This is a genomic window from Micromonospora sp. NPDC047187, from assembly GCF_040643355.1.
GTDB classification, from domain to species: Bacteria; Actinomycetota; Actinomycetes; order Mycobacteriales; family Micromonosporaceae; genus Micromonospora; species Micromonospora salmantinae.
In genome coordinates, this window is record NZ_JBEYUF010000008.1 from 105664 (window position 1) to 163334 (window position 57671).

General features: G+C 70.9%; 52 protein-coding genes, 4 tRNA genes and 1 pseudogene (1 of these 57 running past the window's edge). 14 read left to right on the top strand and 43 right to left on the bottom strand.

What is annotated here, in order from left to right; translation table 11 throughout:
• Positions 1–84: 84 nt before the first annotated feature.
• From ABZ794_RS16030 to ABZ794_RS16125, 20 genes are all read right to left on the bottom strand, one after another.
• Positions 85–3516, bottom strand: a complete 3432-nt coding sequence (locus tag ABZ794_RS16030) for a DNA-directed RNA polymerase subunit beta (protein ID WP_091402413.1) — start codon at positions 3514–3516, stop codon at positions 85–87.
• Between the two features lie 569 nt (positions 3517–4085).
• Positions 4086–4472 (bottom strand): 50S ribosomal protein L7/L12, encoded by a 387-nt coding sequence (gene rplL, locus ABZ794_RS16035; RefSeq protein ID WP_030489578.1) that lies wholly within the window; start codon positions 4470–4472, stop codon positions 4086–4088.
• Between the two features lie 54 nt (positions 4473–4526).
• Positions 4527–5072: a 50S ribosomal protein L10 gene (gene rplJ / locus ABZ794_RS16040; protein WP_112584808.1), complete on the bottom strand. Its 546-nt coding sequence runs from the start codon at positions 5070–5072 to the stop codon at positions 4527–4529.
• Between the two features lie 340 nt (positions 5073–5412).
• Positions 5413–6102 carry a hypothetical protein gene (locus ABZ794_RS16045; protein ID WP_357516059.1) on the bottom strand — a complete coding sequence of 230 codons (690 nt, stop codon included), beginning with the start codon at positions 6100–6102 and terminating at the stop codon, positions 5413–5415.
• Complete coding sequence (locus ABZ794_RS16050) at positions 6099–6989, bottom strand: ABC transporter ATP-binding protein (protein WP_357516061.1); 891 nt, start codon at positions 6987–6989, stop codon at positions 6099–6101. The genes ABZ794_RS16045 and ABZ794_RS16050 overlap by 4 nt, the downstream gene beginning before the upstream one ends.
• Before the next feature lie 80 nt (positions 6990–7069).
• Positions 7070–7786 carry a 50S ribosomal protein L1 gene (gene rplA / locus ABZ794_RS16055; protein ID WP_112584802.1) on the bottom strand — a complete coding sequence of 239 codons (717 nt, stop codon included), beginning with the start codon at positions 7784–7786 and terminating at the stop codon, positions 7070–7072.
• Positions 7787–7864: 78 nt separating this feature from the next.
• Complete coding sequence (rplK, locus tag ABZ794_RS16060) at positions 7865–8296, bottom strand: 50S ribosomal protein L11 (RefSeq protein ID WP_091402426.1); 432 nt, start codon at positions 8294–8296, stop codon at positions 7865–7867.
• A 186-nt stretch (positions 8297–8482) separates the two neighbouring features.
• On the bottom strand, positions 8483–9205 hold the full coding sequence (gene nusG, locus ABZ794_RS16065) for a transcription termination/antitermination protein NusG (RefSeq protein WP_210784121.1): 723 nt from the start codon (positions 9203–9205) through the stop codon (positions 8483–8485).
• Between the two features lie 38 nt (positions 9206–9243).
• The gene (secE, locus tag ABZ794_RS16070; protein WP_030329860.1) at positions 9244–9633 is read right to left on the bottom strand and encodes a preprotein translocase subunit SecE; all 390 of its coding nucleotides are present in this window, start codon (positions 9631–9633) and stop codon (positions 9244–9246) included.
• A 213-nt stretch (positions 9634–9846) separates the two neighbouring features.
• A tRNA-Trp gene (locus ABZ794_RS16075) sits at positions 9847–9919 on the bottom strand.
• A gap of 129 nt (positions 9920–10048) precedes the next feature.
• Entirely contained in the window at positions 10049–10441 is a 393-nt protein-coding gene (locus ABZ794_RS16080; protein ID WP_091402431.1) for a MaoC family dehydratase, read from the bottom strand.
• 1 nt (position 10442) lies between these two features.
• Positions 10443–10889, bottom strand: coding sequence for a MaoC family dehydratase N-terminal domain-containing protein (locus tag ABZ794_RS16085; protein ID WP_357516064.1), 447 nt, complete (start codon positions 10887–10889; stop codon positions 10443–10445).
• Positions 10890–11015: 126 nt separating this feature from the next.
• Positions 11016–11183 carry a 50S ribosomal protein L33 gene (gene rpmG, locus ABZ794_RS16090; protein WP_007073056.1) on the bottom strand — a complete coding sequence of 56 codons (168 nt, stop codon included), beginning with the start codon at positions 11181–11183 and terminating at the stop codon, positions 11016–11018.
• A 132-nt stretch (positions 11184–11315) separates the two neighbouring features.
• Positions 11316–11388: transfer RNA gene (locus tag ABZ794_RS16095), tRNA-Met, on the bottom strand.
• Between the two features lie 24 nt (positions 11389–11412).
• Positions 11413–11485, bottom strand: a tRNA-Thr gene (locus ABZ794_RS16100).
• Positions 11486–11578: 93 nt separating this feature from the next.
• Positions 11579–14110, bottom strand: a complete 2532-nt coding sequence (locus tag ABZ794_RS16105; RefSeq protein WP_210784119.1) for a bifunctional diguanylate cyclase/phosphodiesterase — start codon at positions 14108–14110, stop codon at positions 11579–11581.
• Positions 14111–14167: 57 nt separating this feature from the next.
• Entirely contained in the window at positions 14168–14341 is a 174-nt protein-coding gene (locus ABZ794_RS16110; RefSeq protein WP_238689123.1) for a hypothetical protein, read from the bottom strand.
• A 1092-nt stretch (positions 14342–15433) separates the two neighbouring features.
• On the bottom strand, positions 15434–16609 hold the full coding sequence (locus tag ABZ794_RS16115; protein WP_357516066.1) for a Fic/DOC family N-terminal domain-containing protein: 1176 nt from the start codon (positions 16607–16609) through the stop codon (positions 15434–15436).
• A 206-nt stretch (positions 16610–16815) separates the two neighbouring features.
• On the bottom strand, positions 16816–17640 hold the full coding sequence (locus tag ABZ794_RS16120) for a tyrosine-type recombinase/integrase (RefSeq protein ID WP_357516068.1): 825 nt from the start codon (positions 17638–17640) through the stop codon (positions 16816–16818).
• Between the two features lie 569 nt (positions 17641–18209).
• Positions 18210–18293: transfer RNA gene (locus ABZ794_RS16125), tRNA-Tyr, on the bottom strand.
• A gap of 147 nt (positions 18294–18440) precedes the next feature.
• Here ABZ794_RS16125 and ABZ794_RS16130 point away from each other — a divergent pair.
• A complete protein-coding gene (locus ABZ794_RS16130) occupies positions 18441–18935 on the top strand; it encodes a YajQ family cyclic di-GMP-binding protein (RefSeq protein WP_091402478.1) in 495 nt (164 codons plus the stop codon).
• A 229-nt stretch (positions 18936–19164) separates the two neighbouring features.
• On the opposite strand, the gene ABZ794_RS16135 is transcribed toward ABZ794_RS16130, so the two are convergent.
• From ABZ794_RS16135 to ABZ794_RS16170, 8 genes are all read right to left on the bottom strand, one after another.
• Positions 19165–20424: an MFS transporter gene (locus tag ABZ794_RS16135; protein WP_357516070.1), complete on the bottom strand. Its 1260-nt coding sequence runs from the start codon at positions 20422–20424 to the stop codon at positions 19165–19167.
• Positions 20425–20570: 146 nt separating this feature from the next.
• Positions 20571–21446 carry a zinc metalloprotease HtpX gene (gene htpX, locus ABZ794_RS16140; protein WP_357516072.1) on the bottom strand — a complete coding sequence of 292 codons (876 nt, stop codon included), beginning with the start codon at positions 21444–21446 and terminating at the stop codon, positions 20571–20573.
• A 114-nt stretch (positions 21447–21560) separates the two neighbouring features.
• Complete coding sequence (locus ABZ794_RS16145) at positions 21561–23060, bottom strand: proton-conducting transporter membrane subunit (RefSeq protein WP_210784115.1); 1500 nt, start codon at positions 23058–23060, stop codon at positions 21561–21563.
• On the bottom strand, positions 23057–24565 hold the full coding sequence (locus ABZ794_RS16150) for an NADH-quinone oxidoreductase subunit M (protein WP_210784114.1): 1509 nt from the start codon (positions 24563–24565) through the stop codon (positions 23057–23059). Before ABZ794_RS16150 ends, ABZ794_RS16145 begins: the two co-directional genes overlap by 4 nt.
• The gene (locus ABZ794_RS16155; protein ID WP_210784113.1) at positions 24562–26493 is read right to left on the bottom strand and encodes an NADH-quinone oxidoreductase subunit L; all 1932 of its coding nucleotides are present in this window, start codon (positions 26491–26493) and stop codon (positions 24562–24564) included. The genes ABZ794_RS16150 and ABZ794_RS16155 overlap by 4 nt, the downstream gene beginning before the upstream one ends.
• Positions 26490–26852 carry an NADH-quinone oxidoreductase subunit NuoK gene (gene nuoK, locus ABZ794_RS16160; RefSeq protein WP_210784112.1) on the bottom strand — a complete coding sequence of 121 codons (363 nt, stop codon included), beginning with the start codon at positions 26850–26852 and terminating at the stop codon, positions 26490–26492. Before nuoK ends, ABZ794_RS16155 begins: the two co-directional genes overlap by 4 nt.
• The gene (locus ABZ794_RS16165; protein WP_210784111.1) at positions 26849–27409 is read right to left on the bottom strand and encodes an NADH-quinone oxidoreductase subunit J; all 561 of its coding nucleotides are present in this window, start codon (positions 27407–27409) and stop codon (positions 26849–26851) included. Before ABZ794_RS16165 ends, nuoK begins: the two co-directional genes overlap by 4 nt.
• Before the next feature lie 25 nt (positions 27410–27434).
• A complete protein-coding gene (locus ABZ794_RS16170) occupies positions 27435–28031 on the bottom strand; it encodes an NADH-quinone oxidoreductase subunit I (protein ID WP_210784110.1) in 597 nt (198 codons plus the stop codon).
• A gap of 105 nt (positions 28032–28136) precedes the next feature.
• Here ABZ794_RS16170 and ABZ794_RS16175 point away from each other — a divergent pair, with 105 nt between their 5' ends.
• Positions 28137–28709 (top strand): Uma2 family endonuclease, encoded by a 573-nt coding sequence (locus ABZ794_RS16175; protein WP_210784109.1) that lies wholly within the window; start codon positions 28137–28139, stop codon positions 28707–28709.
• On the opposite strand, the gene ABZ794_RS16180 is transcribed toward ABZ794_RS16175, so the two are convergent.
• On the bottom strand, positions 28690–29118 hold the full coding sequence (locus ABZ794_RS16180; protein ID WP_210784108.1) for an ester cyclase: 429 nt from the start codon (positions 29116–29118) through the stop codon (positions 28690–28692). The genes ABZ794_RS16175 and ABZ794_RS16180 overlap by 20 nt on opposite strands.
• A gap of 81 nt (positions 29119–29199) precedes the next feature.
• Here ABZ794_RS16180 and ABZ794_RS16185 point away from each other — a divergent pair, with 81 nt between their 5' ends.
• The gene (locus tag ABZ794_RS16185; RefSeq protein ID WP_357516077.1) at positions 29200–30219 is read left to right on the top strand and encodes a glutathione S-transferase C-terminal domain-containing protein; all 1020 of its coding nucleotides are present in this window, start codon (positions 29200–29202) and stop codon (positions 30217–30219) included.
• 119 nt (positions 30220–30338) lie between these two features.
• Here ABZ794_RS16185 and ABZ794_RS16190 read toward each other — a convergent pair whose 3' ends face one another.
• Both ABZ794_RS16190 and ABZ794_RS16195 read right to left on the bottom strand, forming a co-directional pair.
• Entirely contained in the window at positions 30339–31301 is a 963-nt protein-coding gene (locus tag ABZ794_RS16190) for a complex I subunit 1 family protein (RefSeq protein WP_030329816.1), read from the bottom strand.
• Positions 31301–32134: an NADH-quinone oxidoreductase subunit C gene (locus tag ABZ794_RS16195; protein WP_238689116.1), complete on the bottom strand. Its 834-nt coding sequence runs from the start codon at positions 32132–32134 to the stop codon at positions 31301–31303. The genes ABZ794_RS16190 and ABZ794_RS16195 overlap by 1 nt, the downstream gene beginning before the upstream one ends.
• 105 nt (positions 32135–32239) lie before the next feature.
• Here ABZ794_RS16195 and ABZ794_RS16200 point away from each other — a divergent pair, with 105 nt between their 5' ends.
• Positions 32240–33286 (top strand): glucose 1-dehydrogenase, encoded by a 1047-nt coding sequence (locus ABZ794_RS16200; RefSeq protein WP_210786539.1) that lies wholly within the window; start codon positions 32240–32242, stop codon positions 33284–33286.
• A 16-nt stretch (positions 33287–33302) separates the two neighbouring features.
• Here the strand turns inward: ABZ794_RS16200 and ABZ794_RS16205 are convergent, their stop codons facing one another.
• Positions 33303–34619, bottom strand: coding sequence for a DUF2252 domain-containing protein (locus tag ABZ794_RS16205; protein ID WP_238689115.1), 1317 nt, complete (start codon positions 34617–34619; stop codon positions 33303–33305).
• Positions 34620–34690: 71 nt separating this feature from the next.
• The gene (locus ABZ794_RS16210) at positions 34691–35272 is read right to left on the bottom strand and encodes an NADH-quinone oxidoreductase subunit B (protein ID WP_210786543.1); all 582 of its coding nucleotides are present in this window, start codon (positions 35270–35272) and stop codon (positions 34691–34693) included.
• Positions 35273–35491: 219 nt separating this feature from the next.
• On the opposite strand from ABZ794_RS16210, the gene ABZ794_RS16215 reads away from it, so the two are divergent.
• The 4 genes from ABZ794_RS16215 to ABZ794_RS16230 all read left to right on the top strand — a co-directional run bounded on the left by ABZ794_RS16215 (position 35492) and on the right by ABZ794_RS16230 (position 39228).
• Positions 35492–36028 carry a SigE family RNA polymerase sigma factor gene (locus ABZ794_RS16215; protein WP_238689181.1) on the top strand — a complete coding sequence of 179 codons (537 nt, stop codon included), beginning with the start codon at positions 35492–35494 and terminating at the stop codon, positions 36026–36028.
• Positions 36021–37220, top strand: a complete 1200-nt coding sequence (locus ABZ794_RS16220) for a hypothetical protein (protein WP_210786547.1) — start codon at positions 36021–36023, stop codon at positions 37218–37220. Before ABZ794_RS16215 ends, ABZ794_RS16220 begins: the two co-directional genes overlap by 8 nt.
• Before the next feature lie 297 nt (positions 37221–37517).
• Positions 37518–38030, top strand: coding sequence for a SigE family RNA polymerase sigma factor (locus tag ABZ794_RS16225; protein WP_247670257.1), 513 nt, complete (start codon positions 37518–37520; stop codon positions 38028–38030).
• A complete protein-coding gene (locus ABZ794_RS16230; protein WP_210786549.1) occupies positions 38023–39228 on the top strand; it encodes a hypothetical protein in 1206 nt (401 codons plus the stop codon). The genes ABZ794_RS16225 and ABZ794_RS16230 overlap by 8 nt, the downstream gene beginning before the upstream one ends.
• A gap of 52 nt (positions 39229–39280) precedes the next feature.
• On the opposite strand, the gene ABZ794_RS16235 is transcribed toward ABZ794_RS16230, so the two are convergent.
• Genes ABZ794_RS16235 through ABZ794_RS16245 form a run of 3 tightly spaced genes read right to left on the bottom strand, consistent with a single transcriptional unit; the run spans position 39281 to position 42549 of the window.
• Entirely contained in the window at positions 39281–40789 is a 1509-nt protein-coding gene (locus ABZ794_RS16235) for an aminotransferase class V-fold PLP-dependent enzyme (protein WP_210786551.1), read from the bottom strand.
• Between the two features lie 27 nt (positions 40790–40816).
• Positions 40817–42202 (bottom strand): MFS transporter, encoded by a 1386-nt coding sequence (locus ABZ794_RS16240; protein WP_357516080.1) that lies wholly within the window; start codon positions 42200–42202, stop codon positions 40817–40819.
• A 32-nt stretch (positions 42203–42234) separates the two neighbouring features.
• On the bottom strand, positions 42235–42549 hold the full coding sequence (locus tag ABZ794_RS16245; RefSeq protein WP_196919863.1) for an MGMT family protein: 315 nt from the start codon (positions 42547–42549) through the stop codon (positions 42235–42237).
• Positions 42550–42562: 13 nt separating this feature from the next.
• Here ABZ794_RS16245 and proB point away from each other — a divergent pair, with 13 nt between their 5' ends.
• Both proB and ABZ794_RS16255 read left to right on the top strand, forming a co-directional pair.
• A complete protein-coding gene (gene proB / locus ABZ794_RS16250) occupies positions 42563–43720 on the top strand; it encodes a glutamate 5-kinase (RefSeq protein ID WP_210786555.1) in 1158 nt (385 codons plus the stop codon).
• A gap of 117 nt (positions 43721–43837) precedes the next feature.
• Positions 43838–45079 (top strand): glutamate-5-semialdehyde dehydrogenase, encoded by a 1242-nt coding sequence (locus tag ABZ794_RS16255; RefSeq protein WP_210786558.1) that lies wholly within the window; start codon positions 43838–43840, stop codon positions 45077–45079.
• A 12-nt stretch (positions 45080–45091) separates the two neighbouring features.
• Here ABZ794_RS16255 and ABZ794_RS16260 read toward each other — a convergent pair whose 3' ends face one another.
• The 6 genes and pseudogenes from ABZ794_RS16260 to ABZ794_RS16285 form a co-directional block, all read right to left on the bottom strand.
• Positions 45092–45928, bottom strand: a complete 837-nt coding sequence (locus ABZ794_RS16260; protein ID WP_238689110.1) for a prenyltransferase/squalene oxidase repeat-containing protein — start codon at positions 45926–45928, stop codon at positions 45092–45094.
• A 179-nt stretch (positions 45929–46107) separates the two neighbouring features.
• Positions 46108–47356, bottom strand: a pseudogene (gene moeZ, locus ABZ794_RS16265) (adenylyltransferase/sulfurtransferase MoeZ).
• Between the two features lie 56 nt (positions 47357–47412).
• On the bottom strand, positions 47413–48234 hold the full coding sequence (locus ABZ794_RS16270; RefSeq protein WP_210786560.1) for a DUF3152 domain-containing protein: 822 nt from the start codon (positions 48232–48234) through the stop codon (positions 47413–47415).
• A gap of 104 nt (positions 48235–48338) precedes the next feature.
• On the bottom strand, positions 48339–49184 hold the full coding sequence (locus ABZ794_RS16275) for a DUF3152 domain-containing protein (protein ID WP_357516082.1): 846 nt from the start codon (positions 49182–49184) through the stop codon (positions 48339–48341).
• 5 nt (positions 49185–49189) lie between these two features.
• Positions 49190–50164, bottom strand: a complete 975-nt coding sequence (locus ABZ794_RS16280; protein ID WP_357516084.1) for an alpha/beta hydrolase — start codon at positions 50162–50164, stop codon at positions 49190–49192.
• Between the two features lie 23 nt (positions 50165–50187).
• Positions 50188–52116 carry a hypothetical protein gene (locus ABZ794_RS16285; protein WP_357516138.1) on the bottom strand — a complete coding sequence of 643 codons (1929 nt, stop codon included), beginning with the start codon at positions 52114–52116 and terminating at the stop codon, positions 50188–50190.
• A gap of 1502 nt (positions 52117–53618) precedes the next feature.
• On the opposite strand from ABZ794_RS16285, the gene ABZ794_RS16290 reads away from it, so the two are divergent.
• Together ABZ794_RS16290 and ABZ794_RS16295 are read left to right on the top strand one after the other, a co-directional pair.
• Positions 53619–54257, top strand: coding sequence for a TetR/AcrR family transcriptional regulator (locus ABZ794_RS16290; protein WP_030489514.1), 639 nt, complete (start codon positions 53619–53621; stop codon positions 54255–54257).
• Positions 54258–54321: 64 nt separating this feature from the next.
• Positions 54322–54549: a DUF3107 domain-containing protein gene (locus ABZ794_RS16295; RefSeq protein WP_088950288.1), complete on the top strand. Its 228-nt coding sequence runs from the start codon at positions 54322–54324 to the stop codon at positions 54547–54549.
• 75 nt (positions 54550–54624) lie between these two features.
• On the opposite strand, the gene ABZ794_RS16300 is transcribed toward ABZ794_RS16295, so the two are convergent.
• On the bottom strand, positions 54625–55266 hold the full coding sequence (locus ABZ794_RS16300; RefSeq protein WP_328652074.1) for a ferritin-like fold-containing protein: 642 nt from the start codon (positions 55264–55266) through the stop codon (positions 54625–54627).
• A gap of 350 nt (positions 55267–55616) precedes the next feature.
• Between ABZ794_RS16300 and ABZ794_RS16305 the strand changes: the two genes are divergently transcribed.
• On the top strand, positions 55617–57305 hold the full coding sequence (locus ABZ794_RS16305; protein WP_210785503.1) for a DEAD/DEAH box helicase: 1689 nt from the start codon (positions 55617–55619) through the stop codon (positions 57303–57305).
• 88 nt (positions 57306–57393) lie between these two features.
• On the top strand, positions 57394–57671 hold the 5' end (the start) of the coding sequence (locus ABZ794_RS16310; protein ID WP_210785504.1) for an SAM-dependent methyltransferase. Its footprint extends 880 nt past the window's final position; the window shows 278 of its 1158 coding nt (coding positions 1–278); the start codon lies at positions 57394–57396; its stop codon lies off the right edge, out of view.

The following is a 57671-nucleotide window of genomic DNA, read 5'->3' on the forward strand; positions in this document are numbered from 1 at the left end:
CTTTTTTCCTCGTTTGGGGTTTTTTTTTTTTGTTTGGGGGGGGGGGGGGGGGGGGGCCCCCCCCCCCCCCCCCGACCGCTCACCTCAGACCTCTTCGACCGAGCTCGGCTCGCGCCGGGACAGGTCGATGCCCAGCTCCTCAGCGGCCCGGAACACCTCGTCGTCGGTCTCGCGCATTTCCAGGGCCACACCGTCGCTGGAGAGCACCTCGACGTTGAGGCACAGCGACTGCAGCTCCTTGAGCAGCACCTTGAACGACTCCGGGATGCCCGGCTCCGGGATGTTCTCGCCCTTGACGATGGCCTCGTAGACCTTCACTCGGCCGAGCACGTCGTCGGACTTGATCGTGAGCAGCTCCTGCAGGGCGTAGGCAGCGCCGTACGCCTGCATCGCCCAGCACTCCATCTCACCGAAACGCTGACCACCGAACTGCGCCTTACCACCCAGCGGCTGCTGCGTGATCATCGAGTACGGGCCGGTCGAACGAGCGTGGATCTTGTCGTCGACCAGGTGGTTGAGCTTCAGGATGTAGACGTAGCCGACCGCGATCGGGTCCGGCAGCGGCTCACCGGAACGACCGTCGAACAGCTGCGCCTTGCCGGTACGACCGATCAGCTGCTTGCCGTCCCGGTTGGGCAGGGTCGACTCGAGCAGACCGGAGATCTCCTCCTCGCGAGCACCGTCGAAGACCGGGGTGGCCACGTTGGTGTCGCCCTCGGACTCGTGCGCGTCGATCGAGCGCAGCTGACGCTTCCAGTCGGCGTCGTCACCCTCGACCTTCCAACCGGTCTTGGCGACCCAACCGAGGTGGGTCTCCAGCACCTGGCCGATGTTCATCCGGCTCGGCACACCGAGCGGGTTGAGCACGATGTCGACCGGGGTGCCGTCCTCAAGGAACGGCATGTCCTCGATCGGCAGGATCTTCGAGATGACACCCTTGTTGCCGTGCCGGCCGGCGAGCTTGTCGCCGTCCTGGATCTTGCGCTTCTGGGCGACGTAGACCCGGACCAGCTCGTTGACACCCGGCGGCAACTCGTCGCCGTCCTCGCGGGAGAACGTGCGCACACCGATGACCGTGCCGGTCTCGCCGTGCGGCACCTTCAGCGAGGTGTCCCGAACCTCACGCGCCTTCTCACCGAAGATCGCGCGGAGCAGCCGCTCCTCCGGGGTCAGCTCGGTCTCACCCTTGGGCGTGACCTTGCCGACCAGGATGTCACCGGGGACGACCTCGGCGCCGATCCGGATGATGCCGCGCTCGTCGAGGTCAGCGAGCATTTCCTCGCTGACGTTCGGGATGTCGCGGGTGATCTCCTCCGGACCGAGCTTGGTGTCCCGGGCGTCGACCTCGTGCTCCTCGATGTGGATCGAGGTGAGCACGTCCTGCTGCACGAGGCGCTGCGACAGGATGATCGCGTCCTCGTAGTTGTGGCCCTCCCAGCACATGAACGCCACCAGCAGGTTGCGTCCGAGTGCCATCTCGCCCTCGTCGGTGCACGGACCGTCGGCGATGACCTGACCGGCCTCGACGCGGTCGCCCTCGAAGACGACCGGCTTCTGGTTGACGCAGGAGCCGGCGTTGGAGCGGCGGAACTTGTGCAGCAGGTACGTCCGGCGGTGGCCGTCATCCTGGTGGATGGTGACGTAGTCGGCGCAGAGATCCTCGATCACACCGCCGACCTCGGCGACCACCACGTCGCCAGCGTCGACAGCGGCCCGGTACTCCATGCCCGTGCCCACGAGCGGCGCCTCGGCCTTGACCAGCGGCACCGCCTGGCGCTGCATGTTCGCGCCCATCAGTGCCCGGTTGGCGTCGTCGTGCTCGAGGAACGGGATCATGGCGGTCGCGACCGAGGTCATCTGCCGGGGCGAGACGTCCATGTAGTCGACGGCACCGGGGACGACGTCCTCGGTCTCGCCGCCCTTACGACGGCAGAGCACCCGGTCCTCGGCGAACGTGCCGTCAGCCTTCAGGCGCGCGTTGGCCTGGGCCTTGACGAACCGGTCCTCTTCGTCCGCGGTCAGGTAGTCGATCTGGTCGGTGACCCGACCCTCGACGACCTTCCGGTACGGCGTCTCGATGAAGCCGAACGGGTTGACCCGGGCGAAGGTGGACAGCGCGCCGATCAGGCCGATGTTCGGGCCTTCCGGCGTCTCGATCGGGCACATCCGGCCGTAGTGGGACGGGTGCACGTCGCGGACCTCGAAGCCGGCCCGCTCCCGGGACAGACCACCCGGGCCGAGCGCGCTCAGCCGACGCCGGTGGGTCAGGCCCGCCAGCGGGTTGGTCTGGTCCATGAACTGGGACAGCTGGGACGTCCCGAAGAACTCCTTGATCGCCGCCACCACCGGGCGGATGTTGATCAGGGTCTGCGGGGTGATCGCCTCGACGTCCTGCGTGGTCATCCGCTCGCGGACGACCCGCTCCATCCGGGACAGGCCGACCCGAACCTGGTTCTGGATCAGCTCGCCCACCGTACGGAGGCGCCGGTTGCCGAAGTGGTCGATGTCGTCGGCCTCGTAGCCGTCCTCACCGGCGTGCAGCCGGCACAGGTACTCCACGGTGGCGACGATGTCGTCCTCGGTCAGCGTGCCGGTGGTGATCGGCACGCCAACTTCCAGCTTCTTGTTGAACTTGTAGCGCCCGACCTTGGCGACGTCGTACCTCTTCGGGTTGAAGAAGAGGTTGTCGAGCAGGGTCTGGGCGTTCTCGCGCGTCGGCGGCTCGCCAGGGCGCAGCTTGCGGTAGATGTCGAGCAGAGCCTCGTCGGCGCCGGCGATGTGGTCCTTCTCGAGCGTGGTCATCATCAGCTCGGACCAGCCGAACTTCTCACGGATCCGCTCGGCCGACCATCCGATGGCCTTGAGCAGGACGGTGACGGCCTGCCGACGCTTGCGGTCGATGCGTACGCCGACCGTGTCGCGCTTATCGATGTCGAACTCCAGCCAGGCACCCCGACTCGGGATGACCTTGACGCTGGAGAGGTCGCGGTCGGAGGTCTTGTCCGGCTGCTTGTCGAAGTACACGCCCGGAGACCGGACGAGCTGGCTGACCACGACGCGCTCGGTGCCGTTGATGACGAAGGTGCCCTTGGGCGTCATCATCGGGAAGTCACCCATGAACACCGTCTGGCTCTTGATCTCGCCAGTGGTGTTGTTGGTGAACTCCGCGGTCACGAAGAGCGGAGCGCAGTAGGTCAGGTCCTTCTCCTTGCACTCCTCGATCGAGGCCTTGACCTCGTCGAAGCGCGGCGCTGAGAAGGAGAGCGACATGGTGCCGGAGAAGTCCTCAATGGGACTGATCTCTTCAAGGATCTCCGCGAGACCCGATCGTGCGTGCGGGTCGTCCGCCGACCGGCCCTGCCAAGCCTCGTTGCCGACGAGCCAGTCGAAGGACTCGTTCTGAATGGCAAGGAGGTTGGGGACCTCGAGGTGTTCGGTGATCCTGCCGAATGAAACTCGGCGGGGAGCGAATGCGCTCGACGTACGACTGGTCTTCGCAGGGCGGGAAGCTGCCAAGATGCGTCCTTCCGAGGACCGGTGCTGCAGAACGGCTGGTACGCGTGCACTCCAATGACCCCACCAGAAATATCCGTAAACGGACATTTCCGAGCAGGGGTCAAGTCGGAAGGCAGCGCAAACTAGCAGTGTAGCCGAGAGGCTAACCGCTGTCCAGCCCACCCCGCAGGTTGTTTGCGGAGCGCGCCTCGGCCCCCGTCAACCGGGGTCTGCCGGGCCGCTCAGAACGCAACTCCCCACTGGGCCGCTCGGGTTACAGCGGCTGATGGTGCCGTCGCTGTCATACCCACGTCGTGGCCGTCGCAAGCGCGGTGTCTTGCTGGTGTCAGCGTGCCTGGCAGCCCCGGGCCGCGTCAAGGGCCGGGCTCCGGGTTGTCCCCTGTTTCCCACTGGAGGGCGACCCGCCACGCTCGTTCGGGTCAAGGGTACCCATGGTCGGCGCCCAGCTCAGGACCGGTCGCAGCCAGATCCACCAAAACGGCGGGCGGTGATCCGTGTCGGATCACCGCCCGCCGCTACGCGATGGTGTCCCAGCTCACGAGCCGGGTACGCGTTGGTGGAACGTCAGGTCACTTGAGGGTGACCTTGGCGCCCTCACCCTCGAGCTTGGCCTTCGCCTTGTCGGCGGTCTCCTTGTTGACCTTCTCCAGGATGGCCTTCGGCGCGGACTCGACCGCGTCCTTGGCCTCCTTGAGGCCCAGGCCGGTCAGCTCACGCACGACCTTGATGACCTGGATCTTCTTGCCACCGTCAGCCTCGAGGATGACGTCGAACTCGTCCTGCTCCGGCTCGGCCTCGGCCGCAGCGGCGCCGCCGCCACCACCCTGGGCGATCGCGACCGGAGCGGCAGCGGTGACCTCGAAGGTCGTCTCGAACTGCTTCACGAACTCAGAGAGCTCGATCAGCGTCATCTCCTTGAACGCGTCGAGCAGCTCGTCGGTGCTGAGCTTCGCCATATCTGGCGTCCTTTCCTGATTCTGTTAAGTAAGAACTGGTGCGCCGTGGGGGCCTCAGGCCGCCTCGGCGCCCTCCTTCTCGCGCTTGTCCTGCAGTGCAGCCGCCAGACGGGCGGTCTTCGACAGCGGGGCCTGGAACAGGGCCGCGGCCTTGCTCAGGTTGCCCTTCATCGCGCCGGCCAGCTTGGCCAGCAGCACCTCGCGGGACTCAAGGTCGGCGAGCTTCGTGACCTCGGCCGCGGTGATGGCCTTGCCCTCGAAGACACCGCCCTTGATGACGAGCTTCGGGTTGGCCTTCGCGAAGTCGCGAAGCCCCTTCGCCGCCTCGACGACGTCGCCCGAAACGAAAGTCAGCGCGGTAGGACCGGTGAACAGCTCGTCGAGGCCGGTGATGCCCGCGTCCGTCGCAGCACGCTTGGCCAGCGTGTTCTTCGCGACCGTGTAGCTGGTATCGGCGCCGAGCGAGCGCCGAAGCTGGGTGAGCTGGGAAACCGTCAGACCGCGGTACTCGGTCAGCACGGTGGCGCCCGAGCTGCGGAAGCTCTCGGTCAGCTCAGCGACGGCCGTGGCCTTGTCGGCCCGGATCGGCTTGTCCGCCATGTCCCTCCTCTCTCGTTACTCGAGGCTGGTCCCCGTCTCGGCCGAAGCCGGAACGGGGGCGGAGGCAGCGCGACAACGAAAAAGCCCCGGCGCAGGGCGCACGGGGCGAGGGCCGGCGGATCGTCATGGTCGGCGGACCATGCTCACTGCCGAGTTACGCTTGCCGCCCTACGCGGGTCGCCCGTTGTCGCGGGACCTTCGACCGTGCCGAAACACGGTGACCAGCGGTCTCTGGGTGGTTCCTCATCCATGAGAACACGGATGACGGTTGAAGCGTACGCGCCCCGACCAGCAGCGCCAAATCGCGCCCGGTGAGCCGCGTCACCCACGCCAGTGCCGGTCAGCCCTGGGCCCGCCGACGCCACAGGTAGCCGCCGACGACAGCGGCGCTCCAGGCCAACGCCCACCCGCTCAGCCCCAGCACTGTCAGCGCGGCGGCGTCGCCGGCGGTGGTGCGAGCGGCCGCCATGATCGGCGGTGCCAGCCAGGGGGCGACCGAGCCGGTCAGGCCGAACACCACCGCGCCGACCCCGCCGAGGGCCAACACCGCGACGCCGTACCCGGCGCCGCCCACCGACGCCCGGCTGGCCAGCGCCCCAAGAGCAACCGCAGCGGGTACGACCAGCACGTGTGCCCACAATCCCAGCGCCAGCCCGACCGGAATCGACCGGTCCCCCGGGTCGACCGGGCCGGACACCCCGCCGACCAGCCACGGAAAGAGCAGCGCGACGGTCACCGTCGCCAGCGCCGCCACCGCGGCGGCGAGCAGCCCGGCCGACCGCTCACGGGCCACTCCGACCGTCACCTGCGCCAGTCGACGCTGCACGTCCGGCTCGACGTCCAACAGGATCTTGGTCTGCCAAGCGAGCACCGGAAAGAGCACGACCGCGGAGACCCCGTACGCCTCCGCCGGCTGGGCTCGGCCACCGCCGTAGAGGGTGCCGAGCGTGATCAGGCCGGCGAGCAACGGCGCCAACGCCCGGCCGGTTCGCAGGAAACCGGCCAGCCGCATCCGGACCAGGGCGCTCACCGGGTCTCCCCCGCTGCCGACTCGACAGCGGCGTCAGCGGCCTCCGGCTGCTCCGCCGTCAGCTCCCCGGCCATCCCCAGCGACGGCTCGGCGGGTCGGGCGCCACCGGCCGACCGGAGCGGCTCGACGGGTAGGGCCTGGGACGCGGCGGTGGAGGCGTCGGAGCGTACCCGCAGCACCTGGTGGCCCTCGGCGCGCAACCGGGCGACGGTGCCGGCAACCCGCGCGGCCGGCACCGCTACCTCGACCACCGCGATCGTCTCGTCCGTCGACGACGTCTCCTCGGAGAGCGAGCCGTCGGCCACCAACCAGCGGCGCGCGGCCGGGAGCCGGACCGTCTCGCCGCGGTGGTCGCTGACCAGGACGGACCCGTCGGCGGCGAGCACCTCGGCGATCAGCTCGGGCACCAACTCGCGGGTGGCGGCGTCCAGCCCCTCCCACGGCTCGTCGAGCACCAGCAGGCCCGGTGGGCGCAGCAGCGCCTGGGCCAGGCCGACCTTCTGCGCGGTGCCCTTGGACAGCTCCGGCAGCCGGACCGAGCGGAAGGCGGACAGCCCGAGCCGGTCCGTCCAGGAGGTCACGGCCTCGTCGGCCGCAGCCCTGCCCAGACCCGCCACCCGGGCCATCCCGGTCAGATAGCGGGCCACCGTGAACGGTTGGTCCGCGGGGAAACGCTCCGGCACCCAGCCCACCCGCGCCGGCCGGTCGGTGACCCGGCCCCGGCCCGGGCGGAGGACCCCCGCGGCCACCTGGAGCAGTGTCGACTTACCCACCCCGTTGCGGCCCAGCACGATCGCCACCTCGCCGGGACCGATCCGCACGTCGATGCCTTGCAGCACCCACGGCCCGCGCCGGTGGTACCGCAACCAGACGTTCTCCAGCCGCATGGCGTCGAGCCTGCCACACCTGGAACGCGCCGGGGCGCCGCCACTGTCGTGGCGGCGCCCCGGCGGAGCGATCTGTCGACTCAGGCGTCGGCCTGGTCCTCCCGAAGGTTCTTCACCAGATTCGGGTCGACCGGGACGCCCGGGCCCATCGTGGTGGTCAGGATGACCTTGCGGAGGTACTTGCCCTTGGCCGCGGACGGCTTGGCACGCAGCACCTCGTCGAGCACCGCAGCGTAGTTGTCCACCAGCTGGGTCTCCGTGAAGGAGGCCTTGCCGATGATCAGGTGCAGGTTGGAGTGCTTGTCCACCCGGAAGGTGATCTTGCCGCCCTTGATGTCCTGCACCGCCTTGGTGACGTCCATGGTCACCGTGCCGGTCTTCGGGTTCGGCATGAGACCGCGCGGGCCCAGGATCCGCGCGATCCGGCCGATCTTGGCCATCTGGTCCGGCGTGGCGATCGCCGCGTCGAAGTCGAGCCAACCACCCTGGATGCGGGCGACCAGCTCATCGGTGCCCACCTCGTCCGCACCCGCGGCGGCGGCCTCTTCGGCCTTCGCGCCGCTGGCGAACACGATCACGCGGGCGGTCTTACCGGTGCCGTGCGGCAGGTTGACCACGCCGCGGACCATTTGGTCCGCCTTGCGGGGGTCGACGCCGAGGCGCATGGCGACCTCGACCGTGGCGTCGAACTTGACGTTGGTGGTCTCCTTGGCCAGCTTCACGGCCTCGGTGGGGGTGTAGAGCTTCGACCGGTCGATGACATCGGCGGCCTTGCGGTAGCTCTTGCTGCGCTGCATTGCTGATTACTCCTGTGGTCTCTGGCGGGCCGCTCGGCGCGAGCCCTCCCACGGTCGGATCGAAGGCCGGGGCCTACGTCAGTCGTTGACGGTGATGCCCATCGACCGGGCGGTGCCGGCGATGATCTTCTCGGCCTGGGCGATGTCGTTGGCGTTGAGGTCGGCCATCTTCTTCTCGGCGATCTCACGCAGCTGGGCGCGGCTGACCGAGCCGACCTTCTCGGACTGCGGAACACCCGAACCCTTCTGCACACCGGCAGCCTTGATCAGCAGCCGGGCAGCGGGCGGGGTCTTCAGCACGAACGTGAAGGACCGGTCCTCGAACACGCTGATCTCGGCGGGGACGATGTCGCCCCGCTGAGACTCGGTCTGCGCGTTGTAGGACTTGCAGAACTCCATGATGTTCACGCCGTGCTGGCCGAGCGCGGGGCCGACCGGCGGCGCCGGCGTGGCCTGGCCCGCCGGCAACTGAAGCGTGAACGTCTTGACGAGCTTCTTCTTCGGAGGCATGTCACTTCCTGGGGCTTGGAGCTGGGAAAATGCGGCTGTCGCCGCCCTCGGGCGCGCACGGTCAGCGCGGTGCGACAGCGGCGACATTCAAGAGTAGCGCAGGCCGCAGCCCACTCGTCCGCCGAGGTCGAGCGAGAGCGCGTACGCCGACGTCGGCGGCGGGCCGGGCCCGCCGCCGACGACCAATCAGATCTTGGCGACCTGGTTGAAGTTGAGCTCCACCGGAGTCTCACGACCGAAGATCGACACCAGCACCTTGAGCTTCTGCTGGTCGGCGTTGATCTCGCTGATCGTGGCCGGCAGCGACGCGAACGCGCCGTCGGTGACGGTGACGGAATCGCCCACCTCGAAGTCGAGGACCTTGATCTCCGGCTTCGACTTCTTCTGCTCGGTCTCGACAGCCGGCGCCAGCCACTTCAGCACCTCGTCGAGCGAGAGCGGAGCAGGCCGGTCTGCCCGGTCGGTCGCGCCGACGAAGCCGGTCACACCCGGGGTGTTCCGGACACAGGAGTAGGACTCGGCGGTCAGCTCCATCCGGACCAGGATGTAACCCGGGAAGACCTTGGCCTGGATCTGCGAACGCTTACCGTTCTTGACCTCGACCTCTTCCCGGGTCGGCACCTCGACCTGGTAGATGAACTCCTCCATGTCGAGGCTCGTGATCCGGGTCTCGAGGTTGGTCTTGACCTTGTTCTCGTAGCCGGCGTACGAGTGCACCACGTACCAGTCACCCGGCGCGTAGCGCAGCTTCTGCCTCAGCTCCGCGACAGGGTCGTAGTCCTCGTCCGGTGCGGGCTCGGTCGTAGGGAACTCCGGCTCGCTGGCGGCCTCGACCGACTCGTCACCAGCCGCCGTCGCGACCGTGGACTGCTCGTCCACCGGTCCGGCGGTCTCGTCGTACTCAGGCACGCTCGCTCACTTCCGTCACTATGGCTGGAGGCAGCCGGTCAGTCCGAGTTGCCAAAGACAAACAACACGACCTTGGCGAAGCCGAAGTCCAGCACACCCACGATCGTCAGCATCACCGCGACGAACGCCACCACCACGGCGGTGTAGGTCAGCAACTCCTTGCGGGTCGGCCAGATGACCTTACGCAGTTCAGCTACGACCTCGCGGAAGAACCGGGCGATGCGGCCGAAGACGCCCACCCGACCCGTTTCCGACCGCGTGGTCGGCCGGCTGTCCGCCGACTCCGCCCGGGCACGCGACCGCGTGGCGGTGCCTCCCCGGGAAACCGGCTCGTCCGCGCCGGAGGCGTCGTCGTCGGCCACGTCGTCGACGATCTCGTCGTCCAGACGATCGTCGCCGTCGTCGTCGCGCCGCTTGTTGTCGGCCACTTCGCCCTCCGTCGCGGAATCTGGGGTCGCACGCCGAGTGGCGTACGCGGCGCTGGTCACGCCGGCCGGACCCAACCGTCCCGCGACGGGCCGCGGCCGGTGGATCACCCGGAGGGCCCCGATTGCCTCGGAGCCACCCCGCCGATGCCACCACCACGGGCCGGACGCCGCCAAGTGGCGGCGCGACCCACGGGAACGGTCAGGCCTGAGGCGCAGGGGTGACAGGACTTGAACCTGCAGCCTGCGGTTTTGGAGACCGCTGCTCTGCCAATTGAGCTACACCCCTATGTGGCAACACTCGCCCCACCCGGCCACAGACGACCGAGCAGGGGTCACTTGCCCCACGGCGGACCAGTGTACGGGTAGCCGCCCGACTTTCCCAACCGGTCTCTCCGCCACGCGTGGCGGGCTCGATTCAGCGTGCCGTCCGGATGGTCGCCCGCGCCTGCGACAGCACCTTCTCACCCAGGCAGGTGGCGGTCACCTCGAGTCGGGTGAGACCGTCCTCGGTCACCTCGCGGACTCGCGCGGTCACCTCGATCTCGGTCCCCTGGTCATCGTCGGGGACCACCACCGGCCGGGTGAAACGCACGCCGTACTCGACCACCGCGTCCGGCGACCCGGCCCACTCGGTGACCGCCCGACCGACCAGCGCCATGGTGAACATGCCGTGGGCGATCACCCCGGGCAGGCCCACCTTGGTGGCCACCCGGTCGCTCCAGTGGATCGGGTTGAAGTCGCCCGAGGCGCCGGCGTAGCGGACCAGGTCCGCGCGGGTCACCTGAAACGTCTGAGCTGGCAACTCCATCTCACGCCTCCCCGCGAATGACATACCTGGCCCAGACCGCGACCACTGGTTCCCCGCCGACGGTGCTCACGTCGGTGCGCGTGGTCAGGAAGCCGTGCCCACCCCTGGTGCTGACGTCCTCGATGGTGTTGGTGCAGACCAGCTCGTCGCCCGCGACCACCGGCCGGGTGTACGCGAAGCGCTGGTCGCCGTGCACCAGGCGGCTGTAGTCGACACCCAGGGCCGGGTCCTCGATGATCTGGCTGCTCGCGGCCATCGTCACGATCACCGGAAAGGTCGGCGGGGCCACCACGTCGGGGTGGCCCAGCGCCCGCGCGGCCTCCGGGTCGTGGTGGGCCGGGTCGGTGGCGCCGATGGCGCCGGCGAACTCGCGGATCTTTTCTCGGCCCACCTGGTAGGGGGCGGTCGGCGGATACGTCCGGCCGACGAAGGAAGGGTCCAGAGGCATGCCGCGAACCTACACGGAAAGCCCAATCGCCGACCTGATCGGCAGGCGGCGGCGGAGCCGCACCAAACCGGTCAGATCGGCGATCGGAAAGCTTCGACAACGGCCGGCCCTGAGGCCGGCCAGCAGTCAGCGGGTCTCGCGGTGGACCGTGTGCCGACCGTCACGCGGGCAGAACTTCTTCAGCTCGATGCGGTCGGGGTCGTTGCGGCGGTTCTTGCGCGTGATGTAGTTGCGCTCCTTGCACTCCACACACGCCAAAGTGATCTTCGGCCGGACATCGGTAGCCTTCGCCACGGCGGAGTGCCTTCCTCGCTAACGGAAACAACTACGACGCGCCAGCCTAGACGCTGACAGCGCGGACATGCAAAGTGGGCGCCAGAAGCGCCCATTCTTACGACCACCGGCAACGAGCCCGGAAGACGAGAGTAGCGGTGGCCGGACTTGAACCGGCGACACAGCGATTATGAGCCGCTTGCTCTACCATCTGAGCTACACCGCTGCGATGGGTCCAGCTGAACCCTCGAGCCCCCTTACGGAATCGAACCGTAGACCTTCTCCTTACCATGGAGACGCTCTGCCGACTGAGCTAAGGGGGCCTGCGCGATCTCCCCGTGGGGCGCGCAGGAGTAAGAGTACACGGCCCGGCTCGACAGGTGAAATCGGATCCCCGGTGATCGTCCGCGCCCTGTTCAGGGCACAACACGCAGGCGGGGCAGCTCTCCGTTCGTGGCCGTCTCCGGCTCGACCTGGGCGCCGAACCAGGCAGCCAACCGCTCGTACGGCAGCGGCCGGCTGAACAGGAAACCCTGCCCGATCTCGCAGCCGATGTCCTGCAGAAGCTCCAGGGTCAACTCGCTCTCCACCCCCTCGGCCACCACCGCCAGGCCGAACTGCTGGGAGAGGGTGACCACCGCGTTGACGATCGCCAGGTCCCCCGGGTCGGTCGCCATGCCCTGCACGAAGGAGCGGTCCACCTTCACCTCGTGCACCGGCAGCCGGCGCAGGTGCGCCAGAGACGAGTCACCAGTGCCGAAGTCGTCCACCGACAGTCGTACGCCGAGATCCCGCAGCCGTTGCAGGGTGGGGATCGGCCGGTCCGTGCCGTCCAGCACCCCCGACTCGGTGATCTCCAGGGTGAGGCGCTGTGCCGGCACCTTGTACTCGGTCAACAACTCCTGGACCCGGTCCGGGAAGTCCCGGTCGATGAGCGTACGGGCCGAGAGGTTGACCGCGATGGGCAGCGGCTGGTCGGCCAGCGCCCAGTCCCGGCTGCGCCGAAGGCCCTCCCGGAGCACCACCTCGGTGAGTCGGCTCAACTGACCGGTGTGCTCGGCCACCGCCACGAAATCCTCGGGCGCGACCGTGCCGTGCGCCGGGTGCTCCCAGCGGGCCAGACACTCCACACCCACCAGGCGCCGGTCCCGCAGAGTCACCTTGGGCTGGAAGTAGACCTCCAGCTCGTCCTGGTCCAGTGCCCGGCGCAGATCGCCGGCCAGACCCAACCGGCGCAGTGAACGGGACTCCAGCGCGGGATTGAACAGCTGCACGCTGCCCGGCACCGACTTGGCCGCGGTGGCGGCGAGGTCGACCCGAAGCAGCAGGGTCGCCGCGTCGCTGCCGTGATCCGGGTGTACGGCCACCCCGACGGCGGTGTCCACGTCGAGGGTGAGCGCGTCGAAGACCATCTCGTCGCGGATCTGGTCGCGCAGTTGGGCGGCCAACTCGAGCGCGGCCTCAGCACTCTCCAACCGCAGCGTCACCAGGAACTCGTCCCCGCCGGCACGGCCAACCAGAGCCGACGACGGCGCGCTGGCCCGCAACCGACTGGCGACCTCGGTGAGGACCTTGTCCCCGGCCGCGTGCCCCAGGGACTCGTTGACCTGGCGCAACCCGTCGACGTCGAAGAGCAGCAGCGCCACCACCTCGCCCGGCGCGCGGATCTTGACCGACTCGTCCAGTGCTCCGGTGATCCGTCGCCGGTTGGGCAGTCGGGTCAACGTGTCGTGGTGCGCGTCGTGCCGGAGCCGGTCGACCAGCCGCGAATTCTCCAGGGCCACGGCCGCGTGCGCCGCCACCGTCTCGAAGACGGGGATGTCGCCGGGCGTGAAGTGACCGACGTCGCTGAGCCGGTTGGCGACCTCCAGGGTGCCGATGACCGCCTGGCCGGACCGGAGCGGCACGACGATGACGTCCTTGATCTTGCCGTGGCTCAGGGCCTGGCGCTCGTTCGACTCTTCGTCGAAGGCGCGCCCCACCGCGATGGTCCGCCCCTCACCTGCGGCTCGCTGGCGGAGGGAAGCCGGCGTCCGTACGACGTCGAGCAGACCCGAATCGTCAACCCTGGCGGTGAGCAACACCTCGGGGTGGCGGCCCAGGGCCGGCAGCCACAGAGTCGCGTACTCGGCCTGCATCAGGGCCCGGACCCGACCCAGGAGAGCGTCGACGAGCGTCCCGTCCTGGCCGCGCTCCCCGATTGCGCGGGTCAGGTCGTACATCGCGGCCAGCGTCCGGTGTTGCCGGAAGAACTCCGCGTAGGAGCGGTAGACCAGGACCAGGGCCACACCGAGTGCGACCAGCAGCACCAACGACCACCAGGTGGTCGTGACGGCGATCAGGATGATCAGACCGAGCGAGACGTTGATCGCCGCAGTGAGCAGGGCGGGGCGTGCGGTACGCAGAGAGTCCCGTCCCGCCTGCCAGCCCTGTAGGAGGGTGTGCACGCCGACGATGCCCGCAAGGCTGACGAGAATCACCGCGGTTACGGCCGCGAAAAGACTCAGCCAGGTGCCGGGGTCGTCCACCTCCTTCGAGGGCGGTAGCGCCTGAAGGAGGAGGACGGCGAGAGAGGTCCCGGCGGCCGCCTTGGCCACGTTGAACCAGAACTTGACGGGCGCGAACCGGTGCCGCGTCTGCGTGAGCATCGACGCCACCGTGTAGATGGCGACGACGGTCAGCGGTGGCAGCAGAAAGAGCGCCAGCACCAGCGGAATCTCGGTCAGGGTCATGCCGAACGACTGCCGCCGGACGACAAAGTTGAGGACCGGCATGCCAACGGCGGCCATGGCGACCAGCAACAGGAGCGCGAGAAGCCATTCACCGAGAGGCTGGGACGACACCAGCCCCGTGACCATGGAACAGATCGCTGCGAAGAACACCAGCGGCGCGGTGATGAACCAGGCACGATCCGCCGAACGACGTCGCGATCGATCACGCGGAGCCATACCGCTCCCTACGGCGCCTGCGGTTTACCGCTCTTGAGTGGGGATGAGCTGAACCAGTCAGCGACCACTGCCGAAGACAGTGTTCTCCGGAACGACAGTCCAGATGAGATCGATGGCCTGAGCTCCGCTGGCACTGCTGTCGAAGAGGCCGGCGGGGAAGGCGACGATGGCGGCGGCAGCGAGAACAAGGAGGAGAGACCCACCGAGTCGGCCTAGCCTTCGACCAGACATGATCGCTCCTGTCGGGAGATGTACAGCGTTGATGGAGGTTCCACGATCGTGCCACAGCGCGGGCAGCCAGAGAAGTGGTGGTCGCCCGACTGGCCCCACCGTCTGTTACTTCCCGCCGTTCGGCCTACCGCCCCCAACGCACTGGACCAGATCACAAGCTTGCGGGGTGGTTCACCGCTTCACGCAGCGTTGAATACGACCTTCAACGCAATTCGGGTCCAGCTGTAGACACTCGCCACATCCGGCTTGGCGGTCACCCTCAGCAACACCTCAACAGCCCGCGACAAACTCGCGCCTCCATCCGGCCATCGACCACCATACCGGCTCCTCGCCATCCCGCCAGCCCTTCGTCGGGTTCATTTCAGTGGGCGGAGAGCAACATGGGCGCTGACCACGAGCAGCGGATGCGCAGCTAACATCACACTTGGCATCGATGACAGCAGATAGAGCGTGTTCTGACGTAGGTCAAATCCGCCACGAACTCGAGCGCCAACCTGGCGGCAGACCCACCGACAGGATCACCGCAACGCCCGGAACATGACCCGCAGCCCGTGGAGCGCCAGACCGAGCACGGCGGCCGACGCGATCTCGGCCGCAGGCGACTGCCTGACAGCGGGCGTGGAAGGTCCGACCCTCGCGATCCTCGCCGGCATCTCGCCAACCAACGCAACGACTACGTTGACGCCGCCTATAACGGGCACAAGCAGACCAGCACAACGACAGCGGACGTCGACGCGACGCCATCGCCGACGCTCGCCATCTCGTCGGTGACACCACGACCAAGATCGGCAGCTGAAAAGGGCGCTCATCGAGTGCACGGCAGACCTTGCCGTTCATGGCGTCCTCGCCGTCAACGCAGTTGGCGACGAGACAACGACAACGGCCCCTGATCAGCATCTCTGCTGGTCAGGGGCCGTTTCTGCGCCTGGTGGCGGGTAGAGGATTCGAACCTCTGAAGCTTTCGCGACGGATTTACAGGGCGTCCGCGATCATGACCACCGCAGGCCCAGAACCTGGTGTTCCACTACCCTCGGGCCGGCGTCAACCAGTCAGCCGCCCACCATCTGCCCACGCCCATTGAAAGCCGCCGGGCTATCGCGCATCAATGATCCGAAGTACGTCTTTCGCAGCGAAGACGCGAGCATAGCGCCGCCCTGTCCGCTCCTGGAGGATGCCTAGGCCCTCCAGCCGACGGATGGCAGTATTCACAGCCGGATAAGACACGCTGTACATCTGGGATGCAGTCGTGGGCGTGATCATCGGGTAGCCGATGAGATCCTCCACGATCCGGGCAGCCACCCCACGTACGTTGGCCTCTCGAAGTCGGTCAAGCGCATGCTCCTTCCAGTCAAGTAGCGCATCGATGCGCTCCACTGCCAGGACAGCCTGCGCTCGTACAGCCTCCGAGAAGAACCTTATCCACTGATCGAACCTGCCCGTCATGCTGATCTCAAGGAGGTGGTCCTGGTACTCCCGCCTTCGCACCTCAAGCCAGGGCGAGAGATTCAGAACGGGGACTCGCAACTCACCTTCCGTCGCCAACTGGAGCACGCAGACCAAACGTCCAAGGCGCCCATTACCGTCGTTAAACGGGTGCAACGTCTCAAACTGGTAATGACCCAGCGCCATCTTTGCAATCAGCGGAAGGTCATCCTTGGTGTTGATCCAGTTCTCCCACGCCTCAAAACCCGCCCTCAACTGGTCCCCTGGCGGTGGAGGCACGAAGCGAGCTTCCGTGACTCGGCCTGCGCTGAGTCCGATGAAGACCTGGATACTCCTGACATCTCCCGCGTCAGCCGTGTCAGCACGGGTCCCCTTCACGAGAACCTTCTGAAGCTGCCGAAGCATGCCAATGGTGATCGGTCGTTCCTTGATCCACTCATACGCCATCTCAGCAGCACGCACGTAATTGACGACCTCGGCGACTGACGCAGAGACCTCACCCGCCTCTAGGAAGTCAGCCTCTAGCACGTCATCCAAGGCGGCGTACGTGCCCTCAAGAGCTGAGGTGCTGACAGCCTCCCGCCGGATCGCCGGTCTCGCCAAGAGCATGGGGTTGGGAAGCCGGATCGCCGCCTGGTCAAGTCTCGCGACCGCAGCCGTAGATGCAGTCAGATCCCGGAACGTCTCCTGCGCAAGGTCGATCTGGCTTGGCAGGGGGTTCGGCAGGAACGCCTTGTGATCGTAGGGCTCGTCATACCGAGCGTCATGGCCACTGATGGGCACAAGGACCCCAGCTGGGGACGAAGCGAACGCTTGAAGATCCACGGATTGCAAGCCATCCTCTGAAAACTTTAATTTCAGCGCTGTAATTCAAAGTCTAGCCCCAACACCTGAGGCGGATCTAAAGCATCTAGCCTGAAACTTACATTTGGAACTTAGGTTTGTAACTACGGAGCGTTAGCATCGCCCTAGCTACAACCGTGGGTTCCGCTACTCTCCGTGTCCGATCCAAGACGAAGCCTAGCTTCGAGTCATCCGAGGGCATCGCCGATCTTGTCGTTCATCGTGTCGTCTCCCCCGTCTATGCAGTTGGCGTAGACGCGGAGGAGGACGGCGACGCCGTGGCCCAGGCGCTGGGCTACCTCGGTCGGCGGGACGCCGGCATTCAGCCAGAGCGAAGCCGCTGCGTGCCGCAGGTCGTACGGCCGGCAGACGAGCGGCGAGGCAACCTGCGATTCGGTCAGCGCCTTCTCGCGGGCGAGCTTCCACCAGCAGTCGTAGACCGACTCGGAAAGCGGCCCACCGTGCAGGCCCCGGAAGAACCGACCGTCCGAGCCAACCCCGTGATTCTCAACGTGCGCGCACAGCAGCTCGACGAGCCGGGGCGGGATCGGGACCGCCCGAGTCTCAGCCCTCCCCCGGTGCTTGAGTCCGCGCCGCTCGCGGGAGCCGCCGTCGTCGGTCCAGTGCGACCCGGCGCGCGGCGCGGTGCCGGCGAGCACCAGTCGGCCCCAGCGATGTTCGATCTTCTCGTGGTCGCAGGACCGGGAAGGCTTGACCGCTGACAGGTCGTCGAAGTCGGCCCCGCAGCCGGCGCACCGGCCGGCAAGGTCGCAGTCCGCCGTAGGTCCGCCGCTTCCGAGGGTCGCATCCCCGCGTAGTAGAGGCAGCCGAAGAACGCCGTGACCTTGTCGGCACGTTTGCCGAGAGATCACCGCCTCCAGCAGCGTGGCGACCTGGGCTGGGTTAGCCACCACCCGCCGGTCGATGGACTGTGCAACCTCGGGGGCGGTCCACTGGACCCGGTCGACCGGGTTGGAGGCAATCAGCTCCAGCTCGACGGCGTACCCGAGCACTTGTAGAAAGTGGCCCGCTTCCGCTGGACGGTGGAGGCAGCCGCGGGCTTGCCGTCGAGGCGTACGCACAGGCTGTCAAGGCGCCGCGCTCCGCGCGGCGCGGGCGGTGAGCCGGCCGGCGGCAAGCCGCCCCGGCTGCCTTCGGCGCCGGGGCGGTGAGCCACCGACTGCCGCCGGACCGCCGCCCCCAACTCCGCTGGTCTAGACGCAGCACGACCATGGCCAGGCGGTACGGAAGCCGGCGAGTCGACCTGATCGCGGACCAGGGCTTCCGACTGCCGCGCCAGTCCAACCCCAGGACTGGCTTGCCCTCGGCCTACCTCCCACGGCCAGCGAGATGCCAACCCGGAGCCCTCAGCCGGTCGCTAAGCGCGCGGGGCTATGCCAGCCCGGCGAGCGGGCCACCAACGCCAAGAGTCGCAGCCCCAGAGGACCCTGAGAAGCAAGATCGACCTGCCCACCATCTGCCCACAACCAGTCGTCAACGGCTGGACTCAGCCAGACTCGACTAGATCAACGACAACGGCCCCCGATCAGCATCTCTGCTGGTCAGGGGCCGTGTCCGCACCTGGTGGCGGGTAGAGGATTCGAACCTCTGAAGCTTTCGCGACGGATTTACAGTCCGCTCCCATTGGCCGCTCGGGCAACCCGCCAGGGCACCCCACCGCGTCGTAACGCGGCGGCGGAAGCAAGGATAGCGGCTCCCCCCGGCACCTACGCAACCGGGTACGGTCAGGGGGTCGTGCCGCTGGTCGGCGGCCGACGGCAGGCCCAGACCGCCGGACAGCAGGAGCAGAAACATGGCAGCGAACCCGTCGTTCGACATCGTGAGCAAGGTTGACCGTCAGGAGGTCGACAACGCCCTTCGGCAGGCGGAGAAGGAGCTTGCGACGCGGTTCGACTTCCGCGGCACCGGCGCTGAGATCTCCTGGTCTGGCGAGGAGGCGATCGGCCTTCAGGCGGAGACCGAGGAGCGCGTCCGCGCCGCACTGGACGTGTTCAAGGAGAAGCTCGTCAAGCGGAACATCTCGCTGAAGTCGCTGGATGCTGGGGAGCCCCGCCCGTCGGGCAAGATCTTCAAGATCGACTGCAAGGTGATCCAGGGCATCGAGACGGACAAGGCCAAGGCGATCAGCAAGAAGATCCGCGAAGAGGGCCCCAAGGGCGTGCAGGCGCAGATCCAGGGTGACCAGCTGCGGGTCACCGGCAAGAAGAGGGACGACCTCCAGGCTGTCATCTCGCTGCTCAAGGGCGAGGACTTCGGCGTCGCCCTCCAGTTCAACAACTACCGCTGACGCCTGTCCCCAGCGATCCGGTCCCCGGCCGCGGCGCGTCCGGCTGAGATCGACTCGGGTTCCTGAAAGTCGGGGCATCCCGGCGACTGGGACCCCGCGACTTTCAGGAACCCGAGTCGATCAAGAACAACAAACCAAGGCACGGCCGACCACGGCACGGACCGACCACGGCACGGACCGACCACGGCACTGACCGGCCGGGCGACGCGAGCCGACCGAATTACCACCGTCAGACGGGAACTGGGTGTTCGGCGCGTACCGCCGTCGTTTCCGCGCGGGCGATGGGCCCGGCGGGTAGCGCGGCGACCGCGGCCCCGACGGCGACCGCAGCCCCGGCGAACAGGAACGCCCAGCGGACACCGCCGGCGTGGTCCACGATCACGCCGGCGATCGAGCCGCCGGCGGCGCTCGCCGCCACCGCGACGGTGACCACCCAGGTGTACGCCTCGTTCAACATGCCGGTCGGGGCGATCCGGCCGACCAGGGTGTTCTCCAGGGTCAGCGCGGGCGCGATGGTGGCCCCGCCGGCGACCAGCGCGACACCCAGCGCCAGCGGAGTGGGCATCACCGCGAACACGGCGAAGGTGGCGGCCAGCGCGGCGAGCAGCAGGGCGAACTGCCGGGTCATGTTCGGTGCTGGCCTGCGGACGCCGAACCAGAGCCCACCGATGGCGCTGCCGACGCCCCAGACCGCGAGCAGCACGCCGGCGAGGCTCTCCGGGTCGCCGGTGGAGTGGTCGCTCGCGAACGCCGGCACGATCACACCGGCGGCCCCGAACGCGATGCCCAGGCCGGCGACGCAGATCAGCAGGGCCGGGAAGCCGGGGACCCGTAGCGGGCCGAGCCCACGGGCGTGGTGTTCCCGCGGGTGCGGACGCCAGCCGCGCATGACCCGGCCGAGGGCCACGGCGGTGGTGCCGACCAGGGTGACCACTGCGGCGCCGATCAGCGCGGCCGCCGCGTCGGCGACGAGGACGAAGCCGGCGACGAGCAGTGGGCCGAGGACGAAGACGATTTCGAAGAGCGTGGTCTCGGCTGCGAGCGCGGTGTTGCGGAGGTGGTATCGGCCGGAGTTGGGGCCGGTCAGGTCGTTCCAGGCGCCTCGGATGGCGGCGGTGAGCGGCGGGTAGGTGGCGCCGGCCACGCCTGCGGCGAGGTAGATGACGGGGAGCGCGTCGTCGCCGGAGCGGCTGGCCAGCAGCAACCCGATGAGTGCCAACGGGTGGGCCACGGCGGTGAGCAGCAGGACGGGGCTGGGGCCGACCCGGTCGGCGATCCGTCCGGCCACCGGGCTGAGCGCGGCACCGGCGAGGGCGTAGATGCCGCCGGCGATGGCGGCAAGTGAGTAGCGCCCGGTCACCTGCTCGACGACCAGGAGCAGCGCCAGCGGGGTCATGCCGATTCCGAGCCGCCCGATGATGCCGGTGATCAGCAGCATGGGTGCGCCGGGAATCCGCCAGACACCCAGGTACTGACGCAGCGCGGTCACCGTGAACCTCCCGAGGATGTAATGAGCGTGAGCCGTTATGACCCTAACGCCGCTGCCTGACAGGCGGACACCGGAATAGTCTCCGACACAGCGATCCGCCCGTACCCGGCGTGGCCGGGTACGGGCGGAGGAGGTGGGTCAGCGGGTCAGCGCTGGAACTGCACCGGCCCCGAGTTGCGGGCCATCTGCTCCAGCCGGGCGACGCGGTCCTCCATCTTCGGGTGGGTGGAGAAGAGCGCCGCCATGCCGCCACCCCGGAACGGGTTGGCGATCATGAGGTGGGCGGTGCTGGTGAGCTGGCCCTGGGCCGGCAACGGCCGACGTCGGGCCACCGCGTCGATCTTGCGGAGCGCGCTGGCCAGCGCCAGCGGGTCGCGGCTCAGCTCGGCGCCGGAGGCGTCCGCCTGGAACTCGCGGCTCCGGCTGATCGCCAACTGGATCACAGTGGCCGCGATCGGGCCCAGGATCAGGGTGAGCAGCAGCACAGCCGGGTTGGGTCGGTCCTCGTCGTCCCCGCCGCCCAACGGAAGGAAGAAGGCGAGGTTCGCCAGCAGGGTGATGATGCTGGCCAGGCCGGCCGCCACGCTGGAGATCAGGATGTCCCGGTTGTAGACGTGGGACAGCTCGTGCCCGATCACGCCGCGCAACTCACGGTAGTCGAGGATCTCGGTGATGCCCTGGGTCACGCAGACGGCCGCGTGCTGCGGGTTGCGACCGGTGGCGAACGCGTTGGGCTGCGCTGTGGGGCTGACGTAGAGCCGCGGCATCGGCTGCCGGGCGTCGGTGGCCAACTCCCGGACCATCCGGTAAAGCTCGGGGAACTGCGCCTCGGTGACCGGTTGCGCCCCCATCGAGCGCAGTGCGAGCTTGTCGGAGTAGAAGTAGGTGACGCCGTTCATGACCAGAGACACGAGGACGGCGATGACCAGGCCGCCGCTGCCGCCGAACCAGTAGCCCACCGCCAGGATCAGGGCGCTGAGCAGGCCGAGCAGCGCTGCGGTCTTCAGACGGTTGTGGTGCACGATGTCTCCTTCGGTGCACGGATCGCCGGGATCCGCTGACCGGTGTAACAACCCGGTACCCGCCAACCATCCGTCTCAACGCTGAGAGTTGACTGAGACCGGGCCCAGGTGGGGTCAGCGGGCGGCCAGGTCGAGCACCAGCTGCGGGGCGACGCCGAGCACCACGGCGGCCACCGTCGCCACCGCCAGCACCACCGCCACCACACCCACCACTGGTACGCCCGGCGCTCCGCCGCCGGCGAGCGCCGCGGCCGGGCCGGGCGTCGTGGCCGGCGCCCAGAGCGCGGCGGTCACCCGCAGGTAGTAGGCGAGCCCGATCACGGCGTTCAGCGCCACCACCAGTGCCAGCCAGGCCGCGCCACCGTCCAGCAGCGCCCGGACCACTGTCACCTTCGCGAACAGTCCGGCCAGCCCCGGCGGCAGACCAGCCAGACCCACCAGCGCGAGACCGAACGCCGCAGCTCGCCACGGGTGCCGTCGGGCTGCCCCGCGCAGGTCGTCCAGCGTGCCGCCGTCCGCACCCGCCGGCCGCAGCGCTGTCACTCCGGCGAAGGCGGCAAGCTCCAACACCACGAAGAACACGGCGTACGCCATGGCGGCCGCGTACGCGGCGGACCGTGCCTCGTCCGTGCGCCCGGCGGCCAGCGCCAACGCTCCCAACGGGGCGAGAATGTACCCGGCCTGCGCGACGGACGACCAGGCGAGCAGCCGGACGGTCCGCCGCTGACGCAGGGCGACCAGGTTGCCGACGGTCATGGTGAGCACGGCGAGCAGGGCGAGCACCGGACCGGTCTGCTCCGCCGGCAGCGCCCGTTGCACCACGGCGAGCAGGGCGACCAGGCCGCCCAGCTTCGAGGCGGTGGACAGGTACGCGGCCACCGGCAGCGGCGCGCCGTCGTAGGTGGCCGGAGCCCAGGCGTGGAACGGCACCGCCGCCACCTTGAAGGCCAGGCCGACCAGCAGCACCGCCACCGCGGCGGTGGTCAGCGGCAGGTTCCGCAACTCTGGCTGCTCGGCGAGCAACGCGCCGAGCCGGTCCAGGTGCAGCCCACCGGTCACCGCGTACAGCAGCGCCGCGCCGAGCAGGGTCAGCGTGGTCGCCACCACGCTCACCACGAAGAAGGTCACCGCCGCTTCGGCGCTCGCGAGGCTCCCCCGGCGCAGGCCGACCAGCACGTACAGCGGCAGGGTCAGCGTCTCCAGGGCGACGATCAGTGTGATCAGGTCGCCGGCCGCGCCGAGCACCACGCCGCCGGTCATCGAGCAGGCCAACAGGAAGGCGTACTCCCCGACCGGTGACCGCCCGGCCCGCAGCGCCGGCACCGACAGCCCGAGCACGCCCACGGTGAGCAGCGCGACCACCACGGCGACCAGTGCCGCGCGACCACCGAAGATCCAGGAGCAGTCGGCGCCCACGCAGAAGGTCCGCCGCTCGGCACCCGCCCCGACCAGCGCGGAGCCGACGGCGGTGCCGAGGGCGCCGAGCGCGGCCACGGCGATGGTGGCCCGTGGCCGAGCCACGAGCAGGTCGGTGATGAGTACGAGTACGGCCGTGCCGGCGGCCAGGTAGGCCGGCAGCAGCGCGACGCTGTCCACGCTCTGCACGACGTTCATGGTTTGACCACCCCGATCAGGGCGTCGACGGGGGCCTCGGCGACGCCGAGGACCAGCGTCGGCGCCAGCCCGATGGCCAACGCGAGCAGCACCAGCGGCACCCAGGCGGTCAACTCCGCACCGGCCAGGCCGGGGCCGACCTGACCGACGGCGGGGCTCGGCCGGTTGTGGGTTACCTGGCGCAGCAACCGCAGGAAGTACGCGGCGGTGAGCGCCCCACCGACCGCCGCCAGCACCCCGAGGGTGGTCCAGAGCGGGCCGCCCACCTGCACGGCGGCGATCACCGCGAACGCCTCGCCCCAGAAGCCGGCCAGCCCGGGCAGGCCCAGTGACGCGATCGCCGCGAACGCGAGCAGACCCGCCAACCGGGGCGCGGTCTCCCTTAGCCCGGACAGTTCGGCGAGGGTGCCCGTGCCGGTACGGTCCTTCACCGCCCCGGCCAGGAAGAACAGCAGGCCGGTGATCACACCGTGCGCGACGTTGCCGATCAACGCCGCCTGGATGCCGGTGGCCGTCAGCGTGGCGACGCCCAGCAGCACGAAGCCCATGTGCCCCACGCTGGAGTACGCGATGAGCCGCTTCACGTCCGACTGGGCCAGGCACACCAGCGATCCGATCAGGATCGCGGCGACGGCGAGCACGCCGAGCACCGGCGCCGCCCAACGGGCGCCCTCCGGCGCCACCCCCACCGCGACCCTTATCAGGCCGTACGTGCCCATTTTGAGCAGCACACCGGCCAGCACGACACTGCCCACGGTGGGTGCCTGGGTGTGCGCGTCGGGCAGCCAGGAGTGCAACGGCCACAGCGGGCTCTTCACCGCGAACGCCAACGCGAGCAGTGTGAACGCGGCCAACTGGGTGCCCCTGGACATCCCCGCGCCACCGGTCAGCGTCATCAGGTCGGCGGTGCCGGCGGCGGCGACCACGACGTACACGCCGACAAGCAGCAACACCGAGCCGAACAGCGTGTAGAGCGCGAACTTCCGGGCCGCCCGACGCCGATCCGCGCCACCCCAGCCGGCGATGATCGCGTACATCGGCAGCAGGACGACCTCGAAGAAGAGGAAGAACAACACCAGGTCCAGGGCGAGGAAGGTGCCCAGGATGCCCACCTCGACCACCAGCAGCAGCGCGACAAGGGCCCGGCCGCTGCCGCCGTCCGGCACCCGCCACATCGTGTACGCGCAGCAGAGCAACGTGAGCAACGCGGTCAACACCACTAGCGGCCAGGAGATGCCGTCGACGCCGAGGTGGAAGCGCAACTCCAGACCGGGCACCCAGGGCAGGTCCAGTTGGTGCCACGGGCGCACCGCCGGCGCGTCCGCCGACCAGGCGGCCCAGCCCCGACCGCCGAACACCAGCGGCACCGCGACCAGCAGGGTCAACGCCGCCGCGACCGTGCCGACCAGCCGGGCCGCCCGGTCCCGGGGCGTCGCCGCCACCGCGACCGCACCCAACGCCGGCACCGCCAGCACCGCGACCAGCAACCCCTGCCCAAACGTCATCGGTTAACTCCAACCAGGGCAGCGGCCAGGCCGATCAGCAGCGCGCCGGCCAGCACGCCGGCGGCGGCCCGGGGCAGCGCCGCGCGGTGCAGCGCGGCCAGCCCGGCACCCAGACCGGACGCGGCTCGCCCACTGCCCTCGACCGCGCCGTCCACCACCACCTCGTCACTCGTGCACGCGGCGCGGGCCAGCGCGCGGACCGGGCGTACCACGAGGGTGCGCTGGACGTCGTCGAGCCGGAACGCGCTGGCGAAGACCGGCCGCAGCGGACCCAGCGCGGCGGCCGGGTCGGCGGCCTGGTCGCGCCGCCAGCCCAGCGTCACCAGCGCGGCGCCGAACAGCAGGAACGCGAGCGGCAGCAGCACCCCCGGCCCCAGGTGGACCAGGCCGTCCTCGGAGCCCGCCACCGGGACGGTGGGGAACCGCAGGCGGTCGGCGAACACCCCGACGAACCCGGCCAGACCGAGCAGCGCGGCCGGCACGGCCAGCAGCAGCACCGGCCAGCGCAGCACGGCCGGCGGGTCGTGCGGCTGGACCAGGGGCAGGCGCGGGGTGCCGAAGAAGGCGCGCAGCAGCAGCCGACCTGCGTACCAGGCGGTGACCGCCACGCCGACGAGCCCGGCGATCCAGACGATCCAGCCCACCCAGGACGGGGCGGGGCCGGTGCCCTCCAGCGCTGCCGACTCGGCGACCGTCAGGACGCCGTCCTTGCTCCAGAAGCCGGCCAACGGCGGCACCCCGGCCAGCGCGCCCAGGCCCACCACAGTGCACCAGAACGTCACCGGCATGCTGCGCCGCAGCCCGCCCATCTCCGACATCAGTGTGGTGCCGACGGCGTGGATCACCGCACCGGCGGCGAGGAACAGCAGCGCCTTGAAGGCGGCATGGGTGAGCAGGTGGAACAGTGCGGCCGACGGTGAACCGACCGCCAGCGCGCCGGTCATGTAACCCAGTTGGGACACTGTCGACCAGGCCAGCACGCGTTTGATGTCGTCCTGGGCGGTGGCGGCGAGCGCGCCGAGCAGCAGCGTGATCGCGCCGAGCACCCCCAGCACTGTCAACGTCACCGGCGCGGCCGTGAACAGCGGGTAGAGCCGGGCCACCGCGTACACCCCGGCGGCGACCATCGTCGCGGCGTGGATCAGCGCGGAGATCGGGGTCGGACCGGCCATCGCGTCCGGCAGCCAGGTGTGCAGCGGGAACTGCGCGCTCTTGCCGGCCACACCGGCGAGCAGCAGCAGGCCAGCGGCGGTCAACGTCGCGCCGGAGTGGTCGTGGGCGAGCACGTCGGCGATCCGGAAGCTGCCCGTCGACACGCCCAGCAGCGCGATGCCGAGCAGGAACCCGACGTCACCGACCCGGGTCACCAGGAACGCCTTCATGGCGGCGGCGGGGGCGCCGGCCAGTCGGCGGTCGTGGGCGATCAGGAGGTACGAGCAGAAGCCCATCACCTCCCAGCCGACCAACAACATGATCAGGTCGCCGGCGACCACCACCAGCAGCATGGCACCGGTGAAGAGGCTGATCTGGGCGGCGTAGGGCGGGTAGCGGTGGTCCACGTCGACGTCGTCGTGGGGACCGCGCCGCAGGTAGCCGATCGAGTAGACCTGCACGGCCAGGGCGACAGCGGTGACCGCCACCGCGACCAGTGCGGCGGCGCCGTCCAGCCGTACGCCGAGGGTCACCGCCAGCCCGCCGAAGTCCACCCAGGTGGTCGACGTCTCGGTCGGCCCGTCGACAGTGAGCAGCAGCGCGACGGCCAGCGCCAGCGCGCCGGCCGCACCGGTGACGCCGAGCGTCACGGCGGCCGTCCGGGCCCGGTCGCCGCCGGTCGCGCTGTCGCGCCGAGGGGCCGGTGGCAGCAGCAGACCGAGCAGCCCGGCGACCAGCGGTACGGCGGGCAGCAGCGCCCCGAGCAGCCCGGTCACCGGCCCGCCTCCGAGTCTGCGACGGCCGGCTCGCGCCCGTCGACGGGATCCGGCGACTCGGTCAGCGGCACGTCGTCCACTGCGACGGTCGCCCGCAGCCGGTAGAGCTGAAGGACGATCGCCAGCCCCACCCCGATCTCTGCGGCGGCGAGGACGATGACGAACAGTGCGAAGACCTGCCCCGAGTGCGGGAGCACGGCGCGGGCGGTGGTGTCGGCGGTGACGAGGATCAGGTTGACCGCGTTGAGCATCAACTCGACCGACATCAGCACCAGCACCGCGTTGCGGCGGCGCAGGACGCCGTACACGCCGAGGCCGAACAGCAGCGCGGCGGTGACGTACGGGATGACCGGCCTCACCGGCGGCCCCCGGGTTCGCTGTCGACCAGGTCGCCTGCCGCGCCGTCTCGTTGCGGCGCGGCTCGGCCGATGTCCGGCCGGGACAGCACGATCGCGCCCACCAGGGCAGAGAGCAGCAGCACCGAGAGCACCTCGAACGGCAGCACCCAGGATTGGAAGATCTGCTCGCCCAACCGCTCGGCGGTGCCGGCGCTGGGCAGCGTGACGGTGCTCCATCGGTACGCGTCGACCAGCAGGGCGGTCAGCCCCAGCCCGGCGCCGCCACCGATCAGCGCGGCCGGCCAGCCGGGCCGGTCCAGGTCGTCGGATGCGCCGATCGGGGCCCGGGTCAGCATCACCGCGAACAGCAGCAGGACCACCACCGCGCCCACGTAGATCAGCACCTGCACCCAGGCCACCAGCTCGGCGCTGAGCACCAGGAAGTCGCCGGCCAGCGCGCCCAGGCACACCACCAGGTAGAGCCCGGCCCGGACCAGGTGTTTCGTGGTCACCACCAGCACGCCGGCGCCGACCGCCACCGCACCGAGGGCGAGCAGCAGCACATCCGCCCCGGTCACCGGTGCACCCTTCCGGCTCGGGCGCTCACGACGCCGGGTCCTGATCGGCGTCGGGGCGCACCGCTGACGGAGCGGGACGTGCGGCGGCCGCCTTGCGCGCGGCGGAGGTTTCCTCCTTGGCCGGCTCGCCGTTGGGGTCGTGGGCGGGCGGCGGCGGAACGGTGGCCATCCACTGACCGAGGTGGTCCTTGTCGTGCAACAGGTCCTTGATGTCGTACTCGGCGTACTCGAACTCCGGCGACCAGTAGAGCGCGTCGAACGGGCACACCTCGATGCAGATGCCGCAGTACATGCAGAGCGAGAAGTCGATGTCGAACTTGTCGAGCACGTTGCGCTGGCGGGGGCGGGCGGCGCCGGGCACCACCACCTCCTCCTTGTGCGAGTCGATGTAGATGCACCAGTCCGGACACTCCCGGGCGCAGAGCATGCAGACCGTGCAGTTCTCCTCGGACAGGGCGATCACGCCGCGCGAGCGCGGCGGCAGGTCAGGGGCCGTGTCCGGGTACTGCTGGGTGGTCGAACGGCTGGTCATCGTCTTGAGGGTGACCGCCAGCCCCTTCACCAGGCCCGCGCCGGGAAGGCCGCGTCCGCCGGTGTCATCGCGCTCGCTGGGGTCGCTCATGTCGACCATCCTGCCCTGTGGCCACGGCGCGCGCGACCACCACCCACAGGTCCGGGGCGGTACCGTGGTCGCGGGGAGAAGGAACGCACCTGGAAGGACCTGCCCATGACCGCCGCGCTGCAGAGCGCCTACCCGCCCGAGAGCGAGTGGACGACTGACGACCTGGATGCGCTGCCCGAGGATGGTCGCCGCCGGGAACTGCTCGATGGAGTGCTGCTGATGTCCCCCTCCCCCACCCGCACCCACCAGACCATCGCTGGCCACCTGATGGCCGCGCTCGACGAAGACTGCCCCGACGGCTACGACGTGACCCAGGCGGTCGAGGTGCGGATCAACCGCACCCGATCCTTCATCCCCGACGTGCTGATCACCACGGCTGCCGCGGCGGCTCGCGAGCCCTCGAAGTACGAGCCGCACGAGGTGGTCGTTGCCATCGAGATCGTCTCACCGAACACCCGCTCCATCGACCGGGTGTTGAAGCCGGCGCTGTACGCCCAGGCCGGCATCCCCTACTACTGGCGGATCGAGACCGAAGGCGCGCTGGAGGTCGTGACCTACCGGATCGACGCGGTGAACGAGGTCTACACCGAGACCGGGCGGTGGACGAAGTTCGTCGACACCGGCGAGCCCTTTCCGATCAATCTGCCGATCAGTCGGATCACGCCCCGGGTCCGCTGACGACGGCCGGTGGGAGCATCTCGACGCCGAGTTGTTGCAGCAACTGGAACAGCTCGTTGCAGCTCCACACCTCGACGATCCGGCCCGCCGCGTCGAAACGCAGGAACGTCGCCCCCGAGTAGCTGACCACCTGCCCGGTCGGCGGCACCGGCCCGAACTGCCCGGCGTGGGTGCCGGCGGCCCGCCAGTGCACTGCCACCCGCTCGCCGGCCGCGACCACATCGACGATCTTGTAGCGGAGGTCCGGGAAGGCCGCCCGGCGCTCGCGATGCCAGGCCAACGTCGCCTCCGGCCCGGTGCCGCCCAGCCCCGGGCACTCCTCGGCGACCAGCTCGTACGCCGACTCCTCCTGGCGGGCATTCCACACATCGGCGATGAACCGGCGGGCCGCCGTCTCCACATCCGTCATGCCGGCAGGGTATCCGGGACCACTGTGCGCCGTAGATCCGCGAGGATTGGGTAGAGACACTGACCAGACCGGGAGGGCGACGTGGGCGAGGAAAAAGGCGGCAAGTACGTCGAGCCGGGCGGCGAGTTCACCCGCGACCAGCGGTACATCGCCACCCGGATCACCGAGGACGGGCGCGACGGTTATCCGGTCGAGCCGGGCCGGTACCGGCTGGCGGTCAGCCGCGCCTGCCCGTGGGCCAACCGTCTGATCATCGTGCGGCGGTTGCTCGGTCTGGAGGACGCCATCTCGATGGCGGTGGCCGGCCCGACCCACGACGCCCGGAGCTGGACCTTCGACCTCGACCCGGACGGCCGGGACCCGGTGCTCGGCATCGAGCGCATCCAGGAGGCGTACTTCAAGCGCTTCCCCGGCTACGAGCGCGGCATCACCGTGCCGGCGATCGTGGACGTGCCGACCGGGCAGGTGGTGACCAACGACTACGCGCAGATGAGCCTTGACCTGTCCACGCAGTGGAGGGCGTACCACCGCGAGGGCGCCCCGCGGCTCTACCCCGAGCACCTGCGGGAGCAGATCGACGAGGTCAACGCCATGGTGTTCCGGGACGTGAACAACGGCGTCTACCGGTGCGGGTTCGCTGGCAACCAGGAGGCGTACGACAAGGCGTACCACCAGCTCTTCGACCGGTTGGACTGGCTCACCGAGCGGTTGACCGACCAGCGCTACCTGGTCGGCGACACCATCACCGAGGCCGACGTGCGACTGTTCACCACGCTGGTCCGCTTCGATCCGGTCTACCACGGCCACTTCAAGTGCAACCGGCAGAAGCTGAGCGAGATGCCGGTGCTGTGGGCGTACGCCCGGGACCTGTTCCAGACTCCCGGTTTCGGCGACACCATCGACTTCGACCACATCAAGCGGCACTACTACGAGGTGCACCGCGACATCAACCCGACCGGGATCGTGCCGCTCGGCCCGGACCTGTCCAACTGGCTCACCCCCCACGGCAGGGAGGCGCTCGGTGGCCGCCCCTTCGGCGACGGCACCCCGCCCCCACCCCCCACCGAGCCGGTGGACCCGGAACACACCCCGCTGCGCTGACCGGGGCACCCACCGCCCCCCTACGCGCGTCGATCTTGCACTTTCTGACGCCGAAATGCCCTACTCGGCCACTTTCGCCGGGACAGGAAGTGCAAGATCGGCGCGGGAGTCCGGGGGGTCTACAGGGCTATGCGGACTGCTGCGGTGAGGACCAGTTGGGCCAGGGATGCGGGGACGAGGACCAGCCAGCAGAGGCGCTGGAGTTGGTCCTCGCGTAGCCGGGGGTAGGAAACCCGGAGCCAGATGATCACGAAGGAGACCGCGAAGATCTTGAGCAGCGTCCAGAGCCAGCCCAACTGGTCGTCGGCGAACGGGCCCTGCCAACCACCCAGGAACAGCACAGTGGTCAGCGCGGCGATCACCACGATGCCGACGTACTCGGCGAGCAGGAAGAACGCGAACCGCAGACCGGTGTACTCGGTCATGTAGCCGAAGACCAGCTCCGAGTCGGCCACCGGCATGTCGAACGGTGGCCGACGGATCTCGGCCAGCCCGGCGACGAAAAAGATGATCATCGCGGGTGCCTGCCAGAGCAGCCACCACGGCTGCCACGCCTCGACGATGCCCGACAGGCTGAGCGTGCCGGCCGCCATCGCCACCGACGCGGCGGCCAGCACCAGCGGCAGCTCGTAACCGAGCAACTGGGCCGCCCCGCGCAACCCGCCCAGCAGGCTGTACTTGTTGGCCGACGCCCACGCCGACATCAGCACCGCCACCACCCCGACGCCGACCACGGCCAGCACGAAGAAGAGGCCGATGTCCAACGGTTGCCCGACCAGGTCGTTCGGACCGAGCGGAATGACCAGCAGCACCAGCAGGTAGGGCACCAGGGCCACCGCCGGCGCCAACCGGAACACCGCCCGGTCCGCCTCGCGCGGGGTGATGTCCTCCTTCTGCACGAACTTGACCCCGTCGGCCACGAGTTGCGCCCAGCCGTGGAAGCCGCCCGCGTACATCGGGCCGAGCCGACCCTGCATGTGCGCCATCACCTTGTGCTCGGCCTGGCCGACAAGCAACGGCAGGGTGAGGAACGCGACCACCACGCCGCCGATCCGGAGCACCAACTCCACCCAGAGCGGCATCAGGCCGTACCCCCGTCGTGATCGCTCCGGCCATCGCCGGGCTTGTCAGGTGCGGCCGTGCCGGGCGCGGGCTGGTCGGCCGAGCCTGCGCCGGGCGCGGGCTCGGCGGCCGGAGCCGGGCCGTCTGTGGCGTCGGCCGGTCGGGGAGTACGCGCCGGACGGGCCCCCGGGGCGGGCCGCGCCGGACGCTCACCGGCCGGCCTGGCCGGGGTGCCGCCACGCGGGCCCTCCCCCACCCCACCGGCGCCGGCCGGCGTGGGCGTGGGCCCCCACTCGCCCGGAGCGGGAACGCCCGGCGGGCGGATCGGTCGACGCCCGCCGCCGGCCTCGGACTCGCCCGGCTCCTTCGCACCCGGCCAGGGCTTCGCCACCCGGGAAGCCAACACGAACTCCTTACGCAGCGGGTGACCCTCGAACTCCGGCGGCAGCAGCAGCGGCAGCAGTTCCCCATGCCCGGCGAAGTCGATGCCGAACATCTCGTGCGTCTCCCGCTCGTGCCAGGCGGCACCGGGGTAGACGTCGACCACCGAGGTGACAGTGGGCGCACCGCGCGGCAACCGGGTACGCAGCAGCACGCCGTGGCGCAGTCGCGTCGACCAGAGGTGCGCCACCACGTCGAAGCCCTCGGCCAACTCGTCGACGGCGGAGAGCCAGTCGAAGAAGTCGCAGGCCAACTCGGCGTCGTCACGGGCGGCGGAAACCGCTGTCAGCCAACTCTCGGGCGGCACATCGACTGTGGCCCGGGCGAACCTCTGCCCGCCGGAGACCGACGGGGTCGCCTCAACCGGCGCGAGCAGCGCGACCAGCCGAGCGCCGACCTCTTCGGGAGTCATGCCGCTGATCCTAGTGCCGGCCGAGCCCGCGCCTGGCCGCCGCCGATGCCCAGCGATCTGCCGGCTTTGGGCGCGGCGCACGCCTCGGCGGGGAAAGATGGGGGCGTGCGCGCTGTGACAGTGAGACCAGGGGTCGCCAATTCGCTGAACCTCGTCGAGGATCAGCCGGAGCCGGCTGCCGAGGAGGGCTCTGTCCTGGTCGAGGCGCTGGCGGTGGGGATCTGCGGCACCGACCACGAGATCATCGCCGGGGAGTACGGCGAGGCGCCGCCGGGTGCCGACCGCCTGGTCATCGGGCACGAGTCACTGGGCCGGGTGATCGAGGACCCCAGCGGCACCCTGCAACCTGGTGACCTGGTGGCCGGGATCGTCAGGCATCCCGACCCGGTGCCCTGCCCGAACTGCGCGGTCGGCGAGTGGGACATGTGCCGCAACGGCCAGTACACCGAACACGGCATCAAGGGACTGGCCGGGTTCGCCCGCGACCGCTGGCGGGTCGAGCCGCGGTTCGCTGTCGCGCTCGACCCGACACTGGCCCAGGTGGGAGTGCTGCTGGAGCCGACAAGTGTGGTGGCGAAGGCCTGGGACCACATCGAGCGGATCGGGCACCGGGCCGAATGGCAGCCGCAGACCGTGCTGGTGACCGGGGCGGGGCCGATCGGTCTGCTGGCCGCGTTGCTCGGCACCCAGCGAGGGCTCACCGTCCACGTGCTGGACCGGAACACCGAGGGGCCGAAGCCGGAACTGGTCGCCGGGCTCGGCGCCACCTACCACACGGTGCCGGTCAACGACCTGCCCTTCGAGCCGGACGTGGTGATCGAGTGCACCGGCGCTCCCACAGTGGTCCTCGACGTCATGTGCAAGGCGGCCCCGACCGGGATCGTCTGCCTGGCCGGGGTGTCCAGCGGTGGTCGGAGCATCGACTTCGACGCCGGGGCGCTCAACCGGGCGCTGGTGCTGGAGAACAACGTGGTGTTCGGCTCGGTGAACGCCAACCGGCGACACTGGACCATGGCCGCGCAGGCGCTCGCCCGCGCCGACCAGGTCTGGCTCGAGTCGCTGATCACCCGACGGGTGCCGGCGAACCGGTACGCCGACGCGTACACCCCCGGGCCGGACGACATCAAGGTGGTGCTGGAGTTCGCGTCCTGAGCGACGCCGCGCCCGATCAGATGCCCGGCAGCCGACCGTTGCGGAACAGGTCGACGAAGAGCTGATGGTCCTGGCGGGCGCGCACCCCGTACGCGTGCGCGAAGTCCACCAGGTGGGCGACGAAACCCGGCTCGTCGGCGTCCACCGCCGCGACGATCGCCTCCTCGGTGGAGTAGTCCACCAGGTCGTGACTGGATTCGTCGTCGGCGACCGAGTGCATCCGGGCCACCGCCCGGCCGAGGTCGACGAGAACCCCGGTCAGCTCCTCCGGCTCGTTCACGTCCGACCAGTCCAGATCGGCGGCGTACGGGGAGACCTCGGCGACCAGCTGACCGGTCCCGTTCAGCTCGGTGAAGCCCAGCCACGGGTCGGCGTGCGCCTGCAACGCCCGCTGCGACTCGGCGGTCCGGTGACCCTGGTGCTGGAAGTAGCCGCGGACCGACTCGTCGGTGACGTACCGCGCCACGGCCGGCACCTGCGCCTGCTTCATGTAGATGACGACGTCGTTCTCCAGCGCCTGGGTGTGCCCCTCCAGCAGCAGGTTGTACGACGGCAGCCCGGCCGAGCCGATGCCCACCCCCTTGCGCAGCACCACGTCCTTGATCCGCGCCGCCACCGGGCGCAGCTGCGTCGAGGCGGTTGGCAGGGTGCCCAGGTAGTCCTGGAAGGCGGCGCTGACCAGGTCCCGGGTGGCGGCGTCGATCTCGAATACCCCGTCGCCGATGGAGAAGCGTCGCTCGTAGTTGTCGATGGTGGTCTGCGCGGCGAGCAGGTCCACGCGGGTGTTGAGCCGGGCCCGTTGGAGCACCCGGCGCAGCACCCCGTCGGCGTTGTCCAGGGTGATCGAACCGATCGCGTCGTCGCCACCGGCGGCGATGGCCCGCAGCTCGGTCAGGTACGACCGGGCGAACCCGGCCACCAGCTCCCCGATCGCCGTGTCGGAGAGTGCCTTGCCGTAGCCGAGCAGCGCCACGCTGGCCGCGAGCCGGCGCAGGTCCCAGGTGAAGGGCCCGACGTACGCCTCGTCGAAGTCGTTGACGTTGAACACGAGCTGCCCGGAGGCGTTCATGTAGGTGCCGAAGTTCTCCGCGTGCAGGTCACCGTGGATCCACACCCGGCTGGTCTGCTCGTCGGAGAACCGGTCGTCGGCGAAGTCGCCGAGCTGGTCGGCGTAGAACAGCGCGGCGCTGCCCCGGTAGAAGGCGAACGGCGACGCCGCCATCTTGCGGAACTTGCGGCGGAAGGCGGCCGGGTCGATCGCCATCGACGCGCCGAACTCCTCGGTGAGCACGTCGACGATGTGGGTGGACCGCTGGTCCGCTGAGCTGGTCATAGTGCGCAGGCTAGTGCGGCGGGTCCACAACAGGGTGGCGAGCGCGCCGTCGTGGGTGGTGACTCACGCCGTCAGCCGGCGGTGGGTGGGCGTACCGGTGGAGCGGTGAGCGAGTCGACCGAGCGTGGCGGGGCGGCCTCACGCGGCGGGGCGTCCAGCGGTGCGGCCAGCACGTCCCGTTGCGGCACACCCCCGATGCCGGACTGCTCGGCGGCGATCTTCTCCTGCAGGCGCAGGATGCCGTGCAGCAGCGCCTCCGGCCGGGGCGGGCAGCCGGGCACGTACACGTCGACCGGGATGAGCTGGTCGACGCCCTTGGTCACCGAGTACGAATCCCAGTAGGGGCCGCCACAGTTGGAGCAGGCGCCGAACGAGATGACGTACTTCGGCTCGGGCATCTGGTCGTACAGCCGCTTGATCGCCGGGGCCATCTTGTCGGTCACCGTGCCGGAGACCACCATCAGGTCGGCCTGGCGGGGGCCGTGGGCGAACGGGATCACGCCGAGTCGGATGAAGTCGTGCCGACCCATGCTGGTGGCGATGAACTCGATGGCGCAGCAGGCCAGACCGAAGTTGAACACCCAGAGCGAGTAGCGACGGCCCCAGTTCAGCACGAACCGGATCGGCTCGCCGAGCACTGCCGGTAGCTGCACGACCGCCCCCTCTCCTCACCGACAGTGAATCACAGACGGCGTCCGCGCGGTCCGGCGGTGATCGGCCCGAGGGGCCCACCAACTGTCCCGGAGCCGACAAGGATCGGCAGCGATCGACGCGCAACCTACTGGCGCGCTCGCTTGTGTGACCGGTGCTGGCGAACACACCGCCCGCAGCCGCCACGGGGAGGACGAGTGCTTGTGACACGAGATGTGCGGGTGGGCGGACGCCCGCCGGACCTGCCGGGAGGCGCAACCTCCAAACCGGCGGAGCTGGTCTTCGACGACTTCTACCACGCCCACTTCCGGGGGCTGGTGGTGCAGTTGACCGCGTACACGGGTGACCGTGGGCAGGCGCAGGAACTGGTTCAGGAGGCGTTCTGTCGGGCGTACGCCCGCTGGGACCAGCTCGTCGGTTACGAGGACCCTCTGGCCTGGGTCCGTAGGGTCGCCTGGAACCTGGGCCACAACCGCTGGCGACGGCTGCGTACCGCCCAGCTGTGGCTGCTGCGGCAACGGGAGACACACGTCGCCGAGCCGAACCCGGACCGGGTCGCTGTCGACGCCGCCCTGGCGAAGCTGCCGCCCAAGCAGCGGCGGGCCGTCGTGCTGCATTACCTCGCCGACCTGACGGTCGCCGAGATCGCCGCCCAGGAACAGGTCGCCGAAGGGACTGTCAAGTCCTGGCTGCACCGGGGCCGGGCCGCTCTCGCCACACTTCTACGCGACACCAACGAGGAGGTGCGGGATGTCTGAGCAGGAGATTCTTGACCTCGCCGAAGAGTTCGCCCGCTACCGTCGCACCGCGCTGCCGGAGGTCGAGGCACCGGGACCTGCCGCTGTTCGGCGGACGGTACGAGGCCGCAGCCGACGACGGCTGGCTGCCACTGCCACGACGGCGCTCGCCCTGTTCGGCGGGTCGGCCGTCGGATACGCGGCGATGAGCGGCACTGAGCACCGGCCCGGTCCGGTCGAGCCGACGCCGAGCGTGTCGGTGTCGCCGACGCCACCGTCGACTCCAACCCCCAGCCCCGCCGGGACCAGTGCCAGCCCGACCATCCCCGTGCCGGACGGCCGGTTCAGCCGGGCACAGTTGCTGGGGGTGCCGGTGACCCTGCCGGCATGGCGGGCCGGACGAGGCTGCCCGACGTCGCAAACCCGGCTCACCGCCGACGCCCGGGAGGGCGCGAACTGGCTCCTGGCGCTCGACCACGGCGACATCGACGGGGACGGCGCGGTGGAGACGGTGGCTCTCGTGCAGTGCGTACTCGGCACCCGCGGGCCGATGCAGGTGGTCGCCTTCGACCGCGACAAGGAAGGAAAGGTGACGACGGTCGGCCGGGTGGTCGCGACCACCATCGACAAGCCGCAGTGGCTGTTCGCGCTGGATGTCGTGGGCGACGGCACGGTCCGCGTGCAGGTCGGTGACATCGCTCCCGGGGGCGGTTGGCCCGCCGAGTGGTCACAGCGGCAGTGGCGGGGCTACCGCTGGAAGGGCGACGCCTTCGCGCAGGTCTCCGGTCCGACGACCTTCGGCACCAACAAGCACGATGTCAACCTGGTCGTCACCTCAACTGATCTGACGCTGACCACGGCAACGGACGGCTCCCGGACCGGCACGATGACCGTACGCATCCGCAACGGAGCCACGGGTCCGGCCGCCCATGTGGCGCTGCGGCTCGGCCTGCCGGCTGCGATCCGCCCGGACGGCGGCGGCTGGGCGGCCTGCCGCAACGACCCGGGAACGACCAGAGAGCCGGTCACCTGTGATCTGAACCGGCTCGAAGGGGGCAAGGAACTCCGGCTCACGCTGGGCTTCCGGGTGGCGGCGGGTGCCACAGTCGGATCCGGAAAGGCCGAGGTGGACGCCCGGCCGATGGACTCAGCCTTCGACTTCGTCGAGGAGGTCTACGGCACCGACAACACTGTCGTGATCACGTACCGCTGACCGGTCGGATCCCCGTCGCCCGACGGGGACCCGACCCGCGGTCGGATCCCGCCTCGCCACTCAGTCCCCCACACGACAGTCGAACCACGGTGTCGGGCTGCAACCCCGAGGCCCGTTCGGGACTTCTAACGGGGTACGGCACGCCGAGCAGGAGCGCCGACAACGGGGAGCACGGGAACGACCCCGATCAGCGAGTGGTACGACCGCCTCGGGTACGGGCCCGACGGTGAACGGGGAGGGGCAGTGACAGTGATGACGGGAGCCCGTGCCAACGAGCCACCGGGGGCGATTGCCGCGATGGCCGGGGAGCGCACCACGACGGTGAGCTTCGACGACTTCTACCACGCGCACTTTCGCAACGTGACCAGCCAACTGGGCGCCTACGTGGGCGACCTCTCACAGGCTCAGGACCTCGCGCAGGAGGCGTTCTGCCGGGCCCTGGCCCGGTGGGACCGGCTGGCCCGGTACGACGACCCGGTCGCCTGGGTCCGGCAGGTCGCCTGGAACCTCGCCCGGAGCCGTTGGCGGCGGCTCCGGACCGCGCGCAACCACCTGCTCCGGCAGCGGCGGGCCGAGGCCACGATGGCCGGGCCGACGCCCGATCGGGTGGCGATCGACGCCGCGCTGGCCCGACTGCCCGCCAACCACCGGCGGGCCGTCATCCTGCACTACCTCGCCGACCTGCCGGTCAGTGAGATAGCGAGTCAGGAGGGGGTGGCCGAGGGCACTGTCAAGTCCTGGTTGCACCGCGGCCGGACAGCGCTGGCGGGGCTGCTCGACGAGAGCATCGAGGGGATGGGCAATGTCTGACATCGACCCGCGGCTACGGGAGCGGTTCGCTGCGTACCGTGCCGAGACGATCTCCCAGATCGCCGGTCCGGGACCCGACCAGGCCCGGCGTACCCTTCGTCGGCGTCGGCAGGCGAGGGCTGCGGCGGTGGCCGTGACGGCGATTGTCCTGGCGGTCGCACCGATCGTCGCCAACGCCGCCCTGCGGAACGACGGATCGGTTCCGACGCCGGCGCAGACCGGCGAGCCGACCACACCACCGCCGAGCGCTCCCGCACCGACGCCGTCGACCCCGCTGACGCCCAGCACCACCACGACCACGAGTCCGGCCGCGCCGGACGGCCGGATCAGCCGGGCCCAGTTGCTGGCCGCCCGCGTCGACCTGCCGGCCTGGCCCTCGTACGCGTCGCACTGCGCCACCTCGGACGTTCGGCTGCGGCCTTCGGGACGCGACACGGGTGTGTCGACACTGGCGGACCTGGACCTGGGCTACACCGACCTGGACGGCGATGGCGCGACCGAGACGGTCGCCCTGGTCACCTGCCGGCTCGGCGAGGCCTCGGCGAAACAACTCGTCGCGTTCGACCGCGACCGGCACGGTCGCATCGTGACCATGGCTCGGGTCGTCGGCACCATGGAGGGGCTCGACGACATCACGGACGCCGCCGTCACCGAGGACGGGAAGGTGCGGGCTCAGGTGGCCGACATCCAGCCCTGCTGCTCGACGCCGAGTTACTGGGCGCAGAACCAGTGGCGGACGTACCGCTGGCACGACGGCCGGTTCACCCAGAGCGACGGGCCGAGGTCCTTCGGCAAGGACCCTCGGCTGACCGACCTGGTGCTGACCGGCGGCAACCTCGTACTCGGGCCGGCCGGTGCCGACGGGAAACGTCCGGGCACCCTGAGCCTGAGCCTGACCAACACGGGGCCGGTGGACGTGGCACACGTCGGCTTCGCCGAAATTGGCCAGATCGGGGCGATGAGCACTGCCGACTCGTCGATCTGCGTGCCGTGGCGGGGAGGCGACGACTCGGGGACGACCTGCCGCACAGCCGGCCTGCGGGCCGGGGAGCGCCGGGCGTACACGTTCCATCTGCTGGTCGATCCCACGGCGTTGAGACAGCCCAGCGTCCGGGTGGTGCACTACGACGACCAGGACCGGCGCTGGCAGGACCTGACCTTCAAGAACAACTTCGTGGAGGTGCGGGTGGCTCCCTGATCCGGCCGATCGGGCCCGGCTGGCACCGACGGCCGGGCCCGTTGCCGCGCGGTCAGCTGGGCGCCCAGCTGGGGCGTTGCAGCAGGCTGACGAATTCCACGAGCAACCGCTCGCGCAGCGCCGATGGCGCGGCGTCGAGCAGGGTGTTCACCAGCGCCATCCGCTCCGGCAGTGGTCCCGCGTCCGAACCCACTTCGCCGCCCAGGCCCAGCCCGGCGGCCAGGCCGACGATCAGGTCCGGGGTCAGCGCCTCGGGGGTCAGCGCGCCGACCAGGGCTGCCAACTCGGCGGGCAGCCGCACCGGGCCGGCGGCCCTGGCTGCGGCCACCGCGTCGGTCAGGTCCGGCCCGAACTCGGCGACCCGGGGCGCGACCGCGGCGGTCACCGTGAGGTGCACGCTGGCGGGCAGACCGGCGTACGAGAGCTGGGGTTGGGTGTGCCAGCCCCGCGCGGTCAGCTCGTCGACCAGGACGAACAGGTCGGGCCCGCCCTCGGTGGCGGTGAAGCAGACGACTGTCGACTCGGGCTCGGCCATCAGCCGCAAGCCGTCGACGGCGCGGACCGCATCGGCCAGCCCGGTTACCGCGTCCCGGGTGATGGCGGCCAGCCGCAGGTAACCCTCGTCGCCGAGGTGCCGCACTGTGGCGTAAGCGGCGGCGATCGGACCGCCCGAGCGGGTGGACGCGATCACCGGATTGATCATGGTGTAGCCGGGCCAGTCCGCGTACGCGAAGTACTGCGGGGCGCGCAGCGTGGCGTCGCGGTGCAGCAGCACGGACACCCCCTTCGGGGCGTACGCGTACTTGTGCAGGTCGACCGAGATGGAGGTGACCCCGGGCACCGCGAAGTCGAACGGCGGCACCGGCTCCCCGAGCCGGCGCAGGTACGGCAGGGTCCAGCCGCCGAAGCAGGCGTCGACGTGGCAGCGCACCCCGGCCTCGGCCGCGGCGGCCGCGATCTGCGTGACCGGGTCCACCACCCCGTGCGCGTAGGACGGCGCGGAGCAGGCGACCAGGACCGTCTCCGGACGGATCGCGGCGGCCATCGCGGCCGGGTCGGGACGCAGCGTCTCCGGGGAGACTGGCACGACGTCCAGCGCCACCCGCAGGTAGTGCGCCGCCTTGGCGAATGCCGCGTGCGCGCTCGACGGCACCACGATCCGAGGCGCGGTGATCTCCGGGTGGGCGTCCCGAGCGGTCTTGACGGCGAGGATCAGTGACTCGGTGCCGCCGCTGGTGACGCTGCCGACGACGTCCGGGGCGGTGGTCCCGGGGCCGGCGCCCAGCACCCGGCCGGCGGCGCCGACCAGCGCGTTCTCCATGGCCAGCAGGGACGGGAACGCGGTCGGGTCCAACCCGTTGACGTGCGCGCTCTCCCGGTGGGCGGCGGCGGCCAGCTCGTCCAGCCCGGGCACCGCCGGGTCGTAGACGTACGCGAACAGCCGTCCCCCGTGGGTGGGCGCGTCACTGGCCCGCAGCTTCCGCACCTCTTCCAGAACCCGTTCCGCCGGAACCCCGGTGGCGGAAAGCGCCCCAGCCTCAACCCTGTTCTCGTCGATCATGGAGTTACGGTGCCCTTCTCGTGACGGTCAACGGCTTTCGTCCCCCACCACAACTCCATGATCGACCAGGTCGCTGTGGGCGGTGAGGGTGTACTGGCGGAGCAGGAGGATCGGAGGGGCGATCAGCAGGGCCGGGATCAGCGTGAAACCGAGGAGGACACCCAGTCTCGCCGTGTCGGACTGGGCGGCCGCCGAGCCGGTGTCGGAGGACACGTAGCCGGAGAGCTGGAGCACCAGCCCGTAGATACCGGGGCCGAGCGCCAGGCCGAAGGTCTCCCCGGCGGTCCACAGCCCGGTGAAGACGCCCGCCTGCCGTCGACCGGTGCGCGCCGTCTCGTGCGCGATGCAGTCCGGCAACATGGCCAGCGCGAAGACCTGCTGCCCGGCGTACCCCACGCCGATCAGCGCGACCACGAGATAGACGGCCACCGCCGGCAACGCCGGTGCGGCGACCAGGGCGAACGCACCGACGGCGAGGATCAGCGAGGCGACGACCAGCGCGCTGCGCTTGCCCAGCCGGGCACCGATCCGGCTCCAGATCGGCATCACCAGCAGCGCCGGCCCGACGAAGCAGACGAAGAGCAGGGTCGGCCCGCTCTCCTCGTCGCGCAGGATCTGCCCGGCGAAGTAGTTGACCCCGGCCAGGATCGTGGCCACCCCGGCGGACTGCACCACGAAGCAGATCAGCAGTGCCCGGAACGGACGGTTGGCGCCGGCCACGGCGAGCTGGGCGCGCAGCGTCGGCTCGCTCTCGCCCATCGTGCCGGTCGGCGCGGACCGGGTGCCCAGGAACGCGCCGAGGGCGCCGAGGGCGATCAGCACCGCCACGAACAGGCCCATCCAGCGGTGCCCGGCCACGCCGTCACCACCGGCGCTCACCACCAGCGGCGCGACCGCGCCGGAGACCAGGATGGCCAGCGCCAGCACCGCGATCCGCCAGGTCATCAACCGGGTGCGCTCGGCGTAGTCGCCGGTCAGCTCCGCCGGCATCGCCACGTACGGCACCTGGAAGAAGGCGAACGCGGTGGCGGTGGCGAGGAACGCGAACGCCACGTACGCCACGGCCGCCGGACCGTTACCGAAGGGCGCGGCGAAGATCGACGCGAACAGCACGGCGAGCGCGAGACCGGCCACGAGCAGGTACGGCCGGCGGGCGCCCCACCGCGACCGGGTGCGGTCGGAGATCCGCCCGGCGACCGGGTTGACCAGCACGTCCCAGGCCTTGGGCAGCAACACCAGCAGGGCGGCCAGTCCGGCGGCCACGCCCAGGGTGTCGGTCAGGTACGGCAGCAGCAGCAGGCCGGGCACGGTGCCGAACGCTCCGGTCGCCAGGGAACCGAGCGCGTAGCCGGCGTGCACCGATCGGGGCAGCGAGCCGGTGGCTGACGAGCCGGCGCCCGGCGGCGTTTTCATGGGCCCGAATGTTACTCACGTTAGGGCGGCGGTCACATCCCCTCATCAGGCGACCAGCCTGCCGCCGCGATGTCCACACCCTCGCCGCGCAGCGGCACACCCTCGGCCCGCAGTCGGGCCCGCGCCTCCCGCTCGTGCCCCGGCGGCAGTCGACCACTCGCGGTCACCACCCGATGCCAGGGCACCGAGCCTCCGTGCCGGGCCATGATGTTGCCGACCAACCGGGCCGAGGCACGGCCCGAGCGCTCGGACAGCGCGTCGGCCACCCCGCCGTACGACATGACCCGGCCCTCCGGGATCCGCTCGACCAGGTCGAGCACCGCCTCGACGTACTCGTCTGGAGTCACAATCCGCCACCATATGGGAACGCCGCCGGGCGGTGCGGCCGTGACCACGCAGAATGGTCGGGTGCGCGACGCAGTCACGACGGCCCGGCGGGTCGTCGTCAAGATCGGATCCTCCTCGTTGACCACCGCCACCGGCGGGTTGGCCGACGAGCGCGTCGACACGCTGGTCGACACCCTCGGTCGACTCACCGCCGAAGGGCGCGAGGTGGTGCTGGTCTCCTCCGGCGCCATCGCCGCCGGGCTCGCCCCGCTCGGGCTGTCCCGACGCCCGCGCGACCTGGCCACCCAGCAGGCCGCCGCCAGCGTCGGGCAGGGGCTGCTGATCGGCCGGTACGCGGCCAGCTTCGCCCGGCACGGCCGCACCGTCGGGCAGGTGCTGCTCACCGTCGACGACGTGACCCGGCGAGCGCACTACCGCAACGCGTACCGGACGCTGCGCAAGCTGCTCGACCTGCGGGCGGTGCCGATCGTCAACGAGAACGACACGGTGGCCACCCAGGAGATCCGGTTCGGCGACAACGATCGGCTGGCCGCCCTGGTGGCCGCGCTGGTGCACGCCGACCTGCTGGTGCTCCTCTCCGACGTGGACGCGCTCTGGACCGGTGACCCCACCAACCCGCGCTCGACCAGGATCGCCGAGGTGCGCGACGACGCGGACCTCTCCGGCATCACCATCGGCGGGGCCGGCCGGTCCGGCGTCGGCACCGGTGGCATGGTGACCAAGGTCGAGGCCGCGCGGATCGCCACCGGCTTCGGCATCCCGGTGGTGCTCACCGCCGCCGACCTGGCCACGCCGGCACTGGCCGGCGAACCGGTCGGCACGCTCTTCCACCCGCAGCGGCGACGGCCGACGGCCCGGCTGTTCTGGCTGGCCCACGCCACCTCACCCCGGGGGCGGCTGCACCTCGACCCGGGCGCGGTCGCCGCCGTCGTCGGGCGGCGCAAGTCGCTGCTCCCGGCCGGCATCACCGCCGTGGACGGCACGTTCACGGCGGGCGACCCGGTGGACCTGGTGGACACCGCCGGCGCATCGGTCGCCCGCGGGCTGGTCAACTACGACGCGGTGGAGCTACCGGGGCTGCTCGGCCGCTCCACGTCCGAACTCGCCGCGGCGCTCGGCCCGGCGTACGAACGAGAGGTCGTCCACCGCGACGACCTGGTGCTGCTGTGACCCGAGGACCTTCCCACCCCATCTGAGGAGCGTTGGCATGAGCGAGCGTCAGCGAGCGAATCATCGATTCAGGGCTCTGGTGCCTCAGGTCGACACGGAGCGAAGCGGAGTGCTGGCATGAGCGTGGTTGAGCAGGCGCGACGGGCGAGGGACGCCGCCGCTGAGTTGGCAGTGGCCACGCGTACGGTCAAGGACGTCGCGCTGGTGGCGATGGCCGACGCGCTGGTGGCGCGTACCCCGGAGATCCTGACCGCGAACGAGACGGACCTGGCGGCTGGCCGTGAGGCCGGGCTGAGCGCGGCCGTGCTGGACCGGCTCGCGCTCGACGGGGGTCGGGTGGCCGGCATCGCCGACGCGCTGCGTGAGATGGCCGCGTTGCCCGACCCGGTCGGCGAGGTGGTCCGCGGGTCCACCCTGCCCAACGGCTTGGAGCTGCGCCAGATCCGGGTGCCGTTCGGGGTGGTCGGCATCATCTACGAGGCGCGGCCCAACGTGACGGTGGACGCCGCCGGGATCTGCCTCAAGTCCGGCAACGCGGCGCTGCTGCGCGGGTCGTCGTCGGCCGCACACTCGAACGCCGCGCTGGTCGCGGTGCTGCGCGACGCGGTCGCCGGGGCCGGTCTGCCCGCCGACGCGGTGCAGTTGCTCGACGCCAGCTCCCGTGACTCGGTCAAGGAGCTGATGCGCGCCCGAGGTCTCGTCGACGTGCTCATTCCGCGCGGTGGCGCATCGCTGATCCGCACCGTGGTCGAGGAGTCGACAGTGCCGGTGATCGAGACCGGGGTGGGCAACTGCCACGTCTACGTCGACGCCGCCGCCGACCTGGCGAAGGCCGTCGCGGTGACGCTGAACGCCAAGACGCAACGCCTGTCCACCTGCAACACCGCCGAGTCGCTGCTGGTGCACGCGGGCATCGCCGACGCGTTCCTGCCGCCGGTGCTGGCCGCGTTCGCCGAGGCGGGGGTGACAGTGCACGGCTCACCCGAGGTGGCCGCCCACTCCGCCGCCGTGGTTCCGGCGACCGAGGAGGACTACGCGACCGAGTACCTGTCCGCCGACATCTCGGTGGCGGTGGTGGACTCACTGGACGCGGCGGTCGCGCACATCCGCCGCTTCGGCACCGGGCACACCGAGGCGATCATCACCGACTCGGCCAGCGCGGCCCGCGACTTCGTGGCGAGGGTGGACGCGGCGGCGGTGATGGTGAACGCTTCGACCCGGTTCACCGACGGGGGCGAGTTCGGCTTCGGTGCGGAGATCGGCATTTCCACCCAGAAGCTGCACGCTCGCGGTCCGATGGGCCTGCCCGAGCTGACCAGCACCAAGTACGTCGTCACCGGCGACGGACACGTGCGCTAGCGACGGGGCGGCTCAGCCGGGCGGGGTGGGCCGGGCCGCCCGGATCGCGGCCAGCGTGGCGTGCACGTCGAACTGGTGGCCGTCGTCGCTCTCCCAGCCGCCGTCGCTGCGCTGGGTCTCGGTCAGCCGGCGCAGCGCCCGCACCATGATCCAGTCCTGGGGGTCGACGCCGGCGCGGCGCAACGTGGCCGCAAGCCACGCCACGTCCCCGGGGGTCATCTTCGGCATCCGCTCGGCGAGCGCCACCTGGATCCGGGCGGACTCCTGGAACATCTCCTGCCGGTGCAGCACGGCCGCGCTCAGCCAGCCGGCGGCGAGGTACGACGGCCAGCTACCGTCCGGGCGCAGCCGCGCGGCGAGCGAGTGGGCCGCCGCCTGCACCACCCCGGCGTATGCCCCACCGACCCGATGGTCGAGCGGACCCGAGGCCCGGGCGTCCAGGCCAGCGACGGTGAGCCAGAAACCGGCGTTGGCCGACACGAGGAACCCGGCCTCCGGGTCGCCGGGACGGGCCCACTCCGGTGCCGAGTCGGCCAGCGACGCGTCCTCTTCCCAACCGCCGTCGGCCTGTTGCCGGGACGCCAGCCAGTCCAGGGCGCGGCGGGCGGCGGGACGGCCGAGCGCGCCCAGGTCGTCCAGCTCGACGAGCCGGAAGCAGGTGGCGTCGATCGAGGCGACCTCGCCGCCCCAGGTGGCCGGCCAGCCGCCGTCCGGTGACTGGCCGACCTCGGCCGTCTCCAGCAACTCGGCGGGCACGGCCGTGCCGTTGCGGAGCCAGGAGAGGCGGGCGCGTTCCACCGCATCCCCATGCGCCACGACGAACCCGATCGCGGCTTCCAAGTCGACCACGGCGGAGACGCTACCTGCGCAGACGCGATGCCGCCTCGGAGAATCGGCCAGCTCGGAATGGCTGCGTCGCTCTGGCCGGACGGCCGCTCGGCGTCATCTGCGTCGATTTGCCGGGGCAGCCGCGTGGGCCACCCCGGCGCGGCGGCGTGGCCGCGCCAGGGCCGCCCCGGCTCGACCGGTCAGTACGCGGGCAGCGACGGGTCGATCTGCTTGATCCAGGAGAGCACGCCGCCCTGCACGTGCACGGCATCCTTGAATCCGGCCGCCTTGAGCGCGGCGAGCGCCTCCGCCGAGCGGACGCCGGACTTGCAGTGCAGCACGATCTGCCGGTCCTGTGGCAGCTTCGCGAGGGCCTCACCGGAGATGATGTCGCCCTTGGGGATCAGGGTGGCGCCGGGGATCTGGACGATCTCGTACTCGGCCGGCTCGCGTACGTCGACGAGGAAGATGTCCTTGCCGGCGTCCTGCCACTCCTTGAGCTCCAGGGCGGTGATGGTCGAGTCGAGCGTCGCCTCCTGGGCCTCCTCGGAGACCGCGCCGCAGAAGTCCTCGTAGTCTTCCAGCAGGTCGGTGACCGTCGGGTTGTCGCCGCAGAGCGCGCAGTTCGGGTCCTTACGGACCTTGATCTTGCGGTATTCCATCTCCAGGGCGTCGTAGACCATCAGACGGCCGACCAGCGGCTCACCGATGCCGGTGAGCAGCTTGATCGCCTCGTTCACCTGGATCGAACCGATCGACGCGCAGAGCACGCCGAGCACGCCACCCTCGGCGCAGGAGGGGACCATGCCGGGCGGCGGCGGCTCCGGGTAGAGGCACCGGTAGCAGGGGCCGTGCTCGGCCCAGAACACCGACGCCTGACCGTCGAAGCGGTAGATCGACCCCCAGACGTACGGCTTACCCAGCAGCACCGCCGCGTCGTTGACCATGTAGCGGGTGGCGAAGTTGTCGGTGCCGTCGACGATCAGGTCGTACTGGGCGAAGATCTCGCGGACGTTCTCCCGGTCCAGCGCGGTGTTGTGGATCTCCACGTTGACCAGGGGGTTGATCTCGCGGATCGACGCGGCGGCGGACTCGGCCTTGGACCGGCCTATGTCGGACACGCCGTGGATGATCTGGCGCTGGAGGTTCGACTCGTCGACGGTGTCGAAGTCGATGATGCCGAGCGTGCCGACCCCGGCCGCGGCGAGGTACATCAGGGCGGGCGACCCGAGGCCACCGGCGCCGACACAGAGCACCCGGGCGTTCTTCAGCCGCTTCTGGCCGGTCACCCCGACGTCCGGAATGATCAGGTGACGTGAGTAGCGGCGGATCTCGTCTACGGTCAGCTCGGCGGCGGGCTCGACGAGCGGGGGCAACGACACGGTGGACTCCCCGGGATCGGCGGTGTGAACCGCGCCATTGTTGCTCGCGGGAAGCCCTCTCGGCCATGAGGGACGACACGTGGTCCGGTATGCGGGAGCGGGAATAACCGACGACCCGGCAGATCAGGGGACGATGTCCCCCGCGTAACGACGACCGTCGAGGTACGGCCAGGCGTTGGCGACGCAGCCGTGCAGCCCGTACGTCTGCTGCTGCATCACCGGGGCGGGCTCCCCCGGGCCGGGGCACGCCTCGTGCTCCTCGCCGAACTCATGGCCCACCTCGTGGTTGATGACGTAGGTCCGGTAGGTGTCCAGCGAGGCGCCGTAGTCGGGGACCGCCTCCATCCAGCGGGCCAGGTTGATGATGACCTGGCCGGGCAGGCGACAGGAGGTGTAGCGCTCGGTGGTCAGCCCGCCCTCGGCGCACATCCGCTCGGACGTGACAGGGGTGGCCAGGTAGATGGTGAAGTCGGCGGCCCCGGCGTCGGCCACCCGTTGCACCCGCAGCTCATCGGACGCGATCCAACTGCGCGGGTCGGCCAGCACCTCGTCCACACTGGCGGCGAACACGTCCGCGTCCTGGCCGGCGCCTCGTTCGACGACGACCCGGTATCGGTGCAGCGGCCCGTCCGTGCCGTGCACGGGTGTCTCGCCGTCGGCCGCCGTGAAGCGCCCCGCTCCGACCGACGGATAGCCGGTGGACGCCGGGTGCGCGGCCACCCCACCTCCGTGGCCCATTCCGCCCTGCGTGGTGGCCGGAGGCTCGACCGACGACTCGCCGCCCCGGCTCACCGTCACCCCGATGGCGGCCGCGAGCACGAGCAGGCCGAGGAGCATGCTGCGACGACGACGCCGGTGCATCCGGACGAACGCGGGACGCACACCCCGCAACGCCGACCGGTGCTCGGGCGGCCGGGGCGGGCCGTAAGGGGACGACGGCGTCATACGATCGAGCCTGCCAGATTATTCGGGCATTTCTCCGATTTTATCGCTATTGCCGCAAGACGCCTGATGGAGGGGTCAACAGTCGGCGTGTCGGGCCGAGCAACTCACAGGGCGGGACCGGTGTATCGACGCCCGTTCAGATACGGCCACGGGTTGACCCGACAGCCGTTGAGGAAGAGCGTCTGCTGCATCATCACCGGCGCCGGCCGGCCCGCGCCGGGGCAGCGCTCGTGCCGATGCCCGAGCTGGTGACCCACCTCGTGGTTGACCACGTACGTCCGGTAGACCGTCAACGGCACGCCGGCCGAGACGAAGTGCGGCACTGACAACCGCCACCGATCCAGGTTGATGATCACCTGGCCGGGCGCCCGACAGGACGTGTACGGGCGACCGCCGATCCGGATGTCCACCCCACCCGTCGCGCACATCCGACCCGCGGTGCGGGCGGTGGCCAGGTAGACGGTGAAGTCCCGAGGTGCAGCCCCCGGCACCTGCTGTAGCCGCAACCTGCCGCTGTCGACCCAACTGCCCGGCCCGGCGAGCGCCGCCTCAACCGCCAGGGCGAACTCGGCGACGTCCTCGGCACTGCCCGACTCCACAGCGACCCGGTAACGCCGCAGCTCACCCGCCCGACCCAGCACCGGGCCGGAGCGGGCGTCATAGCCGAACCCGCCCGTGCCGGCGCTCGGAACCACGCCGGGCACCCGCAACACCGGGGGCGGGCTGGACGGAACCGCGTCAGAGGGCGACGGGTCGGGCGGCAGCGGCCCGGCCACCAGCGGCGGCGGGCCGATCTCCTCGGCGGCCAACCGGTCAGCGCCGGGATGCCCACCCGGCCCCTCGGCGATCACTGTCACCGCCGCGCCGACGGCCACCACCACCGCCACCAGTTGGGCGAACAGCGCGAAACGTCGCCGACGGCGAGCAGGATGGCGGGCTGAGCTGGGCATCCAGGTCAGCCTGCCAGATCAGACCGCCCCGCGGTGTCCTCCGTTTCGGCGAGCAGACCGACCACCGCGCGGGCAACCAGCCGGGGAACCTCCAACTGCGCCACATGGCCGACGCCGCCGAGCATCATCAATCGGCTGTCCGCAATGACCCGGGCGGTCTGCGGCGCGACCCGCACGTCGACCAGACGGTCCTGAAGACCGCCCACCACCAGGGTCGGTGCGCGTACCGCCTCGGCGAGGCGCCACAGCGACCCCGGCCCCGGCAGGTACGCCCGCAGGAAGCTGGAGACCAGCCCACGGAATGTCCGGACGTACGCGGCGGCGTAGTGCTCGGCCTCGTACCGCACCCGGATCTCCTCCAACGCCTCGGCCCGGCGCTGATCGCAGATCCGGCTGAGGTCGGCGACGCACGCCTCCAGCACCTGCTGGGCCATCACCTCGGGAGCCATCTGGGTGAGGTGCCGGGCGACCAGCCGCTCACCTCGGGGGATGGCGAGCACCGGCAGCATCCGCCCCTGCAACGAGCGCCGGAAATCCAGGAACGGCAGCGCCGGGGAGATCAGGGTGAGGGTGCGGACCAGCTCCGGCCGGAGCCCGGCGACCTGGACCGCGACCGCGCCACCCAGCGAGTTGCCGAACAGGTGCACAGGCCCTCGACCGGTTTGCTCGATCCAGCGGACGACCAGATCCGCGAAGGCCGGAATCGTGTAGCTCGGGCCCGGCTCGCTACGGCCGAAGCCGGGCAGGTCGATGGCCTGACCGTCCAGCCGGTCGGCGAGCAGCCCGGCCAGGTCGGTCCAGTTCTGCGACGACCCGCCCAACCCGTGCACGTACAGCGCCGGCTCCGCGCCGGCCGCGGTGGCCGGAGTGTCCCGGACGTACGTGGCCCGTCCGTCGAGGCGGACTTCCCGGCCCGGCCACGGCGGCGGAACGCTGTCGTCGGGGAGCAGGTGGTCCGGCCAGAGGGTGGCGCGTCTCATTGCTCCAGTCTGCCTCGGACCACTCAGGACAGCAGCGCCTCCAGCCGACGGTTGACCGCCGCCAGCGTCGCCCGGACCACCGCCTGACGGGGATCACCCGCGACCAGGGCCGACCCGGCGAGCTGCTCGACCCAGCCCTCACAGACCAGCAGCGCCACCACGGTGGCCACCTCGCAATTGCCGAACGGCACCACAGCAGCGTGTTCGACGAAACAGCGCCCCCGCTCGGCGTTCTCGGCACCGCGCAGCAACTCGTCCACCGCGGCAGCCGCCGCCACCGCGCAGAGCCGCAACACGTAGCCGTCCACCGCCGGCCCGGTGGCGTACCCGGAGGCGCTGTCGCCCCCGGCCAGCAGCCGGACCTCCACGTTCGCGTCCAGACCGAAGGTGCTGACCTGCACGTGGTCGATCACCACTCGGGGCCCCGGCGTACCGCCGGTCTCCAGCGGCCGGGACGGCGCCGACTCCGTCGTGGTCACCTGACCACCGGAGTACGACGTGCCCAGCGTCGCCGGGCTACCGGTCGCGGCGCCGGTCGGCGCGGACGAGACCGACCCGGGTTCCTCCACGGTGGCGCGCCCCCGGTGCGGAGCGTTCGACCGGCGGCGGCGGGTCGAGTCGGTGCCGGTCCGCTGCTCCGGGCCGGCCGGCGGGGACTCGACCCGACCGCCGGACGGGCGGGCGACCGTCGGCGACTCGGCCGACCGAATCTCGCCGGGATCGCGCGAAGCCGCGTTTCGAGTCTCCGGGGTACGCCGCTCGGCGGGCTCGGCCGCGCGACGGCGGACCGGTGGCGGTGGCGTGCTGGGCAGGCCGGGCACGTTCTGCGGGGCCGCGGCCAACCCCATCCGCTCCTGGAGCAGCCGGGCCACCTGCCGGCTCACCTCGGCCGGGTCGGCGCCGTCGGCCAGGTCCAGTCGCAGACTGTGCGCCCCCGCCGGCGTGCGGCGCAGGGCCGCGTCGCGGACACCGGCCACCTCCCGGACGGCGTCCAGGATGGCGTTGACGTCGAACCCCTCGGGGCGCTCACGCAGTGGGGCTGGCTCGTCGTCCCGGCGCAGGTGGGTGGCGATGCGGGCGAGTTCCGGGGTTTCGGCGGGTGGCTCCACGGCTGGCGGCTCCGGCACGACGGGCACGTCCGGTTCTGCGGGGACGCGCTGCGGCAGCACCACCGCGCTCGCAGCCGACTGCCGGCCGTCGTCGGCCGGCGACGTCGGGTCCGGAGCGGATCGGCGCGCCGCGTAGGCGGAGGCGGACGCCGGTGCGGGCTGATCGCGGCGGCCGGAACCCTTGGCGGCGGTGGGCGGGACCGCTGCGGTGGCGGACGGGGTGGCGTCAGTCGATGGCGAGCCGTTTACCGGCGCGGCCGATGGGGGCGGCTCGACGGGTGACGGACCGGGCTCGGGTGTCGCCGGCCGGAGCCGGAACGGTGCGGTCGGTCGGACGTCGGGCCGGGACCGGCCGGGCGTCTCGCCTCCGTCGCCCCCACCGGCGCCGGCCGATCGGCTGGCCGGCCACGACGGGCGCTCGACCGGGGTGGCCGGGAGCCGACCCTCGGACCAGTCCGGCCGCTCGGCCCGGGAACTGCTCGCCGTCGGCGAACCGCCGGTCCAGGACGACCGCTCCGCGACCAGCGACGGGCCTGCCGGAGCCGGTGGCGCGTCGGTCAGCGTGGGAGGCGGCCCGGCCGGCGCCGGAGGCGGTCCGACGGGTGCCGGGGGTATCGCCTCGGCCGGTGCGGACGGGTCGGTCGATGCCGGGCTGGAGGCCCAGGAGGGTCGCGTCGGCGGGGAGCTGGCCGGTGCCGGATCGGCACCGCCGGCCCAGGACGGCCGCGTCGACGCCGCGCCGGTCGCGGGCGGTTCGGATCCGCCGGCCCAGGACGGTCGTACCGGCGGCACGCTGGTCGCCGCCTCGGACCCGCCGGCCCAGGACGGCCGAACCGGCGGCACGCTGGTCGGCGTCGGATCGGACCCCCCAGCCCAGGAGGGCCGCGCCGGCGACGCGCTGGTGGGGTCGGGGTCGGCCCCGCCCGCCCAGGACGGACGGTCGGCGCGAGGTCCGCCGGTCGCCCCGGACCCCGCCCAGGACGGACGATCGGCAGGCGGACCACTGGTCGGCGACGCACCCCCCGCCCAGGACGGACGGTCAGCCGGTGGCGCGCTGGTCGGTTCGGCGGGGCGGTCCGGGGTGGGCTCGGATTCGACCCGGACGGGTTCGTACGCCCGAGGCGGATCGGCGCGCACCGGCTCGTACGGACGGGGCACCTCGGCGCGCACCGGCTCGTACGGCTGGTGGGGTTCGCCGACCCAGTCCGGCGCCGACTCGTCCCGTGCTGCCGGGCCAGCCGGCTCGTCGTCCTGGCGGGACCAGGGCGGGGCCCACCCGCCACCCCAGCTCGGGCGGTTCCAGCTCGGCCCCGACCAGTCGGGCTCGATGGCCGACGACTCCCCGGCCCGGTGCGTTTCACCGGGACGGTGCGCGTCCCCGGTGCGATGCGTCTCCGCCGGTCGGGAACTCTCGGCAGCGCGACCGGGCTCGCCCTCGTCGGCGGACGCGGCCGGGCCCGAGGTGCGTCCCGAGGTCGCCGCGGGCTCGGGTGCGAGCGGGTCCCGCCAGTCGCGTGGCGCCGTCGGACTTTCGTCGGCGGCCAACCGCTCGCCGGTCGGCGCGTGGAAACCGGGCGGCACCTCGAAACCCGACGCCGAGGTGCCGACGGGCGGCACCTGGACAGCCGGCGGGGCCGAGGTGGGTAACCCGGGCTCGGCCCAGCGCGCACGGTGCGCGGCAGCCGGATCGACGGTGGAGTGTGGGGCGGGGCCGGGGTCGGGCTCGACGGCACCCTGCTCAGTCGGCGGTGCGGGGCGTTGGGCGGGCACCACGAGCCGGTCGCTGGCCGCCCCGGGGCGGCCCTCGGCGGGCAGCCCGGGCGGGGCGCTCACCGGCGTGAGGCGTCCCGCGGACGGTTCGAGACCAGGGTGGTGGACGCCGTTGACGTCGTCCGGGTGGGGCGCGCCGTTGACGTGGTGGCCGTTGGTGCGGGCCGGCGACTCGGGGTCGCCCGACCGGCCGACCAGCGGCGATGGTAGATCGCCGTGCCGTGTCGAGGAGGTCCGCCAGCCCGACGCGGGGTCGGGCTGCCAGCGCGGCGCCTCATCCCGGGCGTCCTCGCGGTCGGCGGCTCGGGGCCACCCACCCGCCGGAGGCGCCCACCCACTGACGGAACGGCTCGGGTCGTCGTGCTGACCCGCTCCGTCACCGTGCTCTCCCGGGGTGGCGGCTCCGGGTTGCCCTGTTTCACTCACCGCGCGCTCCTTGGTCGCCCCCGCTGAGGCTACCGTGTGCCGAGAGTGGCGATAAGTTACAGCGGCGGGCCATTTCCACGACCGAGGTCACGGGCCTCGCCCGGTCTGGGGGGAAAACGCCGGCTCGTACGGAGAACTCGGAGGATCCCATGACCGCTGCGGGGAACGGTGCACAGACCGCTGGCCGGCCCACCCGCCTGCCCCGCTCCGCGCGTCGTAAGCAGCTTCTCGCTGCGGCGCAGGAGGTGTTCGTCGCGCAGGGCTACCACGCCGCCGCGATGGACGACATCGCCGAGCGGGCCGGGGTCTCGAAGCCGGTGCTCTACCAACACTTTCCCGGAAAGATGGATCTCTACCTGGCGCTGCTCGACACGCACTGTGACGCCATCGTCGCTCAGGTGCAGGATGCGATGCGCGGTACCAGCGACAACAAGGAGCGGGTCAGCGCATCGGTACGGGCCTACTTCGACTTCGTCGACCACGAGAGCGAGGCGTTCCGGCTCGTCTTCGAGTCGGATCTGCGCAACGACCCGGCCGTGCGGCAGCGGGTGGAGCGGGTCGAGCAGGGCTGCATCGCGGCGATCACCGACACCATCATCTCCGACACCGGGGTGAGCCGGGCGCACGCCGAGCTGCTCGCCTCCGGGCTGGTCGGCGCGGCGGAGACGGCAGCGCAGTTCTGGCTGGCCGGCGGCCGGCAGGTGCCGAAGGCCGAGGCGGAGGCGTTGGTGGCGGCGCTGTCGTGGCGGGGCATCGCGAGCTTCCCGCTGCAAGGTGAGTCAGCCTGACCTCCGGCCCCGTGATCGGATAGCCTTCGCAGGGCGGTTCTTTCGCCCCAGTTGAGGAGGCACAGTGGAGGTCAAGATCGGCGTGCAGTACGCGCCACGCGAGCTGGTAGTGGACAGCGCGCAGTCGCCGGCCGAGATCGAGCAGATCGTGACCGACGCCTTCGCCGGCAACGGCGGCACGCTCTCCCTGACCGACGAGAAGGGCCGGCGGGTCATCGTTCCGGTCGAGAAGGTCGCCTACGTCGAGATCGCCGAGGCGTCGTCCCGGGCGGTCGGGTTCACCGTCCGCTGACTGGTCCGGCCATCGCGGCAGGTCGGCGCTCGGCCCACCTGCCGCAGGCCGGCGCCGGCCGACCCGGCCGGGTGGTCAGTTGTTCAGCCCGGCGGCGGCCATCCGCGCGGTGTGCGCGGTGGTGAGCCTGCCGAAAAGCCCTGGCACGTCGACCCGGCCGTCGCGTGCGATCAGCGCGGTGAGGGTGGCCCGCTCGGCGGCGACGCGGCCGGCCTGGGACAACGCCTCGCCGACCAGCCGCCGGGCCCACATCGAGAGCCGACCGGCCACCCGGGGGTCGTCGGCGACGGCCACCCGGATCTCCGCAGCGGCGAAGTCCGCGTACCGGGAGTCGTGCAGGACGTCCAGCACCAGCGCCCGGTCCGGTTCCTCCAGCGCATCGGCGATCTCGCGAACGAAGTCGTCGGTGATCGCGTCGCCCACGTACGCCTTGGTGACCACTTCCGCCCAGTCCCGCGGCTCGGTCGAGTCGTGGTACGCCTGCAACGGCTCGACATAGGGCGCCATCGCATCCTCAGGCGCGACACCCAACGCGGTGAGCCGGTCGGCGAGGCGCCGGTAGTTGGCGATCTCGGCCGCGGCCATCTCGTTCAGCGCGGCCCGGCGGCGCAGGTCAGGAGCGAGCCGGGCATCGCCCGCCATTCGCTCGAAGGCGAGCAGCTCACCGAAGGCGACCAGACCCAGCAGGTCGGCGTACGCGGAACCGGAGGCGGACACGAGCGGCAGGCTATCGCGTACCGGCCCTCAGGCGCGGCCCACCCACTGCGCACCCCGACCGAGCTCCACGCTCACGGTCGACGGGCGGGCGGCGGGCAATAAGTGTGGCGTAGGTCACAATTGCTTGCCCCGCGTGGCGAGTGGCCGACCGGGAATCGGGACGGGGGCATGCCTGTTCAGGTAACATGGAGCAGTTGCCGTGGGCGCCGATCTGATCGAAGCTCAGCCCGCGGCGCGCGTGCGGCCCGGTCCGGCTCGGCAATCTGCCGCCGACCGTGTGGCCCGCGTCATACCGAACGCGCCCTGAGGACATGACGGGCGCACCCACGAGAGGGCACCCCCACATCCACATGAGCGACCTGACTCAAGATTTGCTGGACGGCCAGGAACTGGCCCCCACCGCCCCGGTTCGACCGGAGGCCCCCACGTTCGCCGCACTCGGCGCCCGCGCCGAAACCGTCGAGGCCCTGGCCTCGGCCGGCATCACCCGCGCCTTCGCCATCCAGGAGTACGCGATCCCGATCGCGCTGCGCGGCGTCGACCTGATCGGTCAGGCGCCCACCGGCACCGGCAAGACCCTCGGCTTCGGCGTACCGCTGCTCGACCGGGTCTTCGCCCCGGGCGAGGGCAGCGACGGTGTCCCCCAGGCGCTGGTCGTCGTCCCCACCCGTGAGCTGGGCATCCAGGTCGCCAAGGATCTGGCCGCCGCCGGCCGGACGCGTGGCGTCCGGGTGCTGCCGATCTACGGCGGCGTGGCGTACGAGCCGCAGATCGACGCGCTTCGCAAGGGCGTCGAGATCCTGGTCGGCACGCCCGGCCGTCTGATGGACCTGCAGAAGCAGAAGCACCTCCGGCTCGACCGGGTGCACGCACTCGTCCTCGACGAGGCCGACCGGATGCTCGACCTGGGCTTCCTCGACGACGTCGAGAAGATCCTGGCGATGCTTCCGGAAGACCGGCAGACGATGCTCTTCTCGGCCACCATGCCGGACCCGATCGTCACCCTGTCTCGGCGCTTCCTGCGCCAGCCGATGACGATCCACGCCGGGCACACCGCCGAGACCGGCCCGTCGCCGCAGACCCAGCAGTTGGTCTACCGCACCCACTCGATGAACAAGGTCGAGGTGGTGGCGCGCATCCTCCAGGCGGAGGGGCGTGGGCTGACCATGATCTTCACGCGTACCAAGCGGGCCGCCGACCGGGTCGCCGAGGACCTCGACTTCCGCGGGTTCGCGGTCGCCGCGGTGCATGGTGACCTCGGCCAGGGCGCCCGCGAGCGGGCTCTGCGGGCCTTCCGGGCCGGCAAGATCGACATCTTGGTCGCCACCGACGTGGCGGCCCGTGGGCTGGACGTCACCGGCGTCACCCACGTCATCAACTACGACTGCCCGGAAGACCAGGACACCTACACCCACCGGATCGGTCGTACCGGCCGGGCCGGCGCGACGGGTGTGGCGGTGACCTTCGTCGACTGGGACGACATGCCGCGCTGGCGGATCATCGACAAGACCCTGGGTCTGGAGATGCCGGAGCCGCCGGAGACGTACCACACGTCGCCGCACCTCTACACCGACCTGCACATCTCCACCGAGGTCAGCGGCACGCTGCCCACGGCCGAGCGCACCCGGGCCGGGCTGTCCGCCGAGATCGAAGAGGATCTGGGTGGGACGACCCGCTCCCGTCGGGGCGACAGCGGCGGTCGGGGCCCCCGACGCGGCGAGAGCCGTGGTGAGGGTCGCGGCGAGCGCCGTGGTCGGGGCGATGGCCGCCGCGACCGTTCCGACGCCGGCACGCCGGCCGTCGCCGAGGCACCTGCGGCCGACGCCGCCGACGAAGGCACCCGTACCCCCCGCCGCCGGCGTCGCCGCCGGGCCGGCGAGGTGGTCGCGGCCGAGGCGACCGCTGTGATCTCCGCCGACGCCGGCCCCTCCGAGCCGGCCACCGCGTCCGACGGCGAGGCGTCCAAGCCGCGCCGCCGACGCCGCCGCCGTGGTGGCGGTTCCGGTGCGGATGCGCCGGCCGAGGCGACCGCGGACTGACCACCAGCCACACCTGACATCCCCCGCACCGCCTCGCGCGGTGCGGGGGATGTTCCCTTCTCCCACCCCACCTGCCGAAGATGGAACGATGCCGCAACCACTGGACGCCGCCCTGACCGAGGTTCGGGCGCTGCTGCTCGACCCCGCGCTGACCCGGGCGGTCGCCGCCGGACGTCGACGCGGTCGCCGCCCCACAGTTGAGCGGGCCGAACTGCGGCCGGTGCGGCTCAAGGCCGGGCCCCGAATGCAGATCACCACGTCCGACGGTGCTCGCCCCTACACCCGCAACCTCGCCTCCGGTCCGGAGGCCGCCGCGGCGATCGACGAGCTGCTCGCCGAGCCGTTCGGCAACTGGCACGTCGAGAC

Excerpts from the sequence above, each read along its gene's own strand:
- rplL (WP_030489578.1), bottom strand. The coding sequence starts at position 4,472 with ATGGCGAAGCTCAGCACCGACGAGCTGCTCGACGCGTTCAAGGAGATG.
- rplJ (WP_112584808.1), bottom strand. The coding sequence starts at position 5,072 with ATGGCGGACAAGCCGATCCGGGCCGACAAGGCCACGGCCGTCGCTGAG.
- ABZ794_RS16050 (WP_357516061.1), bottom strand. The coding sequence starts at position 6,989 with ATGCGGCTGGAGAACGTCTGGTTGCGGTACCACCGGCGCGGGCCGTGG.
- rplA (WP_112584802.1), bottom strand. The coding sequence starts at position 7,786 with ATGCAGCGCAGCAAGAGCTACCGCAAGGCCGCCGATGTCATCGACCGG.
- rplK (WP_091402426.1), bottom strand. The coding sequence starts at position 8,296 with ATGCCTCCGAAGAAGAAGCTCGTCAAGACGTTCACGCTTCAGTTGCCG.
- ABZ794_RS16080 (WP_091402431.1), bottom strand. The coding sequence starts at position 10,441 with ATGGAGTTGCCAGCTCAGACGTTTCAGGTGACCCGCGCGGACCTGGTC.
- ABZ794_RS16085 (WP_357516064.1), bottom strand. The coding sequence starts at position 10,889 with ATGCCTCTGGACCCTTCCTTCGTCGGCCGGACGTATCCGCCGACCGCC.
- ABZ794_RS16105 (WP_210784119.1), bottom strand. The coding sequence starts at position 14,110 with ATGGCTCCGCGTGATCGATCGCGACGTCGTTCGGCGGATCGTGCCTGG.
- ABZ794_RS16110 (WP_238689123.1), bottom strand. The coding sequence starts at position 14,341 with ATGTCTGGTCGAAGGCTAGGCCGACTCGGTGGGTCTCTCCTCCTTGTT.
- ABZ794_RS16130 (WP_091402478.1), top strand. The coding sequence starts at position 18,441 with ATGGCAGCGAACCCGTCGTTCGACATCGTGAGCAAGGTTGACCGTCAG.
- ABZ794_RS16145 (WP_210784115.1), bottom strand. The coding sequence starts at position 23,060 with ATGAACGTCGTGCAGAGCGTGGACAGCGTCGCGCTGCTGCCGGCCTAC.
- ABZ794_RS16150 (WP_210784114.1), bottom strand. The coding sequence starts at position 24,565 with ATGACGTTTGGGCAGGGGTTGCTGGTCGCGGTGCTGGCGGTGCCGGCG.
- ABZ794_RS16170 (WP_210784110.1), bottom strand. The coding sequence starts at position 28,031 with ATGAGCGACCCCAGCGAGCGCGATGACACCGGCGGACGCGGCCTTCCC.
- ABZ794_RS16175 (WP_210784109.1), top strand. The coding sequence starts at position 28,137 with ATGACCGCCGCGCTGCAGAGCGCCTACCCGCCCGAGAGCGAGTGGACG.
- ABZ794_RS16180 (WP_210784108.1), bottom strand. The coding sequence starts at position 29,118 with ATGACGGATGTGGAGACGGCGGCCCGCCGGTTCATCGCCGATGTGTGG.
- ABZ794_RS16190 (WP_030329816.1), bottom strand. The coding sequence starts at position 31,301 with ATGCCGCTCTGGGTGGAGTTGGTGCTCCGGATCGGCGGCGTGGTGGTC.
- ABZ794_RS16195 (WP_238689116.1), bottom strand. The coding sequence starts at position 32,134 with ATGACTCCCGAAGAGGTCGGCGCTCGGCTGGTCGCGCTGCTCGCGCCG.
- ABZ794_RS16205 (WP_238689115.1), bottom strand. The coding sequence starts at position 34,619 with ATGACCAGCTCAGCGGACCAGCGGTCCACCCACATCGTCGACGTGCTC.
- ABZ794_RS16220 (WP_210786547.1), top strand. The coding sequence starts at position 36,021 with ATGTCTGAGCAGGAGATTCTTGACCTCGCCGAAGAGTTCGCCCGCTAC.
- ABZ794_RS16225 (WP_247670257.1), top strand. The coding sequence starts at position 37,518 with ATGGCCGGGGAGCGCACCACGACGGTGAGCTTCGACGACTTCTACCAC.
- ABZ794_RS16230 (WP_210786549.1), top strand. The coding sequence starts at position 38,023 with ATGTCTGACATCGACCCGCGGCTACGGGAGCGGTTCGCTGCGTACCGT.
- ABZ794_RS16235 (WP_210786551.1), bottom strand. The coding sequence starts at position 40,789 with ATGATCGACGAGAACAGGGTTGAGGCTGGGGCGCTTTCCGCCACCGGG.
- ABZ794_RS16240 (WP_357516080.1), bottom strand. The coding sequence starts at position 42,202 with ATGAAAACGCCGCCGGGCGCCGGCTCGTCAGCCACCGGCTCGCTGCCC.
- proB (WP_210786555.1), top strand. The coding sequence starts at position 42,563 with ATGGGAACGCCGCCGGGCGGTGCGGCCGTGACCACGCAGAATGGTCGG.
- ABZ794_RS16255 (WP_210786558.1), top strand. The coding sequence starts at position 43,838 with ATGAGCGTGGTTGAGCAGGCGCGACGGGCGAGGGACGCCGCCGCTGAG.
- ABZ794_RS16270 (WP_210786560.1), bottom strand. The coding sequence starts at position 48,234 with ATGACGCCGTCGTCCCCTTACGGCCCGCCCCGGCCGCCCGAGCACCGG.
- ABZ794_RS16275 (WP_357516082.1), bottom strand. The coding sequence starts at position 49,184 with ATGCCCAGCTCAGCCCGCCATCCTGCTCGCCGTCGGCGACGTTTCGCG.
- ABZ794_RS16280 (WP_357516084.1), bottom strand. The coding sequence starts at position 50,164 with ATGAGACGCGCCACCCTCTGGCCGGACCACCTGCTCCCCGACGACAGC.
- ABZ794_RS16290 (WP_030489514.1), top strand. The coding sequence starts at position 53,619 with ATGACCGCTGCGGGGAACGGTGCACAGACCGCTGGCCGGCCCACCCGC.
- ABZ794_RS16305 (WP_210785503.1), top strand. The coding sequence starts at position 55,617 with ATGAGCGACCTGACTCAAGATTTGCTGGACGGCCAGGAACTGGCCCCC.